Below are 57,671 nucleotides of genomic sequence, written 5' to 3'. Positions count from 1 at the left end.
GTGTTCAAAGCGCTCGGGTTGATAGATCTGCTCGAGCATCTGGCGGCCCTTTACGCAGGTATAGCCACCGTAAATCTCATTGTCTGTGTCCGGTGCGAGGGCAATCAGGCGATCGTCCTTTACCGTCGCCACCATGGGGCAGTAGGCGTGGCAGAAACGGCAGTAGGTTTTAACGTCTTTCTGGGTCATCGTCGTGCTCGAATCAGGCAGTGAAGAAGTCGCCGCGCGGACGGCCTTCAGGGTCGTACACGGGCTCCTCGAGATCGCTGCGGAACTTCAATACCTCTGTATTTACCACGTTGAACTCCCCGAGAATGCCCAACATCTGCAGATAATAGGGACCTGCAAGATGGGCATTGAGAGCCTCTGAGCTCTCCCAGTTCTCGTACACATGGACCCGCGTTTCAGAGGTGGGGTCGGCGGCCCACACATAGTGCCTGCAGCCGGGCTGACTGCGGGTTTCTGCCATCAGTGCCGCGGAAGCGGCGAGGGCCTTGTCGCGGTCGCCATCGAGGATATCTACAGTGCCAGCTACCAGTACAGTCATGCCGTTCTCCGGAGTGTTATTGCGTTATCGTGCGGATGCGTAAGACGCTAGCAGAAGCTATTCGATAAAACAATCAGGTCTGACTGCTTTTGCTCAGGCTTCACGGTAGCGGAGTGTACTCCCCGTTCAGGTCGCCGCTGCCCTGGTACAGGAACTGGTAGCTGCGGCGCTGGTAATACCATCGCCCGTCCTGGCGGACGTAATCGTCGTCATAGCGGCTCAGGGCCTGCATGGACTGTCCTTCGAGGTCGCGGGTGAATTCCTGCAGATACCAGTGGCCGGTCGCGCGGTCGCCATCGATAACAAACTGGTGCGAGCAGGGCATGAGTATGGCGAATTCAAAGCCCGCCATGACCTGTTGCCAAAGCTCGACCATTGCCTGGCGGCCCTCAACGTCCATGCCCATCAGGCACCAGACGCCATCCTCAGCCCAGGTGGCCGCCCATGCATCGCTGTCACGGCGGTTGGCGGCGTCGACATAAGCGCCCATCAGGCCCTGCAGCGCCAGCTGATCCCCAATGTTATTCATGCTGTTCTCCCGGTTGTGTGTGACTGTAGACCGCTTTTTCGAAAAAAGAAACAAACGAGACTGTTTTTATCATTTGGGTGCTGCTAGTATTTCGAGCAATCCGTTGATTGCCAACATAGTCATAAGAAGGGGTAGCGTTATGGATTTGAGTGCCTTTCCCTATTTGCAGGGTAATTATGCACCTGTCAGCGAGGAACGAGACCTCGCCGAGGCAGAGCTGCGCGTTGAGGGTGAGATTCCCAAGAAACTGCGCGGCGCCTTTATGCGCGACGGCGCCAATGTCGCCTTTCAGCCCAATCACTATGTCTACCCGCTTGACGGCGATGGCATGGTGCATGCGGTGTACTTTAAAGACGGTCACGTCAAGTACAAGAACCGCTGGGTGGAAACCAGCCACTTGAAAACCGAGCGTCAGTTCGGGCGCACCATTTACGGTAGCGTCGGTAAGCTGCTGGAGGTGCCCCCGGAAGTGATTGAGGCGGGCGGTGAGCCCAGTCCGGTCAGAAACACAGCCAACACCAATGTGCTTTATCACGGTGGAAAACTGCTGGCGATGTGGGAGGGCGGTTTTCCGCACCTGCTGAATAACGACTTATCGACGGTGGGCCTGTTCGATTACGACGGCGCCCTGCAGCCCGGCGATGCGCTGACGGCGCACCCGAAAATTTGTCCCGACAGTGGCGATCTGGTCTCCTGTACTCAGCGCTGGGACAGCCCGAACTACACGGTTCAGGTCTTTGACAAGCATGCGCGCCACAAGCAGAGCATCCAGGTGGAGTTCCCACGCAAGGGCATCATCCACGACCTGCAAATCACCCAGAACTTCATTGTGATCTTCTATGCGCCCGCGTTCCACAGTGTGGAGAAAGCCATGCGCGGCGAGGATCCGTTTGAATGGCAGCCGGAACTGGGCACCAAAATTATCGTCATTCCTCGCGACGGTGTCAGCCCACAGATGACCTTTGAAACTGAGGCGTTCTTTAGCTGGCACTTCTGCAATGGTTTTGAACGCGACGGCAAGATTGTTATCGACTATGTGTGGATTAACTCCATTCCCTTTACACAGGCACAGGGCACCGGCGTGGAGAAGCAGCCGCGACGCATGTACCGCATGACGCTAGATCCCAAGAGCAGCGCTGTGACCAATGAACAGTTCTCCGATGTCTTCTGCGAATTCTCGCGCATTGATGAGCGCCTTATGGGCAAGGACTATCGTCTCGGTTTTGCCACATGTACGAACAGGGACTGGGGTGATGCCCACGGTTATAACTGTACTGGCAGTTTCGATTTCGAGACCGGTGAAGTGGCACTGTGGGAGTACGGTCCCGAGGCCAATGCCGGTGAACCCGTGCATGTGCCTAACCCGGACAGCGATCGCGAAGAGGATGGCTGGCTGATGTGTTATGTGCACAACCCCGGCGAAGGTCCGTTCCTGAGCATTATCCAGGCGGGCAATGTGGCTGCTGGTCCGGTTGCCAAGGTGCACATACCGGGCCGCGTGCCCAATGGATTTCACGCCAACTGGATGCAAGACCTCACTTTATGATGAATCGAGTTGCCATTGCCGAGGGCCTGTTCACCTGGCCATCGGAAAACCCCGCGCTGCTTGGCAGCCGCTGTAAAAACTGTGGTATTGCGCAGTTCCCTGCGGGCGATTCCTGCATGGCCTGCGGTAGCCAGGAGGTCGTGCGTGAAGAGTTGCCGCGCCGCGGCACATTGTGGACCTGGACTATTCAGCAGTTCATGCCCAAACCCCCTTACAACAGCGGCGAAACTATGGAGACCTTTACGCCTTACGGTGTCGGTTACGTGGAATTGCCTGGCGGTGTGCGGGTGGAAGGTCGCCTGACGGAGAACGACCCGGCCAAGCTGGAAATCGGTATGGAGATGGAAGTGGTGTTCGACACATTCCGCAAAGACGAAAACGGCGATGAGGTTGTGAGTTTCTTCTTCAAGCCGGTGCAGGACAACTGATATGGACATGGATGTAGCAATTGTTGGTATCGGGATTCACCCGTTCGGACGCACACCCGCCCTGAGTGGTATGCAGCAGGGGGCTGTGGCCGCCCGCGCCGCGCTCAAGGATGCAGGGATTGAATGGAAGGATATCCAGTTCGCGTTTGGTGGCAGCGCCAGCTCGGGCAACGCAGACGCGCTCAGCAATGAACTGGGTCTGACGGGTATCCCGTTTATGAATGTGGCAAACGGCTGTGCCACCGGTGGTAGCTCACTCATTTCGGCTTACAACACGATTAAATCAGGCCTGTTCGATCTGGGGCTGGTGACCGGTTTTGATAAACACGATCGGGGCGCTTTTGACGCAGACCCGGCAGCGCTGGGACTGGGGCAGTGGTACGGCGAGGTGGGCATGATGCTGACCACGCAGTTCTTCGCCATGAAAATACAAAAATACATGCACCAGTTCGGCATCAGCAAAGACACCCTGGCCAAGGTAGCGGAAAAGGCTTTCATTAATGGTTCACTCAACCCCAATGCCTGGCGGCGCCAGCCGGTGCCGGTTGAGGAGATCGCCAACTCAATGATGGTGAACGACCCTCTCACCAAGTACATGTTCTGTGCGCCCGCTGAGGGCGGTGTTGCCCTTGTGCTGTGTCACGCAGACAAGGCCCACCTGTACACCGACACCCCCATCTATCTGAAGTCGGCGGTGCTCAAGTCACGCCGCTACGGCTCCTTCGAAGTATTTGCGCCCAGCCAGGCGCTGGTAGAAGCAGAGGGGCCAACCTACGACGCCGCCAAGGCCGCCTTCGAAATGGCCGGTGTCGGGCCAAAGGACATTAATGTCATGCAATTGCAGGACACGGAATCCGGCGCTGAAATCATGCATATGGCAGAGAATGGCTTTTGTGAACACGGCGAACAGCAGCACCTGATTCAGTCGGGCGCAACGCATATCGGTGGTTCCATGCCGGTGAACACTGACGGCGGATGTCTGGCCAACGGCGAGCCGATTGGTGCCTCAGGGCTGCGCCAGGTCTATGAAACGGTATTGCAGTTGCGCCATCAGGCTGGTGACCACCAGGTGCCCGGTGAGCCCAGGCTCGGATACACCCACGTATACGGCGCGCCCGGCATCAGCGCCGTCACCATTCTGCAGCGTTAAGAGGTTAGTGATATGAGCAGAACGATTGAACTGGCAGACGGGCGCGAAGTGATTCGCTCCGATGGTGAAACCTATCAGGAGATGCTGGATAAAGAGACCAATCCGGTGCCTGATGCGTTGCGCGAGAGTACCGACATCTTTCTTGGTTCAGAGAATATTCCCACAGAGCGCTACCTGAGTCGCGAATTTCACGACAAGGAAGTGGAGCACATGTGGAATCGCACCTGGCAGGCCGTGTGCCGGGAAACTGAAATCGGTCGCCCTGGTGATTTCTTTACCTACGATATCGCGCGCTATTCGATTGTTGTCACCCGCACCGAAAGTGGCGCCATCAAGGGATATCACAATGCCTGCCTGCACCGGGGCAGAGCCCTGCGGAGTGTGGAGTCCGGCACTGCGCGTGAATTTAAATGCCCCTTCCACGGTTTCCGTTGGAGTCTGGAAGGCGATTTCCTCGGGGCGCCCTGTCAATGGGATTTCCCGCACATCAAGGAAGAGGAATTCTCTCTGCCTGAGGTGCTGGTGGATATCTGGGGTGGTTGGGTGTTTATCAACATGGATTTGCAGGCGGAATCCCTGCAGAGCTACATGGGTATTTTACCGCAACACTTTGAGCGTTGGACCCCGGAGAATACGTTCAAGGCGCTGCACATCGAGAAAGTCATTGAGTGCAACTGGAAACTCGCCTGGGAAGCGTTTATTGAGTCCTACCACACGGTGGCTACGCACCCGCAAATCATGACGTATCTGGGCGATTCCAACTCCCAGTACGATATCTGGGGCGACAATGTCAGCCGCACGATTTCGCCTATGGGCGTTGTCAGTCCTCACCTTGAAAACATTCCTCCGAACCAGACGGTCAACGAATGGTTGCACCATGCAATGGCGCTACCTGAGGACGAGACGCTTGAAGTCCCCGAAGGGATGAGCGCGCGGGAATACCTTGCTGACTTTTATTTCAAAATGTTTGGCGAACAGTACGGCGTCGATGTGGGGGCTTTCAGTACCCAGAGCGAGATTATGGATTCGATTCTTTACTCGCTGTTCCCAAACTTTGCGCCCTGGGCGGGTTTTCAGCCCAATCTCACCTACCGCATGAAGCCCTATGGTGATCGCCACGATATGTGCACGATGGAAATCATTTTCCTGATGCGCTACCCGGAAGATCAGCCGCGCCCGGATGACGTGCCTGTGCAGCGCCTGGACAAAGATCAGCTGTTCTCTGAGGCCGAAGGTATGGAAGGTGGTCTGGGCAAGGTATTTGACCAGGACTTCTCCAACCTGAAGATGGTCCAGAAGGGGCTGCACAACCTACGCACCGGTGAAGTGGTGCTCGCCAACTACCAGGAAGTGCGTATCCGCCATTTTCATCAAACGCTGAGCAAGTACATTGACGACTGAGTTGGACGCGCGCGCTCAGGCGTTGCTCGCGCCGTTTTCACTGCATGGCAAGGTTGCGCTGGTCACAGGCGCGTCCAGCGGATTTGGGCGCGAGTTTGCAGACGCGCTATCGGCGGCGGGCGCGNGCGTGGTGCTCGCGGCACGTCGTATCGATCGGCTCGAGGAGGCTCGCGACGCCATTATCGACGCGGGTGGCAAGGCGATGGCGGTGGCTATGGATGTCACGGACCGAGTTTCCATTGACGCGGCGCTGGATGCCGCTGAAGCAGAATTTGGCACGATCACTGTGGTGATCAACAATGCCGGTATCAGCATGCCCCAGCCGCTACTGCATATGGAAGATGAGACCTGGGATAAGCTGATCAACACCAATCTCAGTAGCGTTGCCTATGTCACCAAAGCCTGCGCAGCGCGTATGGTCGCGGCTGATGTTGCAGGAAGTATTGTCAATATCGCCTCGATTCTCTCGATTCGCGTGCAGAGTTTTCTCACCAGTTATGCTGCGGCCAAAGCCGGGGTGGTGCAATTCACTCGCGCCGCGGCACTGGAGCTTGCGCAGCACAATATTCGCGTCAATGCGCTGTGCCCTGGCTACTTTGCCACGGAGATTACCAGTGACTGGCTGGCCAGTGCAGAGGGCGCGCAGCTTAAGTCGCGCATTCCTCAGCAGCGCGCGGGCGAAATTGAAGAGCTGTTCGGGCCGCTGCTATTGCTGGCCTCTGATGCAGGCTCGCACATGACCGGGACGTCGCTAGTCGTCGATGGTGGTCACGTGCATTCAGAACTATAAAAACAGGGAAACACAATGGTTAGTCTGACAGGAAAAACCGCCGTCATTGTCGGCGCTTCCGGCGAAGAAAACATTGGCGTAGCGATTGCACGCAAGCTGGCCAGCGAGGGCGCCAACGTGGTTGTCTCTGCGCGCCGCCGCGAGCCCTTGGAGGCGCTGGCCAATGAGATCGGCGGCCTCGCAGTGGCGTGTGATGTCACGGACGAGGCGCAGATCAAAGCCTTGTTTTCCAGCGCGATCAACACCTATGGCAGTGTCGACATCGCGGTATTTTCTGCCGGGGTGTATTCCTCAGTACTGATTGCCGAACTCACTGCTGAAGACGCGCGACCGACACTGGAAGTGAGTTTTATCGGCGCACTGCTGTTCTTCAAGCATGCTGCCGCGGTTATGTCTGAAGGCGGCTCTGTCATGGTGGTGTCATCGCTGACCGCGCGACTTCCCGGCCCGACTCTGTCTGTGTATTCGGGTGCCCGCGCGGGTATCGACTACGCCATCAAGGTGGCTGCTCAGGAGTACCAGGGGCAGAAAATTCGTTTCAACTCCATTGCGGCCGGCTTGATCGAAACTGACATGACCGGGCCATTGTTCGAAGTGGAGCCGATTATTGCAGCCCACGTTGCCGAGACGCCGGCAGGGCGTATGGGCACCCTCAATGACATGGCCGAGGCGGCATTGTTCTTCGCGGACGGCGCACGTTCCGGATTTATCAATGGCCAGATCCTCGATCTGGCGGGCGGTCAGCAGACCGGTCATTTACCACGTTTTTAACGGGAGGCCATTGTGCAGGGCTACGAAGACGTCACACTTTACAAATTGTCAGAGGAGCGCGAGCAGGAGCTTTTGCGCAAGCAGGTTGAGTGCAACTTCATCTGGACGAACAAGGAAGGTCACGGCATGGGCGTGATCATGAACTATGTGGCCAGGGACGGATCGATCTGGCTGACGGCAACCAAACAGCGCCCCCGTATTAAGGCGTTACAGCGCGATCCGCGTGCGTCGGTAGTGATCACGAGCATGGGCACCGATATGGGGCCCGGCAAGCAGATCACCTATAAGGGCAGGGTGGTGCTCCATGAAGACCAGGCCACCAAGGATTGGTTCTATCCGGCCATGGCCGACATTATTTCGCCGTATCCGGCCCCCACGCCCGAGGCGGCCATGCAGCATCTTGATACGCCGCTGCGGGTGATTATCGAACTGATTCCGGAAATGGCGTTGAAGTTCGATGGCGATGCGATTTCCAAAGCCTCTTACGACGGCACAGTACCTGGGGGCGATTCCTGATTTTGACAGCCGATCTCTCCAAGCAATAACCAGGGAAGGTTTCGGTGTTTTTTTGCGGCACCAAGAGCGTTTGCAAGCGCAACGATAAGAGGTGACGAACCGGTGAAACAACGATGTATGCTTAAAACTGTTCTGGCCTGTGCTGTGGCCGCCTCGGGTGTAACCGCACCCCAGGCCATTGCCCAGTCGGAACGCGTTGCACTGGAGGAGGTGATCGTCACCGCCCGGAACCGGGAGGAGTCGATGCAGGACGTTCCCGTGACAGTGAACTCGCTTACCAAAGATTTGAATCGCTCGACGGTCAGGTCCGTCCGGGATGTCGAAAACTATGCCCCGAACGTCAACATTGACCGTATTGCCGACAATAGTGGCGCGTCCATTTCTATTCGCGGTAACAGCTTCCAGGAGACTGACAAGAGTGTCGATCCGCCCGCTGGCGTCGTTCTTGATGGCATGTACATGGGTGTTGTGGCTGGCGGCCTGCTGCACAACTTTGATATGGAACGTATTGAAGTTCTGCGGGGTCCCTAGGGAACACTGTTCGGTAAAAACACAATGGCAGGTGCACTCAACATTGTGCGCAGCGCTCCCACCGGCGAGTGGGGTGGCAAGGTTCAGCTAACCGGTGGCAGCTGGGATTTACGCGAGTTGCGCGGCTTGTTGAACACGCCGCTGGGCGAGAACGGCGGCCTGAAACTGTATGCCAGCGCCAGCCAGCATGATGGCTACATGGAGGCGACTGTCTACGACGGTGACCTCGGTGCCCAGGGCTGCACGCAATACGGCGCCAAGATTTCCTATGAGTTCACTGAGAATTTCGATGTTTCGTTCACCGCCGAGCGGATTGATGATGAGTCCGATGTGGGTGCCTGGTCGAAGTTTAACAGCTTCGCTGATTTGCCTGCCTGATTTCAGTCGGCGGTGTGCCGCCTGCCGGTATTCCCCCGGAAGCCATTGGCGCGCCCTTTGGGAGTGGCTGTGAGGAACTGGACGTAGACAGCGATGAGGATCACTCACCGCAGAATGCACCGAAATCCTAGGATGTGACCAACGAGTTCTACAACCTGACTGCCAACTGGACGATCGGCGATTGGATTCTGACCTCGATTACCGGCTATATTGAGCGGCCCGAAGATTTCCGAGTAGAGTATGACGCGGCACAGGTAAAGTTTCTGACCGTGCTCGCTGAGCAGAAGTATGAGCAATTCAGTCAGGAGCTGCGCATTAACAGCGATCTGACCGAGAATATTAGTCTCATCGCGGGTCTCTACTACTGGAACTCGTAATGCGATCAGTTCCAGGAATCCTTCGACATGTGGTACTACCTGGGCATTGGCTTTGGTCCCGAGGGTGGTCTTTGGCCTGGCGCGGTGTCCAGCCAACTGGACGGCACTGGTGAGAACGAAGCCTATTCTGCGTTTGCCTCCATGGACTGGCAGTTGACCGAGCGACTGATGCTGAACCTGGGTGTCCGCATTACCCAGGAAGAGCGCAAGCTTACGACCGGTACCCCGAACTTCATGCTCAACCTGCCCGATAGCAGCGCGATGGAAATTGTGCCCGGCGGACAGGCGCAGAACTTCAAGGATGACTGGACAGAGTTTTCTCCTCGTATTGCGCTGTTGTATGACATCAGCGACGACATGATGGTGTTTGGCTCTTTCGCCAGAGGTTTCAAGAGCAGCGGTTTCTTCGCTCGTACCCAGAACGTGGATGACATGAATTCCTACGGCCCCGAGTATGTGGATACCTACGAGATCGGCTTAAAAAGCGAGTGGTTTGACAACCGCCTGCGTTTCAACGCGACCGCCTTCTAAAGTGACTACACGGACAAACAGGAAGAGATGATTACCAATCTGGGTGACGGCAACGTGACCACGATCGTAAACAACGCAGCAGACGTGGAAATCTCGGGCCTGGAACTTGAACTGACCGCGCAGATTTCCCGCGGCCGCAGCGGCTTCCTGAACACCGGGTTTATCGATGCGGAATTCTCCGATTTCACCGTGTCTGATTCCGAGGGCAATCCGGTAGACAACTCTGGCCTCGAGTTGCGCAATGCGCCGGAATCTACATTGAATGTGGGGCTGGATTACTACCTGCCCATGGGCGCCATTGAGTTAGGTCTGCACTACAACTACCGTTGGCGCGATGAGTATCACACTATTCTCAATAACGATGAGCGTGGTCTCGTCGATGCCGGTGGTTTCCACAGTTCCAGTGTCGATCTGAACTGGGGTGAGCATTTCACACATCAGTGTTTACGGCCGCAACAGTGGCGACGAGCGCTATGCCCGGGTGATCCCCATTGGCATCAGCACGTTTGGCCAGTACAGCCCGCCTGACCACTACGGTGTCGAATTGAACATGTCGTTCTAATAGCGTTGGAGTGAGTTGAGGCCCCTGCCGTTCGCGGTAGGGGCTTTCTTTTTGGTCGACTTAAGCAGTCCGTAATTGAATTCCATAGATTGCTTGGCAGTGGCCAGACCATTGCGCGGAGTTTACCTGTGGGTTTTAACCTGCTCTAATATTGGTAGTGTTCAGGCCGCATACGTGGCCGGGGCTGATTCGTGACGGGGCAAAGCTATGCAGGGAATAGGCAGAAGAACCTTTATGCAACTGGGGGTGGCGACGGCTGCCACTGGTCTGGTGGCGTGCGATGGCGGCGGTTATAGCAAGGTGCCTGACAGGCGTTTTCCCGTGGGCAGTTTCAGAGGGGATGCCACGGCCGAGTCCGTGGCCAGCGGCCTGAATCTCACAGGCAAGACAGCGCTGGTTACCGGGTGTAACTCTGGCCTGGGTCTGGAAACCATGCGGGTGCTCGCTGCTCGTGGCGCTCATGTGATTGGCACCGGTCGCACACTTGAGAAGGCGGAGTTGGCCTGCGCGAGTGTGGCGGGGGAAACAACGCCGGCGGTGCTTGAACTGTCGGACTTTCAGTCTGCGGCCGACTGTGCACAGTTCCTGGCGTCATTGGATCGGCCGCTGGATATGGTGGTGGCCAACGCAGGCTTTAGCGGCGATACCGAGTTTGTGCTCGACGGCGGTATTGAACAGACTTTCCGCGTGAATTATCTCGGCCACTTTATTCTGCTTAATCGTATCCTCCCCCTGGTCCATGCGGCAGACGCGGGGCGCGTCATTCATCTGTCCAGCGCCGCAGCCTATCTTCGGGCGCCCGCGGGCGGTATTGATTTCGACAGCCTTTACACAGACAAAGGCCTTAGCCGTCTGCAGAAATATGGACAGTCGAAACTCGCCAACGCGCTGTTTTCGCTACAGCTCGCGAAACAGTTTGAGGGCACTTCTGCGACGTCCAATTCCCTGCACCCGGGTATGGTGGGTACCAGCATTGCGAGAAGTTATCCTGCCTGGTTTCGGCGCGCTTACGATTCCCTGGCCCCGGTGGTGGGCAAGTCTGTCGAGGAGGGCGCGGCCACCCAGGTGTATCTTGCGGCGCACCCGGAAGTGGCGGGTGTGAATGGCGCCTATTTCGAAGACTGCACTGCCACGCTCGTGGAGGGAGATAGCTACCTTCACGACGAGGCCTTGGCGGATACCCTATGGCATGCCTCATTGGACATGACTCGCGGTTACCTCTAGGCGCGGCCAGCACATATGTATCTTGACGACCCCGATCCCCTGAGTGTGTTGCTGACATGCCTCGAATTGAGCGCAGAGGTGTAGGTGAACGGCACGTTTTGCGGTACCTGGGCTGTCGATACAGGGGGCTCACGACGCATTCCGTTTCACCTGATCGGCAGTGGCGAAGCCTGGCTGCATTTCGAGAGCGAAGTGCCGCAAAAGCTGCAGTTACAGGATTTGGTCGTGTTTCCGCGCGATGCGCATCAAATCATTTCCGGCCAGAATGACGTCATTGGCATCGGGCTCGGTGTCGACACCGGCCATGGTTACTGACGAAAGTGCCAGCAATACAATACCGGCGAGTATTTTGAATACAGACATGGTGTTTTCCATAGGTTGTTGTACACGACGGACGCTATAGTAGTCAGCGTCCGTCGCCCGGCCTATGTCTGAAATCCGGATGGATATGTCTGTTCGTCCGGAGGTGCCTGCACAATAGACGACACTCAGGACCTGGCCAGGGGCTCAGTCTGCGCTCAAGGCCTCGGTAGTGGCATTTTGCATGACCCCGCCATCGAAGCTGATGGTCTTCTCCGGTACCACTTCGATGATAATGCGCATCGGGGTGTCCAGAAATTCAACAAAGGCCTCAGGTGTGGGTGCCGGGCTATTCGCGTGGCGAGCAAAGTCGGGGTAGAACCAGTCCTTGGTTTCCTGGTCCTTGTGCAGATTGGCGGTGCCCTTGAAGGTGATCGATTGACTGATCTCGGCGTCCACGCCGGCGCTGGAAATCACCACGCTGCAGCGGGGGTCACGGGCCAGGGCTTTCATCCGGGCCCGCTGTTCGGTGGCGGTGCACCAGATACGGCCGTTGCGCCAGATATAGCTCATGGTCACGCCCAGCGGATGCCCCTGTTTATTGGCCCAGATAAAGGTCAACTCGTTCTGCTCCAGCAGCAGCTTTTCCATTTTCTGGTTGCTGAGACCATACATGGTCACATCGTCGTAGTTTTCCACCTTGTCGTTCACGTTTTCTCCCAATTCCGCCGGTTGCGGGGTGTTGTTATTCTGAATATGATAAACAGTACAAACTGACTGTTTTTGTGATGTTATCACTCGACAGAGTGAAAGCAAGCAAAGGCTTCTCGAATTCATAAGGACAAAAACTATGGGGCGCGTAGCAGGAAAAGTGGCACTGGTAACCGGTGCCGCATCGGGCCTGGGTCTGGCTACTGCCAGCCGATTGGCAGAAGAAGGGGCCTCGGTGGTACTCACGGATGTGGCGCGCGAGGCTGGGATGGCCGCTGCTGCGCAACTGCCCAATGCCCGATTTGAGTATCTGGATGTCACCAGTGAGTCGGCGTGGGAGTCGCTGATGCAGTCCATGGATAGCCTGGATGTTCTGGTTAACTGCGCCGGTGTCGTTGAGCTGGCCAGCATCGAACACACCACCGAGGCGCTGTGGCGCAAGATCAACGCCGTGGGCACGGATGGCACCTTCTTTGGCTGCAAGCATGCCCTGGCGCTGATGAAAGCCAACGGCGGCGGCTCGATCGTCAATATGTGCTCAACAGCCAGTATTCAAGGCGGGCCGAATATCTTTGCCTATGCCGCTTCCAAGAGCGCGATTCGTGGTATGACAAAATCCGTGGCCTGCCTATCGACCCAGGAAGGCTACGGTGTGCGGTGTAACTCAGTGCACCCTGGCAATATGCAAACACCCATGCTTAGCCGCATGTCCGATGTGGTGAAAGCACATGACCCGGAGGCCGCCGCCCAGATGGACCGGCTGTGGGTGGGTGACCCTGTTGATGTCGCCAATATGGTGTTGTTCCTGGCATCGGATGAGTCGCGCTCAGTGAATGGCGCAGCTATGGTGGTGGATAACACCACTACGATTACAGAGGGGGCCGTGCTCAAGCACGAGTAAACCGCAATGACAGTAACTGACGTAAGCCTGGAAGAACGGGCGGCGATTATCGATGTGTATAACGCCTATGCCGAAGGCGTGGATACCAAAAACTGGGCTATGGTGCGCAACTGCTTTGCAGACGAGGTTATGATCGATTACCAGACCGGCGCCCACGACCGCGACCCCAATGTTCCGTGGCCCGCAGATGAGTGGGTCAGCGGCATCAAGGCGGTGATCAATGGCTTTGATATCACTCGCCATATCATTGCCAATCATCGCTTTGAGCGCGATGGCGATGCGGTGATTTGCCGGGCCTACCTTACCGCGGATCACATCATCTGGAAGCATGGCGAGCCGGAAGAGCCGAATGCTGCTCCGGATGAGTTGAGCCGGGTGGTGGGCGAATACACGAATCGCTGTCAGAACATTGACGGCGCGTGGAAAGTGGTCGCATCGCGGCTGACGGTGACTTACTCTACCGGCCCGGATGAACTTTTTGTCACAGCAATGCAGCGTGCCGCTGCTATAGTTGAATAACCCGAATAACAGGAGCTCTGGAATGCGCGAATACGACAAGTTTTATATTAATGGCGAGTGGGTCGACCCGGTAGAGCCGAAGTCGATGGATGTTATCAACCCCGCCACCGAAGAAGTGTGCGCACGGATTTCCATCGGCTCCGCCGCTGATGTGGACAAGGCTGCCAAGGCTGCTGATGCCGCGTTCGCCAGCTTCAGCCGCACCAGTCGCGAGGAGCGGGTGGAGCTGTTGGGTGCGATCTGCGAGGTTTACCAGAAGCGCTACAACGATATCGCCGACGCCATTACCGAAGAAATGGGCGCTCCCACTGCCCTGTCGGTACAAGCCCAGGCGGCCACCGGTATTGGCCACCTCTCTACGGCGATGGAAATCCTCAAAACCTTTGAGTTCGAGGAAGCGGCGGGCCACAGCCGGGTCTTTAAGGAGCCGATCGGCGTGTGCGGCATGATTACCCCCTGGAACTGGCCGATAAATCAGATTACCTGCAAGGTGGCGCCCGCACTGGCCGTGGGTTGCACTGTGGTGCTGAAACCCTCCGAGGTGGCGCCTCTGTGTGGCTACATATTTGCTGAGGTGATGCACGAGGCGGGCGTTCCTGCCGGTGTATTCAATATGATTAACGGCGACGGCGCCGGCGTGGGCACTGCCATCTCCTCGCACCCGCTCATTGAAATGGTGTCCTTCACCGGTTCTACCCGGGCGGGCTCACTGGTGGCACAAAACGCCGCTCCCAGCGTTAAACGTGTGACCCAGGAACTCGGCGGCAAGTCGCCCAATATCCTGCTCGACGACGTCAACCTCGAAGAGGCGGTCACTCGCGGCGTTATGCACATGTTCCAGAACACCGGGCAATCCTGTAATGCGCCGTCGCGCATGCTGGTACCCCGGGCGAAGATGGAAGAGGCCGCGGCTATTGCCGCCAATGCCGCCGCCACGGTTGTGGTTGGCGACCCCCGCGTCGAGGGCACCAGCATGGGGCCGGTGGTCAGCGAAGTGCAGTGGAACAAAATCCAGGGCCTGATTCAGGCGGGTATCGACGAAGGTGCGGTGCTGGCCTGTGGCGGCGTGGGTCGCCCCGAGGGTATCGACAAGGGTTACTTCGTGCAGCCCACCGTATTCAGCAATGTGAACAACGACATGACCATTGCCCGCGAGGAAATCTTTGGCCCGGTGCTGTGCATCATGCCCTATGATTCACTCGACGAAGCCATTGCCATTGCCAACGACACACCCTATGGCCTGGCCGGGTATGTGCAGGGTGAGGACATGGATCAGGTGATGAGTGTTGCGGGCAAGATTCGCGCCGGCAATATCAACATCAATGGCCAGTCTGGCGACCTGATGACCCCCTTCGGCGGTTACAAGCAGTCGGGTAATGGCCGCGAGTGGGGTGCCCATGGCTTCACCGATTACCTCGAGATCAAGGCTATCGCCGGCGCCGCATAAGGCGTCTGGCGGCCGCGGTCTGCGGCTGTGAAATTCTCTGCGTTTATTGCCGCCAGCGTCGATGGATATATCGCGACGCCGGACGGCGGCGTGGAATGGCTGGACCGGGCCGCCGTCCGAGGGCCTGCGGATGCATTCATGGGCGACGATGGTTTCACTGATTATCTGGCCTCCGTCGACTGTATGGTCATGGGGCGCGGCTGCATGGAAAAATTGGTGAGCTTTAATCTCACCGCTGAGCAGTGGCCCTACAGTGATCGGCCCATTTACGTGTTGAGCACGACACTGCAGCGTGCGCCGGAATCACTGGTCGGCAACGTACAGGTTTTCCCCGCCGGGCTCGATGCACTGGTGGAGCACCTGCGCAGCAGTGGCTATCAACACGGCTATGTCGACGGTGGCGCGACCATTACCTCGTTCATCAATGCGGGTTTGCACGATGAAATCTGCGTAACCCAGGTACCGGTACTGCTCGGCGAGGGCCTGCAGTTATTTGGGCATCTTGGCCAGCAGGTGGATTTCTCCGCAGCCCGGGCTGAGGCCTTTGGCAACGATTTCGTGCAGTGGAAATATTCCCTTAACTACTCGCAATCGACGGGCTGAGGCTCGCTCGCGGCGGCCGGTTTTACTACGCTAAGACTTCTTCTTATTCAGCATTGCTCGCGCCAGTTATGGCTCGGGTGCCCATAGCGGCTGCGGTTGCTCGTCGGTGAAAGTCATGCGATCGCTGGCAGGCTGCCAGAGGCGTTGTACGGTGTTGATCTGCACGCGGCCGCGCTCGTGGGTGTTGTGAGATAAGAGCAGTCGGTTCTGCAGGCTGAGCGTGTTTGCTTTGGGCACAGCTACGGTGAAGAACAGCCAGCTGGCGCGGTAGCTCTTCAGATCCAGGCTTTGCAGTTGCACTGGCAGTGATGGGCCGTCGGCATAAACCCTGAATTCCTCGTTGAGCCAGGCCTCAAGCCACTGCCTGACCTCCGGGGTGTCGACCAGCACCACCTGGCGCTGCTGCCGGGACGAGAGCAGTTCCTCGACATCTTCGGGGATGACCCTCAGCGCCACTTCAAGTGCATCGCCATCGGCACTCCAGCCGATTTCCGCAAAGCTGGTATGTGAGGGATGGGCCCAGGCCTGGGTGGCCAGCAGCAGGGCTGCCACCAGGCGGAACAGGCGAGGGATCACTTGTCTTTCTTTTCCCAGTTGGTTTTCTCGTCGCGACGCATATGGTTCGGCTTTGACGAGTCCATGTGTAGGCGGAAGCGCGAAGTCTTCACCTTGCGCGGCCAGCTGTTGTTATACACATCGGCGTCGGCGGTGCTGCGGTACGGGTCGATTTCGATAGCGGTGATTTCACGTTCGCTGACAAACAGCTTGGTAACCTGCTCGGCGTTGCGTCGCCAGATTTCCGCCGGAATCTGCATTTCCTCGGTAGCACCGTCGGCATAGCTGATGCGCAGTGGTAGCGGCGTGACCAGGCCGCCGAGATTATCAAAGGTCACGGTATAGAAGTGCTTGTCCATCGCCAGCAGGGCTTTTTCCTTGTCACTCAGTGCCTTCAGGGTTTTCTCGTACTGGGCGTAATCCCAGGGCGTCACCGTGTAGTCGTCGTAATCGTTGTAGAAGTCATTCAGCGCCGGATACTTGTCCACCAGCCGCTCGAGGTTCTCGTTGCGCTGGTCGCTGAGGGTGGGCTCGAGCTCGTCGTCCTTGGCTTTCTGCCAGGCTTTCTCCACTTCAGGGTCGCGGCTGTCGACTGTGAACTGGGTGATGTCAGAGATCGCAACATCCACGTAGTCGGTGCCGTAGAACCAGCCGCGCCAGAACCAGTCCAGATCAACTGCCGAGGCATCTTCCATACTTCGGAAGAAATCGGCGGGGGTGGGGCGCTTGAACTTCCAGCGATTGGCAAATTCGGCAAACGCGTAGTCAAACAGCTCACGGCCCATAATGCTCTCGCGGAGAATGTTCAGGGCTGTGGCGGGTTTACCATAGGCATTGTTGCCGAACTGCAAAATGGATTCCGAGTTGGTCATGATGGGCACCACGTTGCCGCTGGTCATATACTCAGTCATGTTCTCCGGCGGGCCGCGACGAGAGGGATAGTTTTCCTCCCACTCCTGTTCGGCAATGTACTGCAGGAAAGTGTTCATGCCTTCGTCCATCCAGGTCCACTGGCGCTCATCGGAGTTGACGATCATCGGGAAGTAGTTGTGCCCGACCTCGTGAATGATGACGGAGATCAGGCCGTACTTGCTGCGCGACCAGGACTCACGGTGATCTTTCTGGCTGACATCCCAATAAGTGCCATCATCGTATGGCCGGGGCGCGTTGAAGGTAATCATGGGATATTCCATGCCGCCCACCGGGCCATTTACCGAGATCGATACCGGGTACGGGTACTCGAAGGTGTAGCGGGAATAAACCTCCATGGTGTGGACAATCGAGGCGGTGGAGTACTGGCTCCACAGTGGCTCCGCTTCGTTGGGGTAGAACGACATGGCCATCACGTTCTTGTCACCGGAGGGGGTGGACTGGGCATCCCAGATGAATTTGCGGGAAGAGGCAAAGGCGAAATCGCGTACATTCTCAGCCTTGAATACCCAGGTGCTCTCAACCGAGGTGCTGCCCTGTTCGCGCTGGGCGGCTTCTTCCGGCGTTACGATAAACATAAGCTCGTCGGCACTCTGTGCCTCTTCATAGCGCTTGAGCTGTTTGCGGCTAAGCACGTCCTCCGCGTTTTGCAGGACGCCGGTAGCGGCCACGATGTGGTCGGCGGGAACGGTGATCGCGACTTCGTAGTCGCCCAGTTCCAGGGTGAACTCACCATTGCCGAGGAACTGCTTGTTGTTCCAGCCCTCGTAGTCGGTATAGGCCGCCACTCGAGGGAACCACTGGGCGATCTCGTAGATGTAGTTGCCGTTCTTCTCGAAAAACTCGTAGCCGCCACGGGCAAACTTGGTGGCATCGACAATGGCGTGATCCCAGGCAACGTTGAAGACGAACTGCTCTCCGGCTTTGAGCGGCTGGGGCAGATCAATACGCACCATGGTCTTGTTTTCAGTGAACGGCAGGGCGTTGCCCTCGGCGTCGGTGATCTTGAAGTTATTCACCCCACCCTGAAATTCCATGCGATATAAAAGACCGGCCATGCTCGAGTAGGGGTACTTCTCGAAGTTGGGCGCGGTTTTGGTCAGCATGTCGTCGGAGTCGGGGCGGAAGCGATTCTGGTCAACCTGCAGCCAGATGTATTTCAGGCTATGCGGGCTCTGGTTGTAGTACGTAATGGTTTCGCGCCCGGTCAGGTGCTGACGGGTATCGTCGATAGTGACGTCGATCTTGTAGTCAGCGCGCTGCTGCCAGTAATCGGGTCCCGGGGCGCCGCTGGCAAGGCGGACCTCGGTGGGTGTGTCCAGCAGGTGGCCCAGCTGGGCAAATTTCTTGGCGCCTGAGCCGACTTCAGCAAGTGCGGTCAGGGGCAGGGAGCAGGCGATTACAGCGAAAATCGAACGGAGCTTCATCGTGCGGGTTCCAGAGTTGGTATGAGAATCTGTGGAGTATAACGAAAAAGGGCCCCAAACCCTCAGTTTTGGAGCCCTTGAAGAAGCATTGTAGCTCACATCTTTTCTTTGTCAGTGCCCCGTGGCCACTTGGTGGAGAACAGGTCGGGGTTGAGCTGCAGGTTGCGCGCCACAAAGCTGTAGGTGAGGGTGATTTCCTCACCGCGGCTGGACGCGGCAATCACCTGCTGGGCAGGCATCCACGAGGCCTGGTCAATCCACAGTTGCGCCTTGCCCATTACCGCGCGGGCCTTGTCTTTTTCGGGCGTGAGTTCCAGGCCCAGGGTGCGGTTGCTGTCGATATCGCGCTCGCCCAGTGAGGTCAGCAGGTAGTCGTCTTCCAGGTCGCGGCCGCTATTGGTAAAGCCAAGGCGCATGTACGGTTCCATACGGGTCTTGTGTTTGGACAGGTTATAGGACTCGACCCGCTTCTGGTTCGGGTAATGGATGTACAGGTAGCTCTTGGTGACCAGCATGGTGCGCGGCTCGTCGCTATCGACATCCAGGCGAATATTGCCCTTTTTGTCCATGAAAATCGTGCCCTTCTCGCGGCTGATCTCTGTGCCGCTGAGGTCAGCGCGGACCATTTCCACCCGCGCCATGGCGGTCTGGAAGTCATCGGCCTGGCGGTCGACCTGGCGCAGCGCGTCCTTCAGGTCCCAGCTGATCTTGGGGCCTTCAGCAAAGGCCGGCGCGACCAGTGTGGCCAGCAGGGTGCAGGTTAGCAAGAATCTCATGGCGTTCTCCTTGGTGTATGTTCGTTTTGGGGCGATGAGTCGCCCCTGCAATTTCAGTTAGACAGCAGGAACTGCTGGAAAAATAACACAGTCGCCTGTTGGTAAATGTCGCGGTTCTCTTTCTTGCGGTAACCGTGGCCCTCATTGAGGGCGTTCATGTACCACACGGGCTGGCCCTGATCGCGCAGTGCGGCCACGATCTGTACGGCTTCACTGACCGGTACGCGCGGGTCGTTCTCGCCCTGCACTACAAACATCGGCACCTGGATTTTCTCGACGCTGTTGAGCGGGCTGATGGCCTGCAGATGGGCGCGCATATCAGGGTCGCGCTCGTCGCCGTATTCGGCGCGGCGGTGATCGCGGCGGTAGTCCTTGGTGTTTTCCAGGAAGGTCACAAAGTTGCTGATGCCGACGATGTCCACGGCCGCTTTCAGGCGGTCGCTGTAGTGCACGGCACTGGCGAGCACCATGTAGCCGCCATAGCTGCCGCCAAATACTGCCACGCGCTCAGTGTCGAGATCTTCCTGGGTGGCAATCCAGTCGAGCAGGGCACCAATGTCGCGCACCGAATCCTCGCGCTTGAAGCCGTTATCCATGCCCATGTAAGCCTTGCCATAGCCGTTGGAGCCGCGCACGTTGGGCACCAGCACGGCGGCACCCAGGGTCTCCAGCCACAGCTGGTAGGTGCTGCTGAAGTAGGGTCGCGCCTGGGCTTCAGGGCCGCCGTGAATCGAGATGATGACCGGGAAAGGGCCTTCGCCCTTGGGCTTATACAGCCACGCCGGAATGGCATCGGGGCCGCCCTTGCCGCTGTCGAAGGTGGGGTAGCTGATGAGCTCCGGTTCGATGAAGCCCGCGGTATCCAGGCCGCCCACTTCGCTGAAGGTCCAGCGGGTGAGGTCGCCGTAGCTCGTGGCCTTGCGGCCCAGCTCCAGGACAAAGGTGTCAGAGGGCGTGTTAGGTGTATTCAGGGTCAGTGCCAGCTGCTTGTTGTCCGGGCTGAAGCCCATGCTGATCAGCACACCTACCGGCATGTTCTTCACCGCCTTGTAGCGCTTCTTCGCGCTGTCCAGCAAGTACAGCTGTGAGAAGCCGTTTTCGTTCACCGCGAAGGCGATGCGGCCGCGGTCTTCGCTGAGCCTGACGCCGTCTACATGCCAGGGGATATCTGCAGTGATAAACATCGGCTCGTCGCCCACTTCCAGCGACTGCCACGCGAGCTGGCGGAAGTCGCCGGCCATATCGGTGGTGTACCAGAAGCCCTGGCCGGTCTCGTCAAATCCAACGCCAGCATTGCTGCTGGGGTTTTTCGGATCACCGGCGAGCATCTGGTGTTCGCCGCTGGCCAGGTCGAGCAGGTGAATACGTGAGTCCGCGTTACCTACCAGGTTGGCAAATAACAGGAAGCGGCCATCGGCACTGAAATCAATGGGGTACCAGTAAGTGCCGTCGGGCGAGGCGAACACCATCTTTGCCTCGTCTGGCTTGTCGACGTCCATAATCCAGATGTCGTTGGAGGCACCGTTGCGCCTGGTGCTGCGATAGGCGATGCGCTCACCCGCCTGATCCCAGACGGCGCTGCCATTGAGGGCCTCACCGTCGGTTAGCAGTTTGGCTTCTTCGCCGCTGCCGGGCTCCAGCAGGTAGATCTGGGTATTTTCGTTGCCGCCGGTGTCCATGGTGAAACTCAGTGCAGAGTCACCGGGACGGCTCTGCACGCTGCGCACGGGTTCATCGAAGAAGGTCAGCTGGGTGCGGGCGCCACCGGGGGCGCTGACTTTGTGCACCTGGGCCACATCACCGAAGCGGGTACTGACGTACAGGCCGTCAGCGGTGGGTGTCCACGCCAGGAAACTGGCGGAGCGTACGTTCTGGTAGCGGCGCAGGTCTCGGGCAATCTGCTCCGGAATCGGCGGCACGTCCTCCATGACCAGTTGGCCATTATTGGCGGTGGTGCGCTCGACCTCGGCATAGGCGGGGCCAGTCAGTAGCGCAGAGAAGCAGGTGATAGCTGCAATAATTTTTTTCACGGGAATCTCCGGCAGGGCGAAAGGATAAGCATACCGCAAAGCGCCGCTGCTGCAGAGTCTACTTGCGGGTTGAGCTGCGATATCCCCGCGGGGAAGCGCCAATGGTTTTACGAAACAGGCGCGAAAAATACATCTGGTCATCGTAGCCGACCTGTTGGGCAATTTCGGCGATACCCAGGTCGGTGGTGTCGAGCAGGTTGCAGGCGTGTTCCATCTTCATATTCAGCAGGTGCTTGATGGGCGAATAACCGGTGAGTGCCTTGTAGCGATTGCTGAAGTGGTATTTGGACATGTTGGCCACTGCGGCCAGTTCATCCAGGGTTACAGCGCGGTCGATATGCTCGAGCATAAATGCCTGCACCATTTCGAGCTCGAAACCCGCCTGCAGGCGCCCCGAATGGGCGCTGATTTCCATGCTGATCTGGGTCATGAGATGGCGCAAGTGGTTGGAGGCGTTGATAAAGGCCCGGGTGGAGTAGCCCGTGCGCCGGACCTCCAGCAGATTGGTAAAGGCGCCGATGAGCAGCGGCGATACGCCGGCGTCTGCCACGGGCCGGCCCTCGCGGTAACCAAGATACTGCATGAATACCCGGGTGCTGGCGCCCTGGAAGTGAATCCAGTAAAGGGTCCACGGGTCAGCCTGGCTGGCCTGGTAGGCGTGGGTGAGGCCCTGGGGCAGCAGCATCAGGTGGCCCGCCCCGATATCACCGCGCCAGCTATCGGTCTCCAGGTGGCCCTGGCCAGAAGAGCAATATAGAAGCAGGTTGTCGTCGTGCCTGTCGCGGGCCATGCGATGGCCGCTGGCCTCGGGGTAGTAGCCCATGGCCGTGGGGTAACACTCTTTGGTTAGTGGATGTCGAGCCAGCTTCTGTATCATGAATGTCGGCGTGATAAAGCGTACGCCGCGACTCGGCAGGGGCCATTTTGATGGAGCGCTCATGCCGCAATATAGTCCATAAAATTCGCAATTTAGTCAATGTGGCCGAAAAATGCCCAGTGCTAAAATTCAGCGCTATTTGCAAGTAAGACCTAATTCAGAGGAATCGTCATGTCAGAAGAAATGAGCCCCGCACAGGAAGTGGCCGAAATGATGGCCCGCGCACGCGCGGCCCAGGCCCAGATTGCCAACTACACCCAGGAGCAGGTGGATGAACTTATCACTGCCATGGTGTACTCGGTGGCGCGTGAAGACCGCTCCGAGGAAATCGCCCGCTTCACTGTCGAAGAGACCCAGCTGGGCAACTACGACGGCAAGTACCTGAAAATCCACCGCAAGACCCGCGCAACACTGCTCGACATTATCAACGACAAGTCTGTGGGCGTGATCGAAGAGTTGCCTGAGCGCAACATCGTCAAGATCGCCAAGCCGGTCGGTGTTATTGGTGCGCTGTCACCCTCGACCAACCCTGAGGCCACGCCGGTTATCAAAGCGATTTCGGCCGTGAAAGGCCGCAACGCCATTATTGTGGCGCCCCACCCGCGCGCCAAACTCACCAACAAGAAAATCTGTGACTACATGCGCGACGCGCTCGAACGCTGTGGTGCGCCCGCCGACCTGGTGCAAAGCATTGACGTGCCCTCACTGGATAAAACCAACGAATTGATGGCCCAGTGCGACCGCGTACTCGCCACCGGTGGTGAGGCCATGGTGCACGCTGCGTACTCGTCTGGCACGCCTGCGCTGGGTGTAGGTGTAGGTAACGCCGTGATCACCGTCGACGATTCTGCCGATCTCGATGAAGCGGCTGAAAAAATCCGCACCTCCAAGACCCTCGACCTGGCGGCATCCTGTTCCTCCGATAACTCGGTACTGGTATTTGAATCTATTTACGACGAATTCCTCGCCAAGCTTCAGCACGAAGGCGGCTATGTTATCGAGGGCGATGACAAGGCCAAGCTGCAGGGTGTGATCTGGGAAGACGGCCACCTGAATGCCAAGATCGTTGCCCAGTCGGCGCTGAATATTACTGGCCAGGCAGGTATCGACCTGCCCGAAGGCAAGAGCTTCCTGATCGTGCCCGAGACAGGCGCAGGCCCCGATCATCCGTTCTCCGGCGAGAAGCTGACCGTGACCATGGCGCTTTACAAGGTGAAGGACATCGACGAAGCCATCGAGCTGACCAACAAGATCCAGGCCTACCAGGGCCAGGGCCACAGCTGCGGTATTTACTCCTACAACGACGACAACATTATGAAGCTGGCCGGTGCCACTCGCACCTCACGTGTCATGGTGAATCAGCCCCAGGCAGCGTCCAACAGCGGTAACCTTTGGAACGGCATGCGCCAAACCTTCTCGCTGGGTTGCGGTTCGTGGGGTGGGAACTCCATAAATCACAACATCACCTGGCGTGATCTCATCAATGAAACCTGGGTGTCCAAGCCGCTGGCGAAGACCAAGGAAATTCCGTCTGACGAAGAACTGTTCGGCGCTGTCATCGCCAAGTTCAATTAAGTCAAATGGCAGACACCACCGCGGCAAGCAGGCGACGGTGGTGTCTACCCCGCACACACCAATAACAACAGAGGAGAAGCGCCTTTGGATTTTTCCCTGAATGAAGACCAGGTTGCCTTTGCCGACAGCGCGCGCGCTTTCGCTGAAGGTGCACTGGCGCCCCATGCAGCCCGCTGGGACGAAGAGTCCATTTTCCCCAAGGACGCTCTGGCGCAGGCCGGCGAACTGGGGTTTATGGGGATGTATACGCCGGAGTCCGCCGGCGGTCTGGGCATGAGCCGTCTCGATGCCAGTCTGATCGTCGAAGAGCTGGCCAAGGGGTGCACGGCCACGGCTGCATTCCTCACCATTCACAACATGGCCACGAGCATGATCGGCAAGTACTGCAATGCATCAGTGATCGATGCCTGGTGCCCCGAGCTGGTCATGGGCACCAAGTTGGCCTCCTACTGTCTCACCGAACCGGGCGCGGGCTCCGACGCTGCCTCGTTGCGCACCAGCGCAGAACTAGATGGCGATGACTACATCGTCAACGGCGCCAAGGTGTTCATCTCTGGCGCGGGTGACACCGATGTACTGGTGGTGATGCTGCGAACCGGCGGCCCTGGCCCCAAAGGTATTTCCGCATTACTGATTCCCGCGGACGCTGAAGGTATTTCCTACGGCAAGAAAGAAGACAAGATGGGCTGGAATGCCCAGCCCACGCGCATGGTGACCTTCGACAACGTGCGGGTGCCCGTGGCCAACCGCCTCGGCGAGGAAGGGCAGGGCTTTTCCATTGCCATGGAAGGGCTGGACGGGGGGCGTATTAACATCGCCACCTGTTCTATCGGCACTGCCCAGCAGGCGCTGGAGGAATCGGTGGCCTATGTGCAGGAGCGCAAGCAGTTCGATACCGCCATTGCCGAGTTCCAGGCAACACAATTCAAGCTCGCAGACATGCTCACCGAACTGGTGGCCGCCCGCCAGATGGTGCGCCTGGCGGCGAGCAAGCTGGACAACAAGGACAGTCAGGCCTCGACCTACTGTGCTATGGCCAAGCGCTTTGCCACCGACGTGGGTTTTAACGTCTGCAACGACGCGCTGCAGTTACACGGCGGCTACGGCTACATCAAGGAATACCCCATGGAGCGGCACGTGCGCGACACTCGCGTGCACCAGATCCTGGAGGGTACCAACGAGATTATGCGAGTTATTGTTTCCCGCCGCCTGCTGATGGACGGCGCACTGGAGGTTATTAAATGAGCCTGAGCAACACCGAAAAACTGAAGGTCGAAATTGTCGGCCACGTCGCCAAAATAACCGTCGACAATCCGGCGGCCAATACCTGGGATACCGAGAGTCTGCCGGGGCTTGCTGCGCTGGTTGAAGCCTTGAACGCGGAAAAAAATATCTATGCCCTGGTGATTACCGGTGCCGGCCAGAAGTTTTTCTCCGCGGGCGCGGACCTGAAAATTTTCGCCGACGGCGATCCGGAAGCAGCCGGCAAGATGGCCGCCTATTTTGGCCAGGCCTTTGAAACCCTCGCTGATTTTCGCGGTGTGTCTATTGCCGCGATCAATGGTTTTGCCATGGGCGGTGGCCTGGAGGTGGCCATGGCCTGCGATATTCGTATCGCTGAAGAGCAGGCGCAGCTGGCATTGCCCGAAGCCAAAGTTGGCCTGCTGCCCTGCGCCGGCGGTACTCAGCGCCTGACCCAATTGGTAGGTGAGGGTTGGGCAAAGCGCATGATTCTGTGTGGTGAGCGCATTAAGGCCGACAAGGCAGAGTGCATTGGCCTGGTCGAAGAGGTGGTGGCCACGGGTACAGCGCTGGAGCGCGCCATGGCGCTGGCCGAACAAGTCGGCGAGCAGAGTCCCATTTCGGTGACCGCCTGCAAAAAGCTGATTCACAGCGCCCGCGATATTTGTATTGCCCAGGGGCTGGAAGATGAGCGCAGCGAATTTGTGGCGCTGTTCTCCACCGAGGACCAACGCGAAGGGGTCAATGCCTTCCTTGAAAAGCGCAAGCCTGAGTGGAAAAACGCCTGATGACTGCGCCTGTTCTGTTTGAAGAGTTAACTGCGGCCAGCGGCAAGGTCGGCCGCATTACCCTGAGTGTGGAAGCTACACTGAACTCCCTGACCCTGGAGATGGTGGATTTACTGCAGGAGCGGTTGGACGCCTGGGCTCAGGATGAGGCCATTGCCGCCGTCTTTATCGAGGGTGCTGGCGAGAAAGCGTTTTGCGCCGGCGGTGATGTACAGGCCCTGCACCAATCCGCGGTCGATCAGCCCGGAGGTCCCTGCGAGTACGCCGAGGCGTTTTTTGCCCGTGAATACCGCATGAACTACACCCTGCATACCTATGCCAAACCGATTGTGTGCTGGGGTCATGGTATTGTCATGGGCGGCGGCCTCGGTGTCATGGCCGGTTGTTCGCACCGAGTGGTCACCGAGCGTACGCGCATCGCCATGCCGGAAGTCACCATTGCGCTGTTCCCTGATGTGGGCGGCAGCTGGTTCCTGAATCATGCCCCCGGACAGACCGGTGAATTTCTGGCGCTGACCGGCGCATCAATCAATGCCGCAGATGCGATTTACATTGGCATTGCCGACCGCTTTATTGCCAGTGACCGCAAGCAGGTGGTGATCGATGATTTGCTGGCCCAGGTCTGGACCGATGACGTAGAGCGCAACCATGCGCTGGTGCGACATGTGCTGCGGCCCTTTGCCGAGCAGAGTATCTCCGCTTCGCCGGCGGGGCAGGTTGAACCACATGCGGCCACTATTGCCCAGTTACTCGACGGAGAGGATATTCACGACATTATTGATCGGATTACCGGGCAGGATACCGACGATCCCTGGTTGGCCAAGGCCCGCGACAGCCTTGCCCACGGCTCTAAACTGGCCGCGCAGTGGATTCATCGCCAGCTGTGGGAAACCCGCCACATGGGCCTGGCCGATGTGTTCCGCGCAGAGGTGCAGTTGGCGACCAATATTGTGCGTCACCCGGAATTTGCCGAGGGCGTGCGCGCACTGCTGATCGACAAAGATCGCAATCCCGCCTGGCAATACGCCGCCAGTCGCGATGTGCCCGCCGAGGTGCTCGATGCTTTCTTTACTGCGCCCTGGGATGAAAACCCGCTGGCAGACCTGTAAATCGGCTCGCAACTCCACAGCATATAGGAACTGAAACATGGCAACTGTAGCATTTATTGGCCTGGGTAATATGGGCGGCCCGATGGCCAAAAACCTGATCAAGGCTGGTCACCAGGTGACGGTATTCGATTTAATGCCCGCCGCCTGTGCCGATCTGGAAGCGGCTGGCGCCGCGGTAGCGGCATCCGCCAGCGAGGCGGCCAGCGGTAAAGACTACGTCATTTCCATGCTGCCGGCGGGCAAACATGTTGCTGCTACCTACCTCGGCGACGATGGCCTGCTGGCGCAGCTCGATGCCAGCACTACCTGCCTGGACTGTTCTACTATCGACGCGGCCACGGCACGCGAAGTAGGTGAAGCGGCCGCGGCTGCGGGTATTGGCTTTATGGATACGCCGGTGTCCGGTGGTGTGGCCGCGGCCGCAGCAGGTACCCTGGCCTTCATGTGTGGTGGTTCTGCCGACACTTTCCCCCGTGCGCAGGCCATTCTTTCCGCCATGGGCAAGAATATTTTCCACGCCGGCCCTGCCGGTGCCGGCCAGGTGGCTAAGGGCTGCAACAACATGCTGCTGGCGATTCACATGATCGGCAGCGCTGAAGCGCTAGAGATGGGCGCGCGCAATGGTCTGGACCCGGCGGTGCTGTCGGAGATCATGCTGGCCAGCTCCGGTCGCAACTGGTCACTGGAAGTCTACAACCCGTACCCCGGGGTTATGGAGACAGCCCCTGCCAGCAACGATTACCAGCCCGGCTTTATGACTGACCTGATGGTTAAGGACCTTGGCCTGGCGCTGGAAATAGCCGAGCAGAGTGGCGTTGATAACCAGATGGGCAAGCTTGCACGTGCCTTATATGGCAAGCATCAGGAAGAGGGTAATGGCCAGCGCGACTTCTCTTCCATCCTGGAGCAGCTCAAGGGCTGATGCTCTCGCCGCAACAGCGCATAGCCGGCCTGCTGGCCCGGGCCGCGCTGCATTCAACCGAGGTTGATCATACCACCATCGCCTGGCAGCACTGGGGCGGTGAAGGTACGCCGCTACTGCTGGTGCACGGTGGCTTTGGCTCCTGGACCCACTGGGCGGCTAACATCGAGGCGCTGCGCCAGTCGCGCAATGTATGGACTCTGGACCTGCCCGGCCTGGGCAGCTCGGCCGATATGCCCAAGCCCTGGACGACCGAGCACTTTGCTGAATTGGTACTGGCAGGCTGGCGCCAACTGCTGGGGGATACTGAGTTTGAGTTGGCGGCGTTCAGTTTCGGTGCAATGATTGCTGGCCATGTCGCTGCACTTGCCGGACCGCAATGTCAGCGATGTTGTCTCATTGGTGCGTCCGGCTTCGGGCCCTTGCATAAACAGGTCTCACTCTTACCTCCCCCCGGTCCGGAGGTGCCCGCTATAGAGGCTGATCCTATACACCGGGAAAATCTGGCGCGGCTGATGCTGTACCGAAAAGAGGCGGTCGATGATCTTGCGGTGTGTATCCACAGCGACAATCTGGCCAGGCACCGCTTTCGCAGCCGGGCCATGGCGGGCAGTAACGATCTCGCGGACGTTCTCCCTGCGATTAATGCGCATCTGGTAGGTATCTGGGGTGTTCACGATGCCACCGCCGGCGGCATTGAGCAGATTCAGGCCCGCCGCGCCCTGATGCTTGCGTCCCAGCCCGAGGCGGAATTTCATATCCTCGAAGACATCGGCCACTGGGCCATGTACGAGAGCCCAGAGACCGTTAATCGCTTAATCCTGGGGCAGTTGTCGTAGCACAGACTTGGCCGCGCTGATCTTGCCCTCGTCGAAATACTCCTCGTGATTGATCTCGATTTTGTCGAGATCGTAGAGATAGTTCACCATGATGCTGCCGGATTGCTCCAGGCCCTTGGGCGTTAAATCAGCACCCCAGTGCAGGCGGTGGAGGCGGGCGCCATTGCCGAGGTGGAAGCGGGCGACCGGGTCCTTGGCCAACTCGCCGGNTTTTTCCCGCACCAGATAGTGCGCGCACAGGCGCGTGAGTGCTGCCTGTACCTCGGCCTCCATAACCGTGCGGTTTACCGGTGCGCGTACCTTGTCGATAAGCGCCTCGTCGACCAGTTCACTGAGATCGGCCTTGTTGAGCCAACGCCGGAATCCGGGTACGGGCGACAGGGTAACGAATGTCTTAAGGCCTTCAATTTCCTTCTTCAGTACTTCAACCACGTTCTTGATCAGGAAATTGCCGAATGAAACGCCCGCCAGGCCAGGATGGCAGTTGCTGATGGAGTAGAACACTACGGTGTTGAATTTGCCTGGCTCCATGATCTCCCGCTCACGGTCGATTAGCGGAGCGATGGCATCGGGCAGATCGTCGACCAGGGCAACTTCCACAAACACCAGCGGGTCATTGCCCATGGCCGGGTGGAAAAAGGCGAAGCAGCGACGGTCTTCGCGGAGCCGGCCGCGCAGGTCTTCCCAGCCGTTGATCTCGTGCACGGCTTCATAGTCGATGAGTTTTTCCAGCACCACCGCGGGGGACGCCCAGTCGATATTGCGCAACTCCAGAAAGCCCTTGTTAAACCACTGGATGAACAGGTGCTTGAGGTCCGAATCAACCGGTTTGAGTTCCGGGTGCTGGCGCAGCAGCTGCAGCAGCTCGCCGCGCAAAGCGACCAGGGTGCGAGTACCACCGGGCGCCATGTTAATGCGCCTGAACAATTTTTGCCGCGGCGCCTCGGTGGCGCGGGTAATTGCCTGTAGCTTGTCATAGTCGGGGTCGTCGCGGTAGCGCTCGGTGGCTTCCAGCAGTGCCTCGCGATCGATATCGAAGTCGCTGGCGAGGCGCTGGAAAAACTCCAGCCGCGCCTCTGCGCTGAGCTCGAGGTAGGCCTCGGTAATTTCCTGGGCCAGGGCAAGGCCGGAGGCTTCACCGCGGTGCTCAATCAGTTCCTTGCACAAATCGACCAGCGCCTGGGTAGAACCCTCGGCCGCGGTCAGGTTGGGCCGCCGTCGCGCGAGGATTTCCCGGCCGGCGGTAATCACGGAGCTGAGCGCGCGTCCGAGTACGGTAACGCTGCCTTCGCTGGTGTTGGGTTGATCCTTTTCGATGGGGCTGGTCGAAGCCATCGGCTGATACCTCAAAATTGCTGCTTGCCTAGTGATAAGAATGCCACAGAGCCCGTGGCCTTTAATACTTACCCTATAGGGTTAGAGATGCGTGCGGCGTGACGATATTCCCTATTATAGGTTAGTCTCCCAGCCGACCCGTCAGGAAGAACCCGGTCGTGCGATTGTGGTTTATTTCTATTGAATCAACCGGTTAATGGATTTCCGTGCAATGAGTGACGCTACGCCTAATTTCACCCTGGTAACCTCCTGTGCCGACCAGATCGGCCTGGTGGCTGCGGTGTCGAGTTTTATCGCCGAGCGCGGGGGGTGCCTGGTGGAGAGTGCCAACCATACCGACGTTCACCAGGGCTGGTTTTTTATGCGCAATGTCGTCAACGCCGACGCCATGAACTGCAGTATCGAAGCGTTCCGCGAAGACTTCGATAGCCTCGCACAGCGCTATGGCATGCAATGGTACTTGCGCCCCGGTGGTGAGAAACAACGCGTTGTGATTATGGCCAGCCACGCCTCGCATTGCCTGGCGGACATTCTCTACCGCTGGCAGGCTGACGAATTGCAATGCGACATTCCCTGTGTGATTTCCAATCATGAAAATCTGCGCAGCATGGTGGAGTGGCACGGTATTCCGTTCCATCATGTGCCGGTGGATCCGGACGACAAGCCTGCGGCCTTCGCGGCGGTTGAAGATATTCTCGAGCGCCACGGNGCGGATTGCGTAGTGTTGGCCCGGTATATGCAGATTATCCCGCCGTCGCTGTGTGAGACATACGTCGGCCGGTTGATCAATATTCACCACAGTTTCCTGCCGTCGTTTATCGGAGCCAACCCCTACCAGAAGGCCTTTGATCGCGGTGTAAAGTTGATCGGTGCCACCTGTCACTATGTCACCGAGGATCTCGATCAAGGGCCCATTATCGAGCAGGATGTGGTGCGTGTGACTCACTCTTCCAACAAGGACGAATTAGTACGGTTGGGTCGCGATGTGGAGAGTTCGGTGCTGTCGCGGGGTCTGCGCTATCATCTGGAAGACAGGGTTCTTGTCCGCGGCAACAAGACGGTAGTGTTTAACGCCTGATCGCGTACTCAGATTGATAAGGGCCACGGCGACGGGCCCGGGAGAGCAGCCATGAACCAGATATCAAACCGTTCCGATGTGCACGCCAGTGTTTGCCCGCTGGATTGCGCTGATACCTGCAGCCTTTCTATCGAGTTAGAGGATGGCAAGGTCAGTCGGGTGCGTGGCAGCCGCAGCAATCCTTTCACTCGCGGCAAAATTTGCACCAAAGTCGCCCAGGGTCTTGCTGAGCAGGTGCATGGGCCGAAGCGCCTGACGCAGCCACTGCTACTGGACGGGCCAAAGGGTGGTGGCAATTACCGCCCGATCAGTTGGGAGCAGGCCCTGGATCTCATTTATCAGCGTTTTTCCGAGATCATGGATCGCTGGGGTGCTCAGGCGATCGCGCCGCTCACCTATGGTGGCCCGATGGGGCTGCTGGCGAATGGCTCTATGGATGCGCGCTTTTTCCACCGTCTGGGTAGTAGCGAAGTAGATTCGTCACCGTTGTGTGCGGGCGTATCCGGTGAGGCCTGGGAGCGCGTGTACGGCGATGTGGGCGGCATTGCCTACACCGAACTGGCACAGTCAAAGTTGATCGTGGTGTGGGGCAATAACGTGACCGCCTGCAACCTACATCTCACCACGATTATTCGCGACGCGCGCAAGCGGGGTGCCAAACTGGTGGTTGTCGATCCCAAGCGCACCCGGATTGCCCGGGAAGCCGATCTGCATCTGGCCGTCATGCCAGGCACGGATGTCGTGCTCGCCTATGCGGTGGCAGCGCAGCTGGCAGCCAATGGTGGCCTGGATGCGGATTTTATCGCCGAGCATGTTCATGGCGCAGATGCTTTCCTTCAGGAGGCTGCGGCATACCCACTGGCGCGAGCTGCCGAACTATGCGGCGTCGCCGAGGCTGATATCGAGCAGTTTGCCTGCTGGTGGCGCGACCTGGCCCCGGCTGCCATTTCCCTTGGTGTTGCGCCGGAGCGCAATCGCAACGGCGGATCGAGCGTCAGGGCGGTGCTGGCGCTGCCAGCACTCACGGGCAATATCGGCCCGATGGGAGCGGGTGTGTGTGATGTCTCCGGTTTCTTCCCGGTAGACAGTGATGCCCTGTCACGCCCCGACTTACGCGCCCAGCCGGTGCGTGAATTCAATGTGCTGGACTTACCTCGTCATATCATGGACCCCGGTGCGGAGCTGCCGATTAAGGGCGTGTTCATTTACAACCACAACCCTGTCGCGGTGCATCCGCGTCAGCGTGAGATGCGAGCTGCACTGTTGAGCGATGATGTGTTCGTAGTGGGATCCGATGTGAGCATGACGGACTCCATGGCCTGCGCAGACCTGATTCTGCCGGCCACGACCCATCTTGAGTACGGCGACCTGTACAAGGCTTATGGCCATCAGTATCTACAGCGCTCGGCGCCCGTGATTGAGCCTGTCGGTGAGGCTGTGAGCAACACCGAACTGTTTCGTCGTCTCGCCACCCGATTCGGGTTTACGGAGCCCTGCTTCGCCGATACGGATGCTGCGCTGATGGATCAAGCCATTGAGGCGGGCGTGCCCGCCCTGCAGGATAGATCTCCCAGCGACCTGCCCCCGAATGAGGCCATCAATATGGATGACGGTCGCCCCACCAGCCTGCTGCGAGGCACGGCTCCGGCGACGCCCAGTGGCAAGATCGAGCTGTTCTCCGACGCGCTGCAGGCAGAGGAGGGCCACGGCGTGCCGCAGTATCAGGCACTCATGGGACAGCGGCCTTTTCTGGTGGTCTCTCCCGCCTCGGAACATCGTATCAATTCCACCTTCGGTGGTGTTGCCGGCCACGATCGCGATGTCGTGTGTGAAATGGCGCCGGCGGATGCCCTGTCGCTTGGGCTTGAGGCGGGGTGTGAGGTGATACTGAGCAACGAGCAGGGCGAGGTTCAACTGCCGCTGGTGGTGAGCGACAACATTCGCACCGGTACGGTTTTTGTACCCAAAGGTGCCTGGATTGGCGACAGCCCCACGGGGCAAACCATCAATGCACTGATTCCTGGACACAAGGCTGATTTGGCTGGTGGGGCCTGCTACTACGATTGTTCGGTGGATATCCGCGCCGTCGGCTAAGCATAGTCCCGGCGTATAGGCGCGGTTGTTCCCGAAAAAAGCGCCAGATAACCTGCTGGCAGATTAAGTTTTCTCATAGTTACGGAACACCATTTGACACACTACGACTCTGTTGTAATCGGTGCCGGTCACAACGGCCTGACCTGCGCGGCTTATCTGGCCGCCAAGGGCCAGCGTGTACTGGTGGTGGAGGCTGGCGCTAACGTCGGTGGTCTCGCCGCCCTGCGCGAGTTTCATCCCGGCTTCAAGGTGAACGTCGCCCACTCGCTGAACCATTTTTCCGAGCGCGTCTGCGCTGACCTCAAGCTCGAATCTCACGGTTATCGGCCGGCATCAGAGGCAATGCAAACCGTGGGTCTCGGGTCAAACGGACATCATGTTCGAATCAGCGACGTCGAGGTGACTGGCGCGACTGGCGAAGACGCCGCTCGCTATCCAAAGTATCGCCATCAGTTGAAAACCTTCGCCAAAGCGCTGGCGCCTTTCTGGGGCAAGACCATGCCGGGCATTGGCGACAACTCCCCGGGTGAGTTGTTCACGTTCGCCCAGTTGGGATTGAAGCTGCGCATGTTGGGCAAAGACGACATGCTGGAATTCCTGCGTGTGGCAACTCTGCCTATGCGCGACCTGATGGACGACAACTTCGAGAACGAGCTGTTGCAGGCCGCATTGGCTTGGGACGGTGTGATTGGTGGCAAGCTGGCCCCGCGTTCGCCGAATCAGTCGGTGTTTACACTCCTGTACCGTATGTGCGGTGCTCACGACGGTATGCACAGTGTGCCGGCCTCGGGCATTGATGGCTTGATGCAGGCCCTGCGTTCGGCAGCAGAGGCTGCCGGCGCCGAGGTGCGATGCAACGCGCCGGTAAAACGCATTCTGGTTGATGGCAGCAGTGGTGAACTGCTGGCCTCGGGTGTCGAGCTGGCAAGTGGTGAGGTGATTACCGCGAGCCGGATTGTCTCCTCCGCAGATCCACAGCGCACTTTCATGGAGCTGGTGGGCGCCCGCAACCTGGAAATTGAATTTAGCAACCGTATCAGCCGCCTGCGCTGTGAAGGATACGTTGCGAAGCTTCACCTGGCGCTCAATGGTATGCCTGCCTTTGCGGGCCTGGAGCAGCCCGATGGCCGGATGATTATTGCCAGCCAGATGGACGATATCGAATTCGCCTTTGATGATGCCAAATACGGCGGCTATTCCGAAGACCCGGTCATGGAGGTGGTTGTACCTTCTTTGCACCAGGAAGGTCTGGCGCCCGCCGGACAGCATGTGTTGTCGGCGCATGTCATGTACGTGCCCGCCAACCTCAAGGGCGGCTGGACCGAAGAGGCCCGTCTAAAGTTGACTGCGTCTCTATTGGAGAAGCTGGAGCGTTATGCGCCAGGTATTCAGTCCCAGGTGGTGCACGCTGAACTGCTGACGCCGGCGGATATCGAGGCCCAGTATCACGTGACGGGTGGCCACTGGCACCACACGGAATTTGCGGTTGATCAGATGCTCATGATGCGACCCACCTACGAGGCAGCGCAATACAGTACACCGTTGGCGGGGTTGTATTTGTGCGGTGCGGGTACTCACCCGGGCGGAGGCCTGACCGGTATTCCCGGATTTAACGCGGCCCGGGAGATCCTCAAATGAAAAAGTACGACGCGATTATTATCGGCGCCGGGCACAATGGTCTGACAAATGCCGCATACCTGGCCAAGGCAGGCCTGGACGTCTTGGTGGTCGAAAAGAACGACTACATCGGCGGTGCTGCGGTAACACGTGAAATGCACGAGGGCTGGCACTACTCCAGCTGCTCCTATGTCTGCAGCATGATGCGTCAGGCTCTGCACCGCGACCTCGATCTGTCGCGCCACGGTCTGTTGCTGGTGCCTTATCTTGGTACGGTGGCCTTTTCGGATAGTGGCCAGACTCTGATTGACTACCCGGATGAGGAAGCCAATTACCTCGAGCTAAAACGGCATTCGCCCCATGATGCGGATTCCATGGCGCGCTTCCAGGCGGATCTGGGCCGATATGCCCAGTTGATTCGCAAGACCCTGTTGCGCACCCCCCCTGACCCCAGCTCCTTCAAACCTCGGGACATCGGCGAGCTGTTGTTCCTCGCCAAGGAGTTCTGGTCGCTGGGCGAAAAAGAGCTGTACGAGTATGTGCGCTTTTTTACCATGAGCGCCGCTGAGTTCCTCGACGACTACTTCGAGAATGACCTGATCAAGGCGGCCATGGCGAGCCCAGGCATTATTGGTACAGCCCTCGGTGTTTATTCGCCGGGCTCGGCGTACATTTTGCTGCACCATGTCATGGGAGATGTAGATGGTAGCGTGGGTGCCTGGGGGCTGGCCCGCGGTGGTATGGGTGCAATCTCCAATGCGCTGGCCAGTGCGCTGAAAGAAGCCGGTGGTGAGATCCGCACCAATGCCGGTGTGCAGCAGATTCTGGTGAAGAACGGAGCCACCGTCGGCGTGGCGCTGGAGAACGGCGATGAGCTCTACGCCAATCTCGTGGTGTCCAACCTGGATGCCAAGCGCACCTTTACCAAGGTGATGGACAAGAACGATTTGCCGCCGGGCATTTATGACCGCGCCAGCAAGTTCAAGATCCGCGGTTCTTCCGGCAAGGTCAATATCGCGCTGTCGGGCCTGCCCAAGTTCATCAACACACCCGACAACCCCTATGTGAATCGCGGTGGTCAAGGTTTTGTTGGCTCGCTGGAAACCATGGAGCGAGCCTATGATTGCTGGAAGCGCGGTCGTTGGTCGCAGGATCCCTTCATTGAGTCGGTGATTCCCTCTGCATGGGATCCCACTGTGGCCCCACCGGGGCAGCACTGGATGTCGAACTTTGTTCAGTACTGCCCGGCAGAACTGGCTGACGGGCCATGGACGCCCGAGAAGCGCGACCAGTTCGGCCAGACTGTCGTCGATAAAATTGAGCGCTACAGCCCCGGGTTTAAAGAGTTAATTGTGCACATGGAAGTGCGAACTCCCCATGAAATTGAGAACGAGGTTGGCCTCACTGAGGGCAATATCTTCCAGGGTGAGTTGACGATTGACCAGCTGTTGTTCAATCGACCGTTCCCGGGCTATGGCCAGTATCGTATGCCGCTTAAGAACATGTACATGTGCGGCTCGTCCACACACCCCGGTGGCGGCGTGTCATCTGCGTGTGGTGCCAACGCAGCGCGCGAGATCCTCAGGGACCTCAAACGCCCCAATACCGTGCCTGAAGACGACTGTTACGACGAGTAGTTTATGACGACTGACGCTTTTGCCGGTGAACGGCTGAAACATTCACATTTCCATCCGCGGCAGGCGGAACGCAACCTGCGTGAAGCCTGGTCTTCCTGGAATGGTTTCAAGTTTGCCGATTATTACTACGATGCAGAATACGAGTATTTCTGTGTGCGCAATACCTGCGGCACCTACGATATCTGTCCCATGCAGAAGTATATGGTGACAGGGGGTGATGCGCTCGCCATGCTCAATCGCATGGTTACTCGCGACGTGAGTAAGCTGGGTATTAATCGAGTGACTTACGTGGCCTGGTGCACCGACGAAGGGCGTATGGTCGACGACGGTACGATTTTCCGTCTCGGCGAAGACCAGTTCATGCTCACCTGTGGCAGTCCTTGCCTGGCTTGGTTGCGCATGAGCAGTCTAGGTTTTGATGATTTACACATTGAGGATGTCACCGAGGGCTTTGCGGCACTGTCGTTGCAGGGGCCAACATCGTTTGCAGTGCTCAAGGCCATGGGCCTGGAGGGTCTCGAAGATCTGAAGCCGTTTGGCATCATGCATTTTCCCTATCACGGCGGCATGCTGATGGTGTCTCGCACCGGCTTTACCGGCGACCTGGGTTACGAGCTGTGGGCGCAGCCGGAACATGCGCTGACTTTGTGGGACGAGCTCTATGGAGTGGGGGCTGACTACGGTATTCATCCCTATGGAGAATCAGCGACCAATATGGCACGCCTCGAGGCGGGCTTCATTATGCCTGATATGGAATTCAATGAGGCCCTTAAAACGGTGAATTTCCAGCACGACCAGACGCCCTTTGAGCTAAATCTGGGCTGGCTGGTCGACTTCAAAAAACCGCATTTCAACGGTCGCAATGCACTGCTGGCAGAGCGGGATAAAGGTGGGCCAAAGTACATGCTCACCAAGCTGGATATTGAGGGGAATAAGCCGGCTGAAGGTTCACACCTCTACAGCAATGAGAACTGCAGCAGAGAGATCGGTTACGTGACCTCCGCTATGTGGTCGCCAGCGGCCAAGGCCAATATTGCCCTCGCCATGATCGAAACGGACAAGCTCCAGGGCGAGATTTGGGCGGAAATTTACTACGAGAAAGAGTTGCGACATATACATAAAGTGGCTCGCTGCACGATCCAGGACAAACCATTCTGGACGCCTGCGCGAGCTCGGCAAACACCGCCGCCGCTTCGTTAGCATGCCGATAGCCTTTGACGATGACCGTCTGATAAAACTCTTCCTGCGCCATGCCGGGGCGGAACTTGGGTAGGTCAAACACCCCTTCAGGGGGCCTCTCCCCGCGTCTGCTGGTCGCTGTGACCGCCTGTTGGTATCTGGCCCAGATGGGATACTACGCCCAGGCCCAGCTGTTCGGTCCGGTGATGGAGCGTTACAGCCTCGATGAGGCCGCCGTTGGCCTGATAATGTCACAGGAAGTCGCGATGTATGCGATTACCGCTCTGCTGATGGCCGGACCGGTCACACGCTTCCCCCGTTCCAGTATTGCTTTTGCAGGATGCGCTCTGGTACTTGCGGGTAACCTGATCGCTGGCTTTACCGAAAACTTCGAAGTCTTGCGCGTGGCTCGCCTCGCCACTGGATTTGGCGCAGGCATGATTGGGGCGGCTGGCGTGGCCTCTGCGGCGTCTTCTAATAATCCGCAGCGGATGTTCGCTGTTGTCTCGGTGACCTGGGGTCTCATGGCCGCGGGTGGTGCAATCATATTCCCCTACGTCACAGTGCCCTTTGGGGCGAAAGGAGGCTATCTGCTGATGGCGGCAACGGTTGTGTTGCTGTTGCCGCTGTTCCGATGGCTGCCGCCGCCACAGCGGAACTTGCAGGAGGAGGCGGCCAGTCAGGCCTTGCTTGCCTCGCTACCGCCGCTCAAGCGCTTTGCGGAAAAACTGGGCGTGCGGGATGCCCCCAACAAGGAGTTCGCGCTTGTTGCACTGCTGGCGCTGTTCATCTATGAAGTCGGCCAGGGCGCTGTACAGGTGTTTCTGGAGCAGTTCGGTCTGCGCGCCGGCCTCGAGGAATACAGGATTGGCGAAGTGCTGGGCATAGCGGGTTTTCTCGGCCTGTCCGGGGGCGTGCTGGCGGCGTGGTTGGCCGACCGATACGGCAATCTGCGCCCTGCGCTAATCGGTATTGCCACAAACGTTATTGTGGCTGCAGCATTGGCATTGGGTCAGAGCCCGATCGCATTTGCCGTGCTCTATCTGGCCTGGAATATGTGCTTCTATTTTGTGGTTCCCTACATCCTTGGCATTATGGCCGAAATGGATCCCAAGGGCCGCTGGGCTGTAGCGACGGATGCAGTGTGGTGGCTTGGCGCCGCACCTGGACCGGCCATTGGCGGTTTTCTGGNGGCGGAGGCGGGATACGGCGGGCTGGCGATGTTGCCGGTAGCGGTAGGCGTCATCAGTATATGTCTGTTCTATTTCACCCTGCGCCGTTTCTATGCAACGCAGCAGTAGTTTCTCTATCAATTACGGGCTTCTCCTCGAGGCGGCTTCTAGTGTTGGTCTCGCCAGTATGCTGTACTACCTGCTTAAACAAACGACGAAATCGAGGTAGGGGACCATCCAGCAACTCAGTGCAAGAGAGTTTTATGGCAGGGCGGTGGCCCATATGCGTCAGAGCCGGCCTGACGATACCGTCAGCACCTGTGCAGAGGGTCTACGGCAGCACCCGGATGACCCCAACTTGCTGTGCCTGAGCGGTCAAGCGTTCATTGCGCTTCGGCGTTTCGATGACGCCGGCAAGTGCATTGAGCGCGCACTGCGCAAGCACCCGCACTTCGTGCCGGTGATCGAAGTCAGCGGCGACCTGTTGTTGGCTACAGGCAACCCTGCGCAGGCTATTGAAGCCTATCGGGAGGCAAAAACCCGGGCGCCTGAGAGAACCAGTCTCCAGGCCAAGATCGATAAGGCAAAGGAGCGACTGGAGACTGCCGGCAGCGTCACAGATGAGCGGAGCCAGGCATTTTTTGCCGCTGCCATCGCACGTGCCGAGCAATTCAGGACCGATGGTGAGCCTGCAAAAGCCGAAAAGGTCTATCGAGATATTCTGCAGCGCGACCCGAATCACCCTGAAGCGCTGAGACTGCTGGCAGAAATCGCAGCAATACACAATCAATACCAGGATGCACATACCTTTTTGCAGCGAGCGGTAAAGTACGCGCCGCGTTACTCCCGCGCCTGGCTGGATCTCGCTCAGGTGCAGCAGGAGCTGGGCGACTATCCCGCCGCCATCGCCAGTGCGCGGCAATTGGTTGCATTGAACCCCGAGCTCGGCGAACCGTATGTGACACTGGCCAATGCGCAGGGGCACGCAAACCAGCACGAGGAAGCGATTGCCAGCTACGAAGCTGTACTTGAGCGAGCCCCCACACACCCCGGCGCATTTTCGGGCCTTGCACACCAGTTGAAAACGATCGGGCGCCAGGATGAAGCTGTGGCGGTGCATCGTCGCAATATCGCCGCCAACCCGGGTAACTCGGAACCCTACTGGAACCTGGCTAACTTGAAGACCTTCCGCTTCGAAGATGCGGAGGTTGAGGCGATGGAATCGATTCTGGCGGGCGATGGGTTGCAAGAGGCCGTCATTGAACAGCTCAACAACGCGCTGGGGCTTGAGTATGAGTCCAGGCGTGACTACCCGCGTGCGTTTTCACATTTCCAGCGCTGCAATGAGGTCAGGCGCTCTCGAGAAATCTATGATCCGGTGGCGCATGAAGTTCAGGTCGGAAAAATACGCGAGGTATTCAACGCTGAGTTTCTGGCTGAACATGCTGGTCTGGGTGACCCTGACCCAGCACCCATCTTTATCATTGGCCTGCCGCGCTCAGGCTCGACCCTGCTGGAGCAGGTGCTGGCAAGTCACAGCCAGGTAGAGGGGACCCACGAGCTCAGTGATCTGCCTCATCTGGTGCAGTCACTGAATACGCGCAGCGGCCGTGGGGTCCATTTTCCCGAGAGCCTGGTCACGCTGGAACCTGCGCGTTGGTCGGGTCTGGGAACAGCCTACCTGCAACAGACCAGTAAATATCGGTCCGGCGCCGCCTACTTCATCGACAAGAATCCCAACAACTTCATCTATGTTGGGCTATTGCGGCTGGTACTGCCCAACGCAAAGATAATCAATGCGCGTCGCCATCCCCTGGACAGTTGCTTCGGCAGTTACAAGCAGTTGTTCGCCAGCGGCCAGCCATTCAGTTACGACCTGATGGATATTGGCGAGTACTATCTGCTCTACGACGAGCTGATGCGGCATTGGCATGACGTCATTCCCGGCGCAGTGCTGGACGTCAATTACGCCGAGGTCGTTGCGGATCTTGAAGGCCAGGTCCGACGGCTGCTGGCTTACTGTGACCTGCCATTTGAGCAGGGATGCGTAGAGTTCCACCGTACGGAACGGGCTGTCAAGACTGCGAGTTCTGAGCAGGTGCGCCAACCGATCTACTCGAGTTCGGTCAACCTGTGGCGCCGATACGAGCCGCAGCTGGGTGACTTGATAGAAGTTCTGGAACCCCTGCTGCGCGCATTGCCGCCTGAAGACAGGCCTGACGCACTGAACTAGTGCGGTCTGGCTGGGCTAGGTTGCGAACCGTTCCGAACCTATAGGCGAGGTAGCTCGGGTCGGCGAAGTTTGCGAAATTCCGTCATGAGAAGAATCAAACCTCGGCGTGGTGGGACGTTGCCGAAAATAAAAATCACACTCAAAGGTGAATGATTATGAAGAATCTTCCTGGCTTGAATCGTGCTCCGCTGGCCTCGGCCCTTGCCGCTATCCTCGGTTCGTCGCCCCTGGTCTATGCGCAGAATGAGGATCCGGAAGCAAGGTTACTTGAGGAGATTCTTGTCACCGCCCGTAAACGCTCCGAGTCCGTAATGGATATTCCCGGCAGCGTCCAGGCTTTGAGTGAGGACGACCTGCGCGAGCTCGGCACGCGGTCTGTCAATGACATCAGCCGATTTGTCCCATCCATTAATACCGTCGATTTCGGTGCAGGCATCACCGATATTGTATTTCGTGGGGCGACCTCTGACCCTGGCTATGTTGTCCAGTCAACCTCTTCTGTCTACTTCGATGAAGTCTCTGTCACCACTCAGGGGCAGCAGCCCTATATTCGCATGGTAGATGTTGCCCGCGTTGAGGCGCTGGCGGGCCCTCAGGGCACACTTTACGGTGCGGACGCCCAGGCGGGCACATTGCGGATCATCACTAATCGGCCTGACACGCAGGCATGGGAAGTGGTGTTCGATGGCAGTTTCCGCGATGGCAGTGACGCCGAGAGCAGTTGGGACGGCTCGCTGGTGGTCAACCTGCCTATCGTGGATGATACGCTGGCTCTGCGTGTTGTTGCCTATGGCGCCGAGGACGGCGGTTTTGTCGACAATGTCTTTGGCTCTACGATCACCAACGACCGCAAGACTGACAACGCTTATGGCCGCTCACCGGCCGACTGGGGCACCCTTAACAATGCGGATGTGGTCGAGGACGACATCAACGACTTCGAAGTCGCTGGCTGGCGTGCCGCACTGCTATGGAATATCAACGAGAACTGGCAGGCGACGGCCAGCTATCTGCACCAGGAAACTAATGCCGGGTCCTATTCCGTGTTTGATGAAAACGTCGGTGACCTAGAGGTCAATCGCTACAACGAGGAATTTTATGATGTGGAATTCGATATCAGCTCGCTGGTTATCGAGGGTGACCTAGGTTTTGCTCAGTTAGTGTCAGCTACCTCCTATTACGATAGTGAGGGCAGCTTCACTCAGGACGTGACCAACTACCAGAAATCGTACTCAGCCTACTACTGTATCAACTACGGTGGCGACTCCAGTTATTACAATGGCGATTACTACTATCTGCCTCCCGAGGGTGGCGTCCTATTTCAGGAAGGCGCCTACTGTAATGCGCCCACAGTGGAAGGCGACTTCCTATCAGCCTTCGATGAAGACCCTACTAGCGACCGTTTCGCCCAGGAATTGCGGCTGTTTTCCTCGGGAGAAACCATCGATTGGTTGGTGGGGGCGTTCTATGAGGAAAGTAACTATTCCTATGAAGAATTCTTCGGTTACCCCACGGCCAACGCGGATGGGCGTGGAGACGCACAGGACCTATACCAACAGACCATTTCGCTAGACTGGTTCGAATGGGCTTCGGGTGAGTCCTACCCGAATGCAACGGCGCCTTTCTATGCAGACAGTTCCTCCGACTTTGAACAGGTGGCGGTATTTGGCGAGGTCACCTGGCATGTGGGTGAGAGGTGGGACCTCACCGCCGGGGCGCGCTGGTTTGATCGTGAGAACGAGACGACCTACATCCAGCGCCAGCCGGAGACAGCGCCAGATACGGAGGCGGCCGTGCTCAAGGGTGATGACTCGGAAATCGCACCCAAGTTTTCTGTGGCCTACAACCTTAGCGACGACAGTATGGTCTATGCACTGTACTCAGAGGGCTATAGACCGGGCGGGACCAATCGGCAGCGGGGTGAACCGGCTACGCCTCAGAAATTTGACCCAGATAAAATGATCAATTACGAGGCCGGTTATCGAAGTACCATGGCCAACGGTGCAGTGCGCCTGGCAGCCACGCTGTTCTACATGGACTGGGAGGACTTCCAGTTTGAATTGACCGATCCAGCGAGTGGGCCCTGCCCGGATGGAGGATCCATCGCGGGTGTGTGTGGGCAGCCTTTCCAGGTTGCGGTGTCAAATGCAGGTGACGCGAGTATTCTAGGGTTCAACGCCGAGTTCGACTGGGCAGTGACTGATAACTTTGAATTAGGTTTCAATGCCCAGTGGTTGGAGGCAGAGACTGACACCGATATCGACTCCGATGGCGACGGAGGTACCGACATACCATCGGGTTCTCAGCTACCCAATACCCCGGACTGGACTGGCGCAGCATGGGCATCGTACAGCTTCCCTGTACCGATCGCGGATGCCAACGGTTACGCGCGTCTCCAGTGGTCGTATTCTGGGGAGCGCCTGAGCAATCTTGAGCCCTCACCGCTGGCCGACGATAACCCGTTTCCGCAGTTTACGATGCCGTCTTATGACATTGGAGATCTAACGGTGGGCCTACAGGGCCGCACCTGGGACGTCTCATTATTCGTCTATAACCTCACAGACGAGCGAGCTATTTATGGCCACGCCCGTCAGGGTGGCTGGTCGCAGGTCAACGTTAACGAGGGTCGCGATCATGTCGATCCGGTTTACGTCAACCGACCCCGCGAATATGGTATCCGGTTCGTGAAACGCTGGGGCGGTCCGGGCGGCTAGCCGCCCGTTTAAGCCTCAGTAGGGCCAGAGTTCGAGGCCGTGGATCGCGTTGCGGATGTCCATGGTCAGATTAATGCTTGCCAGAGTCGCGCCGGTTTCTAGGTCGTGGAGGCTCACAGTGGACGGCGACGAGCCACCGGCGATAGTCGTCCCGTCAATGACACAGAGCCCGCGGCCGAAGCCCTGGCGGGCGATGCGCGATGTGTCCACACCGGCAAACTCAATATTTTCCTCGGCGTATTGTGGCACCTTGAAGGCGTGTTGCGCACCGACATGGGGCACATGGCGCAGGCAGTCCGCCTGTGTGTCATTCAGCAGAACACCCTCACCGAAGGGCCGCGCGTTATGACAGCCTTGTGGCAGGCTGCACAGGGCGGTCACGCCCGCGCCACCACTATTGCGCAGCAGAGCACCTGTACGCAGGCCGCTGATGAACACGCCGCCTCGATCAACGTGGACCATGTTGATGTGTTGCTCATTGCTGGGTTTCGGGCCCTTGTCGCTGCGCGGGTCGAAGCTGAAGCCACTCCACTGGCCACCCTGACTCTGCAGGTAAAAGCCCCAGGAGAACGCTTGCTTGTCGAGATCGAAGGCGAGAATGCTGTCGAATCCCGTCGAGGTCAGAAACAGCATGCGCTGGTAGACACAGATTTCGTGACAGTGTTTTAGATAGGGGTTGCGCCAGGCGCCCACCTGATTGAACTGCGGATCGAAGCAGAACAGCTCGTCGGAAGCGGCGATAAATATATGGTCGCGGTCAAAGGCGATACCTCGCAAACCGCGGTCGGCACCTCGCCCGGCGAAGTCGATGTCTGTGGTGTTCCAGTCGATGTGCTGAGTGACGGCGCCGTTGTTGAAGTCGATCGTATAGACACCGCCGTGACTTTCCCCCTGGTGAGAGCCGCGAACGACAGAGGTGGCGATCACGGTAGGAAGCGCTGTATTCATAGTGACTCACGGAAGTTGTTATGCAGGCTATTATGCCTTTGCGCCGGCGACAGGTCTCCCGTTATAGTCTGAATTGTTGTGTGAGAGCACACGCTATTTGCTCTGGGGAAAGCGATGGACATCGAAGTAGCACTCAAGGATCTTGGCCCGGTCGATCAGGTTGCGCTGTCGGATGCGATCCTGGCATTGCCGCAGGCCGCCTGGGAGGCGAACCGCCAGCGACAGCAGGACTATGACGTGCATCGACGCACCGAATCCGTGGTTCTCATTTTCACCGATGGTGAAGGCTGGCCGGATATCACGGTCAGTCGTGAGTCGGGTTGGGAGTGGCTCAGTGATTTGGCTGTACCGCTGATGAACGAGATTGTGAATACCCATTATGCACCGGGTGGCACCATCATTCGCGCCATGGCAGCCAAGCTGCTCCCAGGGGAGGTGATCACACCGCACCGGGATCACCATCCGTCGTTCCATTACGGCCACCGAATTCATATCCCGATAAAGACCAACACCCGGGTGCGCTATACAGTGGCCGGTCAACCATATCGGATGACGGTGGGGCATGCCTATGAAATTAATAACCAGAAAACCCACAGCGTGATGAACAAGGGTGCGGACGACAGGATTAACTTTATCTTTGATTACGTACCTCCAGACCGGGTCGCGGGCGCGTGACACGCGAGGTGGCACCCGGCATGGAATATGCATAGAATTAGACCCATAAAATAAAAGGGCATTCGCATGGTAAGCGCAGATTTTGTAGCGAGTTATATAGACGCCTGGAATCAACATGACCCCGCCGGTGTGGCTGAGCACCTGGCAAAGGGGGGGACCTACTTCGACATACCCACACAGCAGCAGATGAATCGCGACGATCTCGTGAGGCATCTAAAGCAGTACTTCGCCAACGATACAAACTACTACACGCTGGTGGGTGAGGTGCTCTCCGGGGAGAGCTCCATCGCATTCCAGTACCGTGCATGCCCTGACGGTGAAAATGGCGAGGGCGGTTGGATGGGCGCCGAGTTCATAACGATGGACGGGGAGGGCGCCGGTCTCATCGAGGATTACTACCGCGATCCGGAACTAGTCTCGCGCCGCAGGAGTGGTGAGGCTAGTGGCAGCCGTTATGCAAAGTCCGGTCTTAACCCTGCAGCGCGGCAGGCAGTATTGACGAGGCTGTTGGACGCAATGGAAAAAGAGCAGTTGTTCCTAGATTCGCATCTGTCACTGCCTGAACTTGCCACCCGGCTTGGCTGTTCGATCAATCACCTGTCCCAGGCGATTAACGAGGGACACGGTGTCAGCTTCTTCGACTTTATCAATCGCTATCGGGTGCAGGAGGCGACGAATATCCTGGTGCAGGATGAAAGAGCGTCGCCCTCAATTCTCGATGTTGCACTGGCGGTAGGGTTTAACTCAACCTCAACTTTCTATGCGGCCTTCAAGAAAAGCACCGGCCTTACTCCCGCTCAGTACCGACGCGAATCCCTCAACGAAAAGAAATAATCTGGCCGGCAGCGCGATTTACAGCGCTCTGAGATACCACTCATAGTCCAGGTCGGGAACCTGGCCATTGTAGTCGTCACTCTCACCCTGACGCAGCGCGGCGAAGGTAGAGCAGTAAGTAGCACCCAGATAGTCTTTCAAGATACTCCCTTTACGAAAATACTCCAGAGCTGCATCCCAGCGCCGGGGTAGAGTGACTTCGGCCTCGGATAGGTCGGCATCTACCGGTACCGGTTCGCCGGGATCAGACTGATGGGAAATACCGTGGAGCATACCTGCCAGTACCGCGGCGGTGACCAGGTAGGTGTTTGCATCTGCGCCAGCTACACGATGTTCCACCCGCCGGTTATGTTCAGACGACACAGGAACGCGCAGGGCAACTTCGCGATGGTTATAGCCCCAGGTCGGTGAGGATGGCGCGAAAGCGCCTGGCTTGAAGCGACGATACGAGTTGGCATTGGGGGCGAATATGGCCATGGCCTCGTCCATGGTGTCTGCCAGGCCACCAATGGCATGGCGCAATGTGTCGCTGTAATGCTCGGGCGGACCGCCTGCGTCGCAGGCAAAAATATTGTTGCCGTCGGCGTCGTAAATGCTGGCGTGAATATGCAGCCCATTGCCGGCGATATCGGCAAAGGGCTTGGCCATGAAGGTCGCCCCCATGCCGTGCTTGCGGGCTACACCTTTAACAATGCGCTTGAGCAACATGCCGTGATCACAAGCCTCGAGTGGGTCTTCAGTATGATGGGTATTGATTTCCCATTGGCCCGAGGCAAATTCGGAATGGATTGCCGTCAGGGGCACGTTCTGCAGATCACAGGCCGTGCGCACATCGTCGAGAAAGGCGTCGCAGTCGATCAGATCGTCAGCCATGCAGTATTGAATACCCTGTTGTACGCGTCCAGTGCCAGGGATATTGCCCTTCAACGGTTGCGGACTACCTTCTGTGCCAGGGGCCAACAGGTAAAACTCCAGCTCAGTGGCCACGACCGGACGCAGGCCGGCTTCCCGGTACCTTTTGAGTACCCGCATCAATACGTTGCGTGGATCGGGCCATGAGGGCTGCATCTGCATATCGACAAAACGCGTGAGTACCTGGGCCGTGGGTGACGCAAGCCAGGGAATCCGAGCGAGGGTGCCGGGAATGGGCAGGAGCAGCTGATCGGGGTCACCGGCCAGCAAGGAGTGGTCCAGGCCTTCGTCGTACAGATCACCACTCATGCCCAGCAGCGGTACGCTCAGTGGGGCTTTGAATTTGTTGTCGAAGAGCATATCGAACTCGCGTCGGTGGATGCGCTTACAGCGAAGAATGCCGTTAATGTCAGGCATGAGCAGTTCCAGCATCTGAATGTCCGGATGCTGCTCCAGAAACGTATCGACTTCTGTCGCCGTCTTGTTATTCATGATGATAAAAGGCTCCTTGCCTATATCCTACCGCTATCAACAGCGTAGATAATCCTCTCGCTACGCGCCCGTCTACCTGACGTATAGGGCTGGAGCAAGCCGATAGAATTGACTTGGCTGTGCGGCTGTTGCTCAATAGTAACCAGTTATTAACGGTGCACGAATGAAAAATCGCGCAGACATTACCCCCCCCTTTGTTGCCTGGAGTCACTGGGTCTGCACACCTGCGGCCTGGCAAAATATCTTTCAGGGTGAAGACGAAGACCCCGCCTCGATCTGCTGAATCAGACAAGTGCGCTCGCGTGTAGCGGGCAGACATTGATAGCAGGAGGAACAGGTCATGTTCGGACTCAAAACAACCGTTGAAACCCGTGAGCACACGGGCTCTTATTACGCAGCATCTGCCAACTGGCAAACGGCCTACCCACGCATGGAGAACGACATCGAGGCCGATGTCGTGGTGGTGGGGGGTGGCTTTACCGGGGTAAACACCGCGGTGGAGTTGGTAGAGAAAGGCTACGATGTGGTGTTACTCGAAGCCAACCGCATCAGCTGGGGCGCAACCGGTCGCAACGGCGGTCAGGTGATTGGTGGCATCGGCCACGATCCGGAGCGTTTTGAAAAACAGATCGGAGCCGATGGCGTCAAGGCGATCTACCGTATGGGCATTGCGGCCCGGGATATTATTCGCGAGCGTGTGGAGAAGTATGACATTGATTGTGACCTCACCTGGGGTTACTGCGATGTCGCGCTGAAGCCCCGGCACCTCAAACAATTTGCCGAGTGGCGCGATTTCGAAAAAGAGATTGGCAATCCTCACGAGTACCGTTTGCTTGATCGCGATGAACTCAAGGAGTACGTCAACAGTGATGCCTATCTCGGTGGTTTGATGAATACCGCCAATGGGCATGTGCATCCGCTCAACCTGTGTATTGGCGAGGCCCGCGCTGCAGAACGCGGCGGTGCCAGAATATTTGAGCAGTCACGGGTTCAGGAAATTGTGCAGGGCCAGCGGGTTAGGGTGCGCACGGATGAGGGCAGCGTGTTGGCCAAGAAGGTGGTGCTGGCGGGCAATGCGTATATGGGCGGCCTGATTCCCAAACTGGCGACCCGCGTGTTGCCCTCCAACAGCTCAGTGGTCGCTACGGCACCATTGCCGGAGAGTATGGCCCAGCAGCTAATGCCGGGTAATGTGGCAGTGTGCGATCCGCGCACGGCGCTCGACTATTTTCGCCTCTCCGCTGACCGGCGGATGCTGTTTGGTGGCTTGTCTAATTACACCGGGCTGGAACCCAAGGACCTGGAAGGGACCATCCGTCGCAAGATGGAAAAGGTCTTCCCGGAGCTGACCGGCATTCCCATCGATTACGGCTGGAGTGGCCAGATGGGTATCGGCCTGAATCGCATGCCGCAATTGGGGCGACTGGCGGACAACATCGCCTATATACAGGCTTACTCCGGACACGGCGTGGCGCCCACCCACATGATGGCGAAAATTACCGCGGACATGATCGACGGCAAGCCCGACGACTTTGATGTATTTGCCCGCATTCCCCACTGGCCCTTCCCTGGCGGTAAATACCTGCGGCGTCCCGCGCTCGCAGTGGGCATGGCGTACTTCAAAGTAAAAGACGTGCTTTAAGATGAATAAATCGCTAGTGAACACGTTGACCGGGGTCTGCCTGGGTTTGTGCTGTACCTTCGCGGGTGCAGCACCCGGTAGTGCCGCCAAACCCAATATCGTGCTGCTGCTGATGGACAACTTCGGCTATGGCGAGGTTGGGGTGTACGGTGGAGGCGTGTTGCGCGGCGCCCCTACGCCGAATATTGACAGCATTGCCCATCAGGGTTTTCAGCTGACCAACTTTAACGTGGAGGCGGAGTGTACACCCTCGCGCGCGGCCTTGATGACGGGGCGTTACGGCATTCGGACCCGGCTGCGTGCTGAAGGTGAACCGCGCGGCATTTGGTATGGCATTACGCCCTGGGAGGTCACCCTGGCGGAAATGCTGTCCGACGCCGGTTACAGCACCGGGATGTTTGGCAAATGGCATCTGGGTACAGGCAAGAATCGATACCCCACTGATCAGGGGTTTGACGAGTGGTACGGTATTCCCAACTCCTCCGACCAGGCATTCTGGCCCGACAGCGACAGTTTCCAGGCTGATGCCGGCGTAGAGCTGACCCGGGTGATGACCGCCAAGCGCGGTGAGACGCCGAAGAAACACGAACTGTATGGCCGCGCCAAGCGCGCCACCATTGATCGGGAGATTACCGATCGGGCTATTGATTTTATCGAGCGAGAGGCCAAGGCGGGCAAGCCGTTTTTCGCCTATCTGCCTTATACACAAACCCATGAGCCGGTGGATGCGCATCCTGATTTCAAGGGTAAAACCGGCAATGGCAGCTTCGCCGATGTGCTTGCACAGACGGACGCATATGTAGGCGATGTGTTGGCGACGCTGGAAAAATTGGGCGTGGCTGAGAACACCATCGTGATCTTTTCTGCTGATAACGGCCGCGAGGGCATTAAACGTTCCTTCGGTTTTACCGGCCCCTGGCGCGGCACAATGTTTTCACCCTATGAAGGATCGCTGCGAGTGCCGTTTCTGATCCGCTATCCCGGAGTCATTCCCGCCGGTCAGGTATCCAACGACATTGTGCACATAATCGACGTGTTTCCCACCCTGGCGAACTTCGCAGGTGGCGAACTGCCCGATGATCGCATGCTGGACGGTGTTGACCAGTCAGATTTCTTCAAGGGCAGTGCGCCCAAATCGGCCCGGGAATCAATGGTTATCTACATTGGCAACGAACTCTTTGGCGCCAAGTGGCGTAACTGGAAGATGCTGATCAAGGAAATCGACGAGGACAGCTATGCAATTATGAACATGGCATATCCCTCGTACTACAACCTGATTGTGGATCCGAAAGAAGAGGAGCCGGAGAAGTTCTACTTGGATGATACCTGGGTGGATGGGCCCCTGTGGGAGACGGTGGAAGCGCACCAGGCGTCACTTGAAAAGGACGCCGGCACGCCTGATCCCTGAGGGATTTATTCGGTGTACAGCATCATGTACACCTTGCGCACCTTCTCGATGACCTCGGCGGTGCCTTTCCAGCCCAGGGGAAAGACCCAGCTGTCGCCGGCCTTGATGTCGGTGACCTGGCCGGATTCCGAGGTGAGGCGCCAGTGGCCTTCCAGTAGATGGCAGAATTCCACCAGATCCAGGTCCAGCTGCAGAGTGCCCACCTCACATTCCCAGGTGCCTGTCACCATTTTGGCGCCTTCAAATTCACCGTTGAAAAAGCCGGCATCGGTCTGCAGGGGCAGGGGGCCTACCGGGTCACCGAAGCTGTCTACTTCGACGAGTCCGGTGAGCGAGGCACATTGATGTTGTACGCTGATTTCTGGCATGAGTAAGATCTCCCGTTGGTTCTATATGACGACACTGCGTGCAAGTGTGTAGCGAGTGAATCACAGGCCCGAGCTGTGATCTTCCTAGCCGGTCGGCACGGAGGCCGTCAGCATTGTCGCGGGTATACTAGTTTTTTAAGCGCAGGGGGCAGGGATCAGTGAGTACACCAGACGTCGATGTTGTTATTGTCGGGGGCGGGCACAACGGCCTGACCTGCGCCGGTTATCTCGCCCGCAAGGGACTTAAGGTAACGGTACTGGAGGCCCGCTCCAAAATAGGCGGGGCCGCGGTGACCGAAGAGTTCCACCCCGGCTTTCGCAACTCGGTATATTCTTACTCGGTCAGTCTGCTACATCCCCAGGTGATCGCTGACCTGCAGTTGGAGCAACACGGATTGGAGATCATGGAGCGTCCTGCCGGCACACTCAGCCTGCTGGATAATGATCACTTGCTCATGACTCGCGACGGAGAGCAGGCGCGTCGCGAGATTGCCCGTTTTTCCCGGCGTGATGCCGATCGCATTGATGCCTTCGACGCAGAGATCGCCGAAGTGGCGATTGCCCTGCGTGCGCTGGCCACCCAGGCTCCGCCCAATGTCGGTGGCGGCTGGGGTGACCTGGTCGGCCTCCTCAAAGCCGGCAACGTGATGCGTAAACTTGATGGTCGCCATCAGGCGGTACTCGCGGAACTGATGACCCGCTCCCTGGGTGATTACCTGGACATGTGGTTTGAAGGCGAGGCGCTTAAGGGGGTGCTCGGGCTGGAAGGGGTGATTGGCAACTTTGCTGAGCCCTACCAGGCCGGCACGGCTTACGTACTGCTGCACCACGCGTTTGGCGAAGTAAAGGGCCGGGCTGGCGCCTGGGGGATTGCCCGCGGAGGCATGGGGGCGATTACCGAGGCGATGGCCTCGTTTGCGCGCAGCCGCGGGGCGACCATCGAAACCGAGTGTCCGGTGAATCGCATTGTGGTTGAAAAGGGCAGGGCCGTCGGTGTCGAAACTGCCGATGGCCGGACCATTACTGCGCGCCATGTGGCCGCCAGTGTTCACCCGCAGGTGCTATTGCAACGCCTTCTGGACGTGGAGCTTCTCGATGAGGCGGACCAGCGGCGGATTCAGGGGTATCGCAGTCACTCTGCTACATTCCGGATGAATGTGGCGCTGTCTGAGCTTCCGCAATTCACCTCGATGGCCGGACGTGGTGAGGAACACTTCAAGGGGGCTATTGAAGTAAGCCCCTCGCTGCAATACATCCAGAACGCCTACTTTGATGCCAGGAACGATGGCTGGTCGAAGCGCCCGGTCATTTCCATGCAGGTGCCTTCCACCCAGGACGATTCACTGGCGCCGGCGGGCGGCCATGTGGCGTCGCTGTTCTGTCAACATTTTCAGCGTCATCTGCCCGACGGTCGCAGTTGGGATGAGGTTCGCGATGAGGTGGCCGACCAGATTATTGGTACGGTCGACCAGTATGCGCCGAATTTCAGGGCGTCTGTGGTGGGCCGTCAGATCAAGACACCGCTGGACATCGAGCGTGACTTGAACATGGTGGGCGGCGATATATTCCATGGTGCACTGCACCTGGATCAGTTCTATTCATTGCGTCCGATTCCTGGCTATGCAGCTTACAAGATGCCCGTGGAAGGGGTTTATCTCTGTGGTTCTGGTGCGCATCCTGGTGGCGGCGTCAGCGGGCTGCCAGGTCGTAATGCAGCGCAGGCGATTTTGAAAGCGCGCTAAACGGGCGAGGTGGTTGCGCTTTCGCCCCCTGGGCCTATCGGTCGCAGCATAACCAGATCCTGCTGCAGATCTGTGCCGAACATGAACGTATTACCACCAACCGTGTGAAAGCCGTGCTTACGGTAGAACGCAATCGCGCGCGGGTTTTCTTCCCACACACAGAGCCAAAGCACCCCGGCACCCGCCGATTCAGCCTGCTCAATACAAGCCACCATCAGCGCCTGCGCCACGCCCCTACCATGCCATTGGCTGTGCACATACAGACGTTGAATTTCCATTGAGCTGGCTGCGTCGATGCAGTTGAGATGGGTGTCGACACGTAAGTACGCGTAGCCGGCGATTTTCTCATTCTCTAAATACAGCAGCGTGCTGGTATGTGGGTGCTCGATCTCGCTTTGTTGAATATCTTTGCCAAAGCTTTTCCGACAATACAGGTCCATATCCTCCATTGAGTTGGATGACGCAAATGCGTCTCTGAACGCGTACTCGGCAAAACCTGCAATGGCTTCGACATCGGTAGTGGTTGCTTCCCTGAGCTCAGTCATCGCGGTCACAGCGTACCTTGGTGGTGGGATTTACGGAAATAGGTGCCTGGTGCTCGTAAGCGGATTGGGCCAGTATTAACGGCGGGTTCAGCATTACAGGAAACCACACCTGGCGCCAGCGCGTCAGTGTCTCGGTTGCGCTCAGCTGCTGGGGCGATGCTGGCGTGGATGGCAGTGTCACGTCAAACATTGCGCTGGCCTGACAGTTAATGGCGCCAATGTAGCCATCGCCATCGGCGATGACGCCACAAATCAGGCGCTCACAGTTAGGGCAGAGCAGAAAAACAGCCTGGTCTGACCCCTGCCGAACTTGTGGCGGTTCAGCCGCGAACGTTACTGTGAGCTGCCCCGCTGGATCGGAAAGATAAGCAGCACCTCGCCGGGTGCAGAAGCTGCAGTCACAAGCGCGCGGCGAATACTCGCTCAGCGGTTTCGGCAATGACAGATCAAGTGTCGCTGAACCGCAGCGACACTCGCCCTGGTAGTGATACATTCGCCTGCCTCTGTTCCTAGAGTTGCCACAAACCGTGGTCATTGCCGCCTTGAATATAGATAGCAAACGAGCCTTTCCCGGGCACGGTCATCGGTGGCATGGCGATCCCGGCGCCGGCAGCGGCGACATGGGCGATCGCCTCATCGATGTCTTCAATCAGCCAGTATGGCGCACCAAAGTTGCCTCTGTCTCCCTGAAAGGGCCGCGGACCCCAACGATCGAGTCATCTGCCAGTGTGGCAGTGCGGGCGCCGCCGAGCAGTTCATCCGGTGCACTAAAGCTGACTCTCTGGGACAGCTCACAGGCATGGCATACCGCATCAATATCGCGGGTGACGATTTCGAGATAGTGAACTTTCATGATGCTCTCTCTTTTCCGCTAGATATGTCCTGATGAATGGGTGATGCGAACCTGCATTAGGCCGCGGGGCCGAGACCGAAGTAAGAGTCGATACCTGATAACACGCTGGTGACCGCAACGGCGGAGAGAATCAGCCCCATAACCCGGCTCACGACGCTGGCACCGGCGAGCCCGATTATGCGCGAAATCAGATTGGAGCCCAGCATCAGAATCAGCGCGACAAGCAATACAGCGAAAATCACCAGTGCGACCAGCATCTGGTCGGTGATGCTGTAAACCGCATTCTCAGTTTGCATGACCGCCGCGAGCATGGCGCCGGGGCTGGCGATGGAGGGTACAGCGAGAGGAAATATGGCGTGGTTCTGTTTCGGGGCAAGCATTTTCAGTTCTTCATCGGGTTTGCTGTCGCCAAAAATCATGGTCAGGGCAAACAGGAACAAGACGATGCCTCCCGCAATTTCGAATGCCGGTAAAGGAATGCCGATTGCCACCAGGATTAACTCGCCTACCGTGACGAAAAATACCAGCACTGCTGCGGCGACCAGAATGGCCTGCATGGCCGCTTTTGTCCTGTCGCGCTGTTCCATGCCGGCAGTGACGGCAATAAATACTGGCACAGTGCCTATGGGGTCGATAACGGCGAAGAAGGTAACAAAGGTGGCTACATAGTCGATCATGGGTTGATGGGAACCTGCCCTGGAAATGTCTAGTAAAAAGTTTAGGTGACGCAGCGGATTTTGGAATGAAGAATCGGAGCTGTCCGTGAACAATGGATGCCGATTACTCCCGCATGGCTGGAGCCATCACTTGTTATCCTGGGAGCCTTTGCTTTGAATCGTCGCTGACGAAAAATACCGCACCTTCACAAGGAATCATATGAAGGCCAATACCCGACTTGCACTCGCTCCCAGCCAAAGATCATTCTGATTTCTCAGACCAAAAGCCTAGTCTGTCTCTAGCCGCAGAAATAACTAGTCCCGGTTCAATCATGGCTGTGATGATAAAATGGGCAGCGATGCAAGGTGCCAAGCTACGATCGCCAATGACATAGACGCAAGCCAGGGCTGTACCTAGAATCGTCGTGGATAAGGCGGCATTGATTCCTGCCTTGTAGTTCCTAAGACCCCACAAGAGGTGGGCCAGGCCAAAGGCCAATCCAGACAATACAATTTGCAAGTAGATAGAAAAATTTTTGCCGTGCAAATAGTCCATTATCCACTTTCGAAACACCATTTCTTCAACGATTCCCGCACACACAGCTGCAACAATCGCCGCGGCCTTCAAAAAATCGAGTTTGAAAAGATAGCGTCGAATGTCGGTATTTTTGGACGCTGACTTGATGTACAGGGCCGCGATGATAAGTGCGCAAAGCCAGCTTATTAAATTGCCTGACTCGCCTCGCGCAAAGCCAAGGTAAGCGGTGAATGCGGGGATATCATTTGCAGCAAGAAACACGATGAGAGCGCCCATCCAGAGGATCATCGAGAATAAAACTATATATGCTGATTTTATTGCACTATCCATTACCGTTCAGGGATATCCATTTATCGACTGGTAGCTTAGGGGCCAGAAGCGGACGCTTGCTCAACCGCCGCGCGACTTCCGCTTCCAATTAAACCCGACTACTCAACTAATCCGCTTTTCGCACAGATTTAACCTAGATGATGAACGGGATTAGCACCTTCCGCTCGCGCGGGTAGTCGGGAAATTTCTCCTGATACCAACGATGCACCTGGAATGCTCTCGGGATCAAGTTAGCCGCACTCACTGCGAGCACGAAAACTGCTCCCAGCGACCAAGTGGCAATCGCGAACCCGGTGAATGAGAGCAGTTCGCTGAAATAACTAGGATTGGTAACGTACTTGAATAATCCTGCTTCTGGAACCCGATAAACTTTCTCCCCAGATTCAACTTCTTGTCGACTCCGAAGATTGCGAATGATCGAATCGGACTGCAGATTAAGGAGGAAGCCACAAATATAGATGGCAATACCGATGATGAATCGAGGGTCTGACAGCCACTCTGCGGTGATGTGCGTACTCAGGTGTGAGATGAAGACCGCATTGAGGTAGCCGTGGAGAGTAGTTACAAGCCAGCCAGAGACCACCACGATGATCGAGAAAGTTCCTTTCGAACCTTTGGCAACTCGCATCAACAGAGGAAAGATGAAACCTCTATTACCATAGTGAACCAACCATATACCCAGGAAAATCATCGGGACCAAGGCTTGGGCATTCTTCCCATGTATATAGAACCAGACAAAACTCAGCGTTGCGGGTAACTCCATAAGAAACCACCCAAGTCTCGGTGAAAGGTTGATTCCTCCACGCTCCGCCCCCAGCTTCCCATATGGAGCCTCCGTCATAAAAGCGCCGACCAGAATCAATGCCGCATACACAAAGCTCCCTATCAGTACGAACTTGTACACTTCGGCGGACATCAACCAATCCATTTCCAATTCCTACCCCAAGTATCCTCTTTGAGGTCAGCATGTTGGGGGAATCGAAGTCCGTTTTATATAGCCGATCAAGTCACTTAGATTTACATTTTCAGTCAGAAACTGTCGGCTACTAGGCGAAAGCGGGCATTGAAGGGCCGAAATGGCCCAGGTGTCCAGAAAGGTCCGCTATCACCTCAAAGCGGCCGGTCGATGAAGTTCAAATAACGTTTTTTTAGGACCGCTTCCGGCCAGGAGCAGCCAACTTAAATCACATCTGTGACGCTTGAAGTTGCCAGAATTGACGTAGTTTCCAGAAACGTTGAAGCGAAAGCTCTGGAAAGGCTCTCCAGCCAGAATCGAAGGGCACTGATCGGCCGGGAGCAACGCAGCGCTGGACATTGTTATCGATCAATTAGTGACTGTAGGTTCATGAATCTGATTTATTGCCCGGGATAACACGTTAGCACCTGAAAATCCAACCGTCAGTCCAGCGAGGTTGACAAAGTATCAGTTGAGTCATAACATCGATATAACATTGTTATATTGTTTTATTCATGAAGAGAGCTACTCGAGATCGCATCCTGAACTGCACAGCTAAATTGGCGACCACGCCCGATAACCGAAAGCTGACTATACGAAACGTAGCCGAAGACGCCGGGGTTACGACACAGGCGGTCTACACACTATTCGGCGGGAAGGAAGGTTTAATCGCCGCTCTCTTTGAGGAGTGTTGGAATACGCTGACTCATCGTCTTCGCGATGTGCCAGAGAGCAGCCACCCCCTGGAAACCCTGTGTTCCCTAGGTCGTTGTTACATCCAGTTTGCCAAAGAGAACCCGGAGTTCTACACGCTAATGATCGGTCGGGCCACTGGCAGCGTTACCGTGCCTGATCGGGAGCTACGGCACGCGGCGCCGTGGAGTT

At 57.5% G+C, this 57,671-nt stretch carries 55 protein-coding genes and 1 pseudogene (1 of these 56 running past the window's edge); 37 read left to right on the top strand and 19 right to left on the bottom strand.

Going from position 1 to position 57,671, the window contains the following annotated elements; translation table 11 throughout:
• From A3709_RS03290 to A3709_RS03280, 3 genes are all read right to left on the bottom strand, one after another.
• A protein-coding gene (locus tag A3709_RS03290; RefSeq protein ID WP_082849854.1) for a molybdopterin-dependent oxidoreductase crosses the window boundary here: on the bottom strand, positions 1–189 show its 5' end (the start). 1,980 nt of this gene lie to the left of the window's left edge; 189 of the gene's 2,169 nt are visible here — the first part of the coding sequence; it begins with the start codon at positions 187–189; its stop codon lies beyond the left edge, outside the window.
• Positions 190–202: 13 nt separating this feature from the next.
• Positions 203–547 carry a putative quinol monooxygenase gene (locus A3709_RS03285; protein WP_066050031.1) on the bottom strand — a complete coding sequence of 115 codons (345 nt, stop codon included), beginning with the start codon at positions 545–547 and terminating at the stop codon, positions 203–205.
• 100 nt (positions 548–647) lie between these two features.
• Complete coding sequence (locus A3709_RS03280) at positions 648–1,076, bottom strand: nuclear transport factor 2 family protein (protein WP_066050028.1); 429 nt, start codon at positions 1,074–1,076, stop codon at positions 648–650.
• 139 nt (positions 1,077–1,215) lie between these two features.
• Here A3709_RS03280 and A3709_RS03275 point away from each other — a divergent pair, with 139 nt between their 5' ends.
• The 13 genes and pseudogenes from A3709_RS03275 to A3709_RS03210 all read left to right on the top strand — a co-directional run bounded on the left by A3709_RS03275 (position 1,216) and on the right by A3709_RS03210 (position 11,596).
• On the top strand, positions 1,216–2,622 hold the full coding sequence (locus A3709_RS03275) for a carotenoid oxygenase family protein (RefSeq protein WP_066050026.1): 1,407 nt from the start codon (positions 1,216–1,218) through the stop codon (positions 2,620–2,622).
• Complete coding sequence (locus A3709_RS03270; RefSeq protein ID WP_066050021.1) at positions 2,619–3,050, top strand: Zn-ribbon domain-containing OB-fold protein; 432 nt, start codon at positions 2,619–2,621, stop codon at positions 3,048–3,050. Before A3709_RS03275 ends, A3709_RS03270 begins: the two co-directional genes overlap by 4 nt.
• Before the next feature lies 1 nt (position 3,051).
• Positions 3,052–4,200 (top strand): thiolase family protein, encoded by a 1,149-nt coding sequence (locus tag A3709_RS03265; RefSeq protein WP_231871092.1) that lies wholly within the window; start codon positions 3,052–3,054, stop codon positions 4,198–4,200.
• 12 nt (positions 4,201–4,212) lie between these two features.
• Positions 4,213–5,601 carry an SRPBCC family protein gene (locus A3709_RS03260; RefSeq protein ID WP_066050017.1) on the top strand — a complete coding sequence of 463 codons (1,389 nt, stop codon included), beginning with the start codon at positions 4,213–4,215 and terminating at the stop codon, positions 5,599–5,601.
• A complete protein-coding gene (locus tag A3709_RS03255) occupies positions 5,591–6,391 on the top strand; it encodes an SDR family NAD(P)-dependent oxidoreductase (RefSeq protein WP_231871091.1) in 801 nt (266 codons plus the stop codon). Before A3709_RS03260 ends, A3709_RS03255 begins: the two co-directional genes overlap by 11 nt.
• Positions 6,392–6,406: 15 nt before the next feature.
• A complete protein-coding gene (locus A3709_RS03250; RefSeq protein WP_066050014.1) occupies positions 6,407–7,162 on the top strand; it encodes an SDR family NAD(P)-dependent oxidoreductase in 756 nt (251 codons plus the stop codon).
• A 12-nt stretch (positions 7,163–7,174) separates the two neighbouring features.
• Positions 7,175–7,678 carry a pyridoxamine 5'-phosphate oxidase family protein gene (locus A3709_RS03245; protein ID WP_066050011.1) on the top strand — a complete coding sequence of 168 codons (504 nt, stop codon included), beginning with the start codon at positions 7,175–7,177 and terminating at the stop codon, positions 7,676–7,678.
• A 117-nt stretch (positions 7,679–7,795) separates the two neighbouring features.
• Positions 7,796–8,209 carry a TonB-dependent receptor plug domain-containing protein gene (locus tag A3709_RS03240; RefSeq protein ID WP_066050008.1) on the top strand — a complete coding sequence of 138 codons (414 nt, stop codon included), beginning with the start codon at positions 7,796–7,798 and terminating at the stop codon, positions 8,207–8,209.
• 24 nt (positions 8,210–8,233) lie between these two features.
• Entirely contained in the window at positions 8,234–8,587 is a 354-nt protein-coding gene (locus A3709_RS03235; protein ID WP_066050005.1) for a hypothetical protein, read from the top strand.
• 134 nt (positions 8,588–8,721) lie between these two features.
• A complete protein-coding gene (locus A3709_RS03230) occupies positions 8,722–8,964 on the top strand; it encodes a hypothetical protein (RefSeq protein ID WP_066050002.1) in 243 nt (80 codons plus the stop codon).
• 27 nt (positions 8,965–8,991) lie between these two features.
• Positions 8,992–10,023, top strand: a pseudogene (locus tag A3709_RS24420) (TonB-dependent receptor).
• Positions 10,024–10,291: 268 nt separating this feature from the next.
• Positions 10,292–11,281, top strand: coding sequence for an SDR family NAD(P)-dependent oxidoreductase (locus A3709_RS03215; RefSeq protein ID WP_231871090.1), 990 nt, complete (start codon positions 10,292–10,294; stop codon positions 11,279–11,281).
• Positions 11,282–11,365: 84 nt separating this feature from the next.
• A complete protein-coding gene (locus A3709_RS03210; protein WP_066049992.1) occupies positions 11,366–11,596 on the top strand; it encodes a cupin domain-containing protein in 231 nt (76 codons plus the stop codon).
• Between the two features lie 192 nt (positions 11,597–11,788).
• On the opposite strand, the gene A3709_RS03205 is transcribed toward A3709_RS03210, so the two are convergent.
• Complete coding sequence (locus tag A3709_RS03205) at positions 11,789–12,292, bottom strand: pyridoxamine 5'-phosphate oxidase family protein (protein WP_066049989.1); 504 nt, start codon at positions 12,290–12,292, stop codon at positions 11,789–11,791.
• A 139-nt stretch (positions 12,293–12,431) separates the two neighbouring features.
• Between A3709_RS03205 and A3709_RS03200 the strand changes: the two genes are divergently transcribed.
• From A3709_RS03200 to A3709_RS03185, 4 genes are read left to right on the top strand one after another with little or no spacing between them, the layout of a single operon-like run.
• The gene (locus A3709_RS03200) at positions 12,432–13,193 is read left to right on the top strand and encodes an SDR family oxidoreductase (RefSeq protein WP_066049986.1); all 762 of its coding nucleotides are present in this window, start codon (positions 12,432–12,434) and stop codon (positions 13,191–13,193) included.
• 6 nt (positions 13,194–13,199) lie between these two features.
• A complete protein-coding gene (locus A3709_RS03195) occupies positions 13,200–13,712 on the top strand; it encodes a nuclear transport factor 2 family protein (RefSeq protein WP_066049984.1) in 513 nt (170 codons plus the stop codon).
• Positions 13,713–13,734: 22 nt separating this feature from the next.
• Positions 13,735–15,159, top strand: a complete 1,425-nt coding sequence (locus A3709_RS03190; RefSeq protein ID WP_066049982.1) for an aldehyde dehydrogenase family protein — start codon at positions 13,735–13,737, stop codon at positions 15,157–15,159.
• Between the two features lie 27 nt (positions 15,160–15,186).
• Entirely contained in the window at positions 15,187–15,762 is a 576-nt protein-coding gene (locus A3709_RS03185; protein ID WP_066049979.1) for a dihydrofolate reductase family protein, read from the top strand.
• A gap of 66 nt (positions 15,763–15,828) precedes the next feature.
• On the opposite strand, the gene A3709_RS03180 is transcribed toward A3709_RS03185, so the two are convergent.
• From A3709_RS03180 to A3709_RS03160, 5 genes are all read right to left on the bottom strand, one after another.
• Positions 15,829–16,338: a DUF6702 family protein gene (locus tag A3709_RS03180; protein WP_066049976.1), complete on the bottom strand. Its 510-nt coding sequence runs from the start codon at positions 16,336–16,338 to the stop codon at positions 15,829–15,831.
• Entirely contained in the window at positions 16,335–18,674 is a 2,340-nt protein-coding gene (locus tag A3709_RS03175) for a M1 family metallopeptidase (protein WP_066049973.1), read from the bottom strand. Before A3709_RS03175 ends, A3709_RS03180 begins: the two co-directional genes overlap by 4 nt.
• 95 nt (positions 18,675–18,769) lie before the next feature.
• The gene (locus A3709_RS03170) at positions 18,770–19,450 is read right to left on the bottom strand and encodes an outer membrane lipoprotein carrier protein LolA (RefSeq protein ID WP_066049970.1); all 681 of its coding nucleotides are present in this window, start codon (positions 19,448–19,450) and stop codon (positions 18,770–18,772) included.
• A 53-nt stretch (positions 19,451–19,503) separates the two neighbouring features.
• Positions 19,504–21,480, bottom strand: a complete 1,977-nt coding sequence (locus tag A3709_RS03165; RefSeq protein WP_231871089.1) for an alpha/beta fold hydrolase — start codon at positions 21,478–21,480, stop codon at positions 19,504–19,506.
• A gap of 58 nt (positions 21,481–21,538) precedes the next feature.
• Positions 21,539–22,420, bottom strand: coding sequence for an AraC family transcriptional regulator (locus A3709_RS03160; protein ID WP_066049966.1), 882 nt, complete (start codon positions 22,418–22,420; stop codon positions 21,539–21,541).
• A gap of 108 nt (positions 22,421–22,528) precedes the next feature.
• Here A3709_RS03160 and A3709_RS03155 point away from each other — a divergent pair, with 108 nt between their 5' ends.
• The 6 genes from A3709_RS03155 to A3709_RS03130 all read left to right on the top strand — a co-directional run bounded on the left by A3709_RS03155 (position 22,529) and on the right by A3709_RS03130 (position 28,832).
• Positions 22,529–23,932, top strand: a complete 1,404-nt coding sequence (locus A3709_RS03155) for an aldehyde dehydrogenase family protein (protein ID WP_066049963.1) — start codon at positions 22,529–22,531, stop codon at positions 23,930–23,932.
• A gap of 84 nt (positions 23,933–24,016) precedes the next feature.
• Positions 24,017–25,177, top strand: a complete 1,161-nt coding sequence (locus tag A3709_RS03150) for an acyl-CoA dehydrogenase family protein (protein ID WP_066049958.1) — start codon at positions 24,017–24,019, stop codon at positions 25,175–25,177.
• Entirely contained in the window at positions 25,174–25,962 is a 789-nt protein-coding gene (locus A3709_RS03145; RefSeq protein WP_066049955.1) for an enoyl-CoA hydratase, read from the top strand. Before A3709_RS03150 ends, A3709_RS03145 begins: the two co-directional genes overlap by 4 nt.
• Positions 25,962–27,071, top strand: a complete 1,110-nt coding sequence (locus A3709_RS03140; RefSeq protein WP_066049952.1) for an enoyl-CoA hydratase/isomerase family protein — start codon at positions 25,962–25,964, stop codon at positions 27,069–27,071. Before A3709_RS03145 ends, A3709_RS03140 begins: the two co-directional genes overlap by 1 nt.
• Before the next feature lie 37 nt (positions 27,072–27,108).
• Positions 27,109–27,993 carry a 3-hydroxyisobutyrate dehydrogenase gene (mmsB, locus tag A3709_RS03135; protein ID WP_066049948.1) on the top strand — a complete coding sequence of 295 codons (885 nt, stop codon included), beginning with the start codon at positions 27,109–27,111 and terminating at the stop codon, positions 27,991–27,993.
• Positions 27,993–28,832: an alpha/beta fold hydrolase gene (locus tag A3709_RS03130; protein ID WP_066049945.1), complete on the top strand. Its 840-nt coding sequence runs from the start codon at positions 27,993–27,995 to the stop codon at positions 28,830–28,832. Before mmsB ends, A3709_RS03130 begins: the two co-directional genes overlap by 1 nt.
• Here the strand turns inward: A3709_RS03130 and A3709_RS03125 are convergent.
• Positions 28,809–30,167: a malonyl-CoA decarboxylase gene (locus A3709_RS03125; RefSeq protein WP_082849850.1), complete on the bottom strand. Its 1,359-nt coding sequence runs from the start codon at positions 30,165–30,167 to the stop codon at positions 28,809–28,811. The genes A3709_RS03130 and A3709_RS03125 overlap by 24 nt on opposite strands.
• Before the next feature lie 211 nt (positions 30,168–30,378).
• Between A3709_RS03125 and purU the strand changes: the two genes are divergently transcribed.
• The 8 genes from purU to A3709_RS03085 all read left to right on the top strand — a co-directional run bounded on the left by purU (position 30,379) and on the right by A3709_RS03085 (position 43,888).
• Positions 30,379–31,245, top strand: coding sequence for a formyltetrahydrofolate deformylase (purU, locus tag A3709_RS03120; protein ID WP_066049942.1), 867 nt, complete (start codon positions 30,379–30,381; stop codon positions 31,243–31,245).
• A gap of 51 nt (positions 31,246–31,296) precedes the next feature.
• Positions 31,297–33,339, top strand: coding sequence for a molybdopterin-dependent oxidoreductase (locus A3709_RS03115; protein WP_066049939.1), 2,043 nt, complete (start codon positions 31,297–31,299; stop codon positions 33,337–33,339).
• Between the two features lie 93 nt (positions 33,340–33,432).
• The gene (locus A3709_RS03110) at positions 33,433–34,977 is read left to right on the top strand and encodes an NAD(P)/FAD-dependent oxidoreductase (protein ID WP_066049936.1); all 1,545 of its coding nucleotides are present in this window, start codon (positions 33,433–33,435) and stop codon (positions 34,975–34,977) included.
• Positions 34,974–36,593, top strand: coding sequence for an NAD(P)/FAD-dependent oxidoreductase (locus tag A3709_RS03105; RefSeq protein WP_066049934.1), 1,620 nt, complete (start codon positions 34,974–34,976; stop codon positions 36,591–36,593). The genes A3709_RS03110 and A3709_RS03105 overlap by 4 nt, the downstream gene beginning before the upstream one ends.
• Positions 36,594–36,596: 3 nt before the next feature.
• Positions 36,597–37,793 carry an aminomethyltransferase family protein gene (locus tag A3709_RS03100; RefSeq protein WP_066049930.1) on the top strand — a complete coding sequence of 399 codons (1,197 nt, stop codon included), beginning with the start codon at positions 36,597–36,599 and terminating at the stop codon, positions 37,791–37,793.
• A 65-nt stretch (positions 37,794–37,858) separates the two neighbouring features.
• Complete coding sequence (locus A3709_RS03095; RefSeq protein WP_197484059.1) at positions 37,859–39,073, top strand: MFS transporter; 1,215 nt, start codon at positions 37,859–37,861, stop codon at positions 39,071–39,073.
• Positions 39,074–39,227: 154 nt separating this feature from the next.
• Positions 39,228–41,177, top strand: coding sequence for a tetratricopeptide repeat-containing sulfotransferase family protein (locus A3709_RS03090; protein WP_066049926.1), 1,950 nt, complete (start codon positions 39,228–39,230; stop codon positions 41,175–41,177).
• A 155-nt stretch (positions 41,178–41,332) separates the two neighbouring features.
• Entirely contained in the window at positions 41,333–43,888 is a 2,556-nt protein-coding gene (locus tag A3709_RS03085; protein ID WP_066049923.1) for a TonB-dependent receptor, read from the top strand.
• 15 nt (positions 43,889–43,903) lie between these two features.
• Here the strand turns inward: A3709_RS03085 and A3709_RS03080 are convergent, their stop codons facing one another.
• The gene (locus A3709_RS03080) at positions 43,904–44,836 is read right to left on the bottom strand and encodes a hypothetical protein (protein WP_066049922.1); all 933 of its coding nucleotides are present in this window, start codon (positions 44,834–44,836) and stop codon (positions 43,904–43,906) included.
• A 114-nt stretch (positions 44,837–44,950) separates the two neighbouring features.
• On the opposite strand from A3709_RS03080, the gene A3709_RS03075 reads away from it, so the two are divergent.
• Both A3709_RS03075 and A3709_RS03070 read left to right on the top strand, forming a co-directional pair.
• The gene (locus A3709_RS03075) at positions 44,951–45,511 is read left to right on the top strand and encodes an aspartyl/asparaginyl beta-hydroxylase domain-containing protein (protein WP_066049921.1); all 561 of its coding nucleotides are present in this window, start codon (positions 44,951–44,953) and stop codon (positions 45,509–45,511) included.
• A gap of 66 nt (positions 45,512–45,577) precedes the next feature.
• Positions 45,578–46,345 carry a helix-turn-helix domain-containing protein gene (locus A3709_RS03070; RefSeq protein WP_066049918.1) on the top strand — a complete coding sequence of 256 codons (768 nt, stop codon included), beginning with the start codon at positions 45,578–45,580 and terminating at the stop codon, positions 46,343–46,345.
• An 18-nt stretch (positions 46,346–46,363) separates the two neighbouring features.
• Here the strand turns inward: A3709_RS03070 and A3709_RS03065 are convergent, their stop codons facing one another.
• Positions 46,364–47,749, bottom strand: coding sequence for a glutamine synthetase family protein (locus tag A3709_RS03065; RefSeq protein ID WP_066049916.1), 1,386 nt, complete (start codon positions 47,747–47,749; stop codon positions 46,364–46,366).
• A gap of 340 nt (positions 47,750–48,089) precedes the next feature.
• Here A3709_RS03065 and A3709_RS03060 point away from each other — a divergent pair, with 340 nt between their 5' ends.
• Together A3709_RS03060 and A3709_RS03055 are read left to right on the top strand one after the other, a co-directional pair.
• On the top strand, positions 48,090–49,391 hold the full coding sequence (locus A3709_RS03060; protein WP_066049912.1) for an FAD-binding oxidoreductase: 1,302 nt from the start codon (positions 48,090–48,092) through the stop codon (positions 49,389–49,391).
• Position 49,392: 1 nt separating this feature from the next.
• Positions 49,393–50,799, top strand: a complete 1,407-nt coding sequence (locus A3709_RS03055) for a sulfatase-like hydrolase/transferase (RefSeq protein ID WP_082849847.1) — start codon at positions 49,393–49,395, stop codon at positions 50,797–50,799.
• 5 nt (positions 50,800–50,804) lie between these two features.
• Here the strand turns inward: A3709_RS03055 and A3709_RS03050 are convergent, their stop codons facing one another.
• Positions 50,805–51,167, bottom strand: coding sequence for a cupin domain-containing protein (locus A3709_RS03050; protein WP_066049909.1), 363 nt, complete (start codon positions 51,165–51,167; stop codon positions 50,805–50,807).
• A 158-nt stretch (positions 51,168–51,325) separates the two neighbouring features.
• Here A3709_RS03050 and A3709_RS03045 point away from each other — a divergent pair, with 158 nt between their 5' ends.
• Positions 51,326–52,909: an NAD(P)/FAD-dependent oxidoreductase gene (locus A3709_RS03045; protein ID WP_066049906.1), complete on the top strand. Its 1,584-nt coding sequence runs from the start codon at positions 51,326–51,328 to the stop codon at positions 52,907–52,909.
• On the opposite strand, the gene A3709_RS03040 is transcribed toward A3709_RS03045, so the two are convergent.
• From A3709_RS03040 to A3709_RS03015, 6 genes are all read right to left on the bottom strand, one after another.
• Positions 52,906–53,454 carry a GNAT family N-acetyltransferase gene (locus A3709_RS03040; RefSeq protein ID WP_066049904.1) on the bottom strand — a complete coding sequence of 183 codons (549 nt, stop codon included), beginning with the start codon at positions 53,452–53,454 and terminating at the stop codon, positions 52,906–52,908. The two genes, A3709_RS03045 and A3709_RS03040, sit on opposite strands and share 4 nt — an antisense overlap.
• Positions 53,447–53,947, bottom strand: a complete 501-nt coding sequence (locus A3709_RS03035) for a hypothetical protein (RefSeq protein WP_066049902.1) — start codon at positions 53,945–53,947, stop codon at positions 53,447–53,449. The genes A3709_RS03040 and A3709_RS03035 overlap by 8 nt, the downstream gene beginning before the upstream one ends.
• Before the next feature lie 156 nt (positions 53,948–54,103).
• Positions 54,104–54,307 carry a hypothetical protein gene (locus tag A3709_RS23565; protein ID WP_197484057.1) on the bottom strand — a complete coding sequence of 68 codons (204 nt, stop codon included), beginning with the start codon at positions 54,305–54,307 and terminating at the stop codon, positions 54,104–54,106.
• 56 nt (positions 54,308–54,363) lie between these two features.
• Positions 54,364–54,984 (bottom strand): MarC family protein, encoded by a 621-nt coding sequence (locus A3709_RS03025; protein WP_066049899.1) that lies wholly within the window; start codon positions 54,982–54,984, stop codon positions 54,364–54,366.
• Between the two features lie 241 nt (positions 54,985–55,225).
• Entirely contained in the window at positions 55,226–55,831 is a 606-nt protein-coding gene (locus A3709_RS03020) for a CPBP family intramembrane glutamic endopeptidase (protein WP_197484056.1), read from the bottom strand.
• A 133-nt stretch (positions 55,832–55,964) separates the two neighbouring features.
• Positions 55,965–56,759: a methyltransferase gene (locus tag A3709_RS03015; RefSeq protein WP_066049896.1), complete on the bottom strand. Its 795-nt coding sequence runs from the start codon at positions 56,757–56,759 to the stop codon at positions 55,965–55,967.
• Between the two features lie 542 nt (positions 56,760–57,301).
• On the opposite strand from A3709_RS03015, the gene A3709_RS03010 reads away from it, so the two are divergent.
• The coding region (locus tag A3709_RS03010; RefSeq protein ID WP_156507549.1) for a TetR/AcrR family transcriptional regulator at positions 57,302–57,671 on the top strand (370 nt) is incomplete at its 3' end.

Origin of the sequence: Halioglobus sp. HI00S01, from assembly GCF_001635445.1 — a bacterium.
In the GTDB taxonomy this organism is placed as follows: Bacteria; Pseudomonadota; Gammaproteobacteria; order Pseudomonadales; family Halieaceae; genus Halioglobus; species Halioglobus japonicus.
Note: the sequence above shows the minus strand (reverse complement) of the source record. Positions and strands in the feature narration are given on the sequence as shown.

Coding starts and splice junctions, on each gene's coding strand:
- A3709_RS03275 (WP_066050026.1), top strand. CDS start 1,216: ATGGATTTGAGTGCCTTTCCCTATTTGCAGGGTAATTATGCACCTGTC.
- A3709_RS03270 (WP_066050021.1), top strand. CDS start 2,619: ATGATGAATCGAGTTGCCATTGCCGAGGGCCTGTTCACCTGGCCATCG.
- A3709_RS03260 (WP_066050017.1), top strand. CDS start 4,213: ATGAGCAGAACGATTGAACTGGCAGACGGGCGCGAAGTGATTCGCTCC.
- A3709_RS03145 (WP_066049955.1), top strand. CDS start 25,174: ATGAGCCTGAGCAACACCGAAAAACTGAAGGTCGAAATTGTCGGCCAC.
- A3709_RS03080 (WP_066049922.1), bottom strand. CDS start 44,836: ATGAATACAGCGCTTCCTACCGTGATCGCCACCTCTGTCGTTCGCGGC.
- A3709_RS03160 (WP_066049966.1), bottom strand. CDS start 22,420: ATGAGCGCTCCATCAAAATGGCCCCTGCCGAGTCGCGGCGTACGCTTT.
- A3709_RS03100 (WP_066049930.1), top strand. CDS start 36,597: ATGACGACTGACGCTTTTGCCGGTGAACGGCTGAAACATTCACATTTC.
- A3709_RS03085 (WP_066049923.1), top strand. CDS start 41,333: ATGAAGAATCTTCCTGGCTTGAATCGTGCTCCGCTGGCCTCGGCCCTT.
- A3709_RS03050 (WP_066049909.1), bottom strand. CDS start 51,167: ATGCCAGAAATCAGCGTACAACATCAATGTGCCTCGCTCACCGGACTC.
- A3709_RS03140 (WP_066049952.1), top strand. CDS start 25,962: ATGACTGCGCCTGTTCTGTTTGAAGAGTTAACTGCGGCCAGCGGCAAG.
- A3709_RS03055 (WP_082849847.1), top strand. CDS start 49,393: ATGAATAAATCGCTAGTGAACACGTTGACCGGGGTCTGCCTGGGTTTG.
- A3709_RS03200 (WP_066049986.1), top strand. CDS start 12,432: ATGGGGCGCGTAGCAGGAAAAGTGGCACTGGTAACCGGTGCCGCATCG.
- A3709_RS03175 (WP_066049973.1), bottom strand. CDS start 18,674: ATGAAGCTCCGTTCGATTTTCGCTGTAATCGCCTGCTCCCTGCCCCTG.
- A3709_RS03285 (WP_066050031.1), bottom strand. CDS start 547: ATGACTGTACTGGTAGCTGGCACTGTAGATATCCTCGATGGCGACCGC.
- A3709_RS03115 (WP_066049939.1), top strand. CDS start 31,297: ATGAACCAGATATCAAACCGTTCCGATGTGCACGCCAGTGTTTGCCCG.
- A3709_RS23565 (WP_197484057.1), bottom strand. CDS start 54,307: ATGAAAGTTCACTATCTCGAAATCGTCACCCGCGATATTGATGCGGTA.
- mmsB (WP_066049948.1), top strand. CDS start 27,109: ATGGCAACTGTAGCATTTATTGGCCTGGGTAATATGGGCGGCCCGATG.
- A3709_RS03105 (WP_066049934.1), top strand. CDS start 34,974: ATGAAAAAGTACGACGCGATTATTATCGGCGCCGGGCACAATGGTCTG.
- A3709_RS03235 (WP_066050005.1), top strand. CDS start 8,234: ATGGCAGGTGCACTCAACATTGTGCGCAGCGCTCCCACCGGCGAGTGG.
- A3709_RS03130 (WP_066049945.1), top strand. CDS start 27,993: ATGCTCTCGCCGCAACAGCGCATAGCCGGCCTGCTGGCCCGGGCCGCG.
- A3709_RS03190 (WP_066049982.1), top strand. CDS start 13,735: ATGCGCGAATACGACAAGTTTTATATTAATGGCGAGTGGGTCGACCCG.
- A3709_RS03215 (WP_231871090.1), top strand. CDS start 10,292: ATGCAACTGGGGGTGGCGACGGCTGCCACTGGTCTGGTGGCGTGCGAT.
- A3709_RS03250 (WP_066050014.1), top strand. CDS start 6,407: ATGGTTAGTCTGACAGGAAAAACCGCCGTCATTGTCGGCGCTTCCGGC.
- A3709_RS03035 (WP_066049902.1), bottom strand. CDS start 53,947: ATGTATCACTACCAGGGCGAGTGTCGCTGCGGTTCAGCGACACTTGAT.
- A3709_RS03240 (WP_066050008.1), top strand. CDS start 7,796: ATGCTTAAAACTGTTCTGGCCTGTGCTGTGGCCGCCTCGGGTGTAACC.
- A3709_RS03195 (WP_066049984.1), top strand. CDS start 13,200: ATGACAGTAACTGACGTAAGCCTGGAAGAACGGGCGGCGATTATCGAT.
- A3709_RS03075 (WP_066049921.1), top strand. CDS start 44,951: ATGGACATCGAAGTAGCACTCAAGGATCTTGGCCCGGTCGATCAGGTT.
- A3709_RS03155 (WP_066049963.1), top strand. CDS start 22,529: ATGTCAGAAGAAATGAGCCCCGCACAGGAAGTGGCCGAAATGATGGCC.
- A3709_RS03060 (WP_066049912.1), top strand. CDS start 48,090: ATGTTCGGACTCAAAACAACCGTTGAAACCCGTGAGCACACGGGCTCT.
- A3709_RS03090 (WP_066049926.1), top strand. CDS start 39,228: ATGCGTCAGAGCCGGCCTGACGATACCGTCAGCACCTGTGCAGAGGGT.
- A3709_RS03020 (WP_197484056.1), bottom strand. CDS start 55,831: ATGGATAGTGCAATAAAATCAGCATATATAGTTTTATTCTCGATGATC.
- A3709_RS03025 (WP_066049899.1), bottom strand. CDS start 54,984: ATGATCGACTATGTAGCCACCTTTGTTACCTTCTTCGCCGTTATCGAC.
- A3709_RS03070 (WP_066049918.1), top strand. CDS start 45,578: ATGGTAAGCGCAGATTTTGTAGCGAGTTATATAGACGCCTGGAATCAA.
- A3709_RS03280 (WP_066050028.1), bottom strand. CDS start 1,076: ATGAATAACATTGGGGATCAGCTGGCGCTGCAGGGCCTGATGGGCGCT.
- A3709_RS03170 (WP_066049970.1), bottom strand. CDS start 19,450: ATGAGATTCTTGCTAACCTGCACCCTGCTGGCCACACTGGTCGCGCCG.
- A3709_RS03040 (WP_066049904.1), bottom strand. CDS start 53,454: ATGACTGAGCTCAGGGAAGCAACCACTACCGATGTCGAAGCCATTGCA.
- A3709_RS03015 (WP_066049896.1), bottom strand. CDS start 56,759: ATGGATTGGTTGATGTCCGCCGAAGTGTACAAGTTCGTACTGATAGGG.
- A3709_RS03065 (WP_066049916.1), bottom strand. CDS start 47,749: ATGAATAACAAGACGGCGACAGAAGTCGATACGTTTCTGGAGCAGCAT.
- A3709_RS03265 (WP_231871092.1), top strand. CDS start 3,052: ATGGACATGGATGTAGCAATTGTTGGTATCGGGATTCACCCGTTCGGA.